Source organism: Glutamicibacter sp. NPDC087583, from assembly GCF_044743685.1.
GTDB lineage: Bacteria > Actinomycetota > Actinomycetes > Actinomycetales > Micrococcaceae > Glutamicibacter.
Genome location: NZ_JBIUWY010000002.1, coordinates 1 through 56,260 on the forward strand (window position 1 = coordinate 1; position 56,260 = coordinate 56,260).

Annotated in this window: 52 protein-coding genes (1 of these 52 cut by a window edge); 12 read left to right on the forward strand and 40 right to left on the reverse strand. The window is 63.5% G+C overall.

What is annotated here, in order from left to right; all coding sequences use genetic code 11:
* Nucleotides 1-428: 428 nt before the first annotated feature.
* From tyrS to argH, 5 genes are all read right to left on the reverse strand, one after another.
* Entirely contained in the window at nt 429-1,748 is a 1,320-nt protein-coding gene (gene tyrS, locus ACIOU9_RS06170) for a tyrosine--tRNA ligase (protein ID WP_105658122.1), read from the reverse strand.
* A gap of 190 nt (nt 1,749-1,938) precedes the next feature.
* The gene (locus tag ACIOU9_RS06175) at nt 1,939-4,221 is read right to left on the reverse strand and encodes a HelD family protein (protein ID WP_402696333.1); all 2,283 of its coding nucleotides are present in this window, start codon (nt 4,219-4,221) and stop codon (nt 1,939-1,941) included.
* A 248-nt stretch (nt 4,222-4,469) separates the two neighbouring features.
* Nucleotides 4,470-5,009 carry an adenine phosphoribosyltransferase gene (locus tag ACIOU9_RS06180; RefSeq protein WP_105658124.1) on the reverse strand — a complete coding sequence of 180 codons (540 nt, stop codon included), beginning with the start codon at nt 5,007-5,009 and terminating at the stop codon, nt 4,470-4,472.
* A gap of 105 nt (nt 5,010-5,114) precedes the next feature.
* Nucleotides 5,115-5,855, reverse strand: a complete 741-nt coding sequence (locus tag ACIOU9_RS06185) for a maleylpyruvate isomerase family mycothiol-dependent enzyme (RefSeq protein ID WP_105658125.1) — start codon at nt 5,853-5,855, stop codon at nt 5,115-5,117.
* A gap of 119 nt (nt 5,856-5,974) precedes the next feature.
* A complete protein-coding gene (argH, locus tag ACIOU9_RS06190; RefSeq protein WP_105658126.1) occupies nt 5,975-7,390 on the reverse strand; it encodes an argininosuccinate lyase in 1,416 nt (471 codons plus the stop codon).
* 251 nt (nt 7,391-7,641) lie between these two features.
* Between argH and ACIOU9_RS06195 the strand changes: the two genes are divergently transcribed.
* Complete coding sequence (locus ACIOU9_RS06195) at nt 7,642-8,193, forward strand: macro domain-containing protein (RefSeq protein ID WP_105661899.1); 552 nt, start codon at nt 7,642-7,644, stop codon at nt 8,191-8,193.
* An 80-nt stretch (nt 8,194-8,273) separates the two neighbouring features.
* On the opposite strand, the gene ACIOU9_RS06200 is transcribed toward ACIOU9_RS06195, so the two are convergent.
* The 7 genes from ACIOU9_RS06200 to argC form a co-directional block, all read right to left on the reverse strand.
* The gene (locus tag ACIOU9_RS06200; RefSeq protein ID WP_402696335.1) at nt 8,274-10,139 is read right to left on the reverse strand and encodes an HNH endonuclease signature motif containing protein; all 1,866 of its coding nucleotides are present in this window, start codon (nt 10,137-10,139) and stop codon (nt 8,274-8,276) included.
* Nucleotides 10,140-10,238: 99 nt separating this feature from the next.
* Nucleotides 10,239-10,742: an arginine repressor gene (locus ACIOU9_RS06205; protein ID WP_332487954.1), complete on the reverse strand. Its 504-nt coding sequence runs from the start codon at nt 10,740-10,742 to the stop codon at nt 10,239-10,241.
* Between the two features lies 1 nt (nt 10,743).
* Nucleotides 10,744-11,703: an ornithine carbamoyltransferase gene (gene argF, locus ACIOU9_RS06210; protein ID WP_105658130.1), complete on the reverse strand. Its 960-nt coding sequence runs from the start codon at nt 11,701-11,703 to the stop codon at nt 10,744-10,746.
* Nucleotides 11,704-11,755: 52 nt separating this feature from the next.
* Nucleotides 11,756-13,015 carry an acetylornithine transaminase gene (locus tag ACIOU9_RS06215; RefSeq protein WP_402696337.1) on the reverse strand — a complete coding sequence of 420 codons (1,260 nt, stop codon included), beginning with the start codon at nt 13,013-13,015 and terminating at the stop codon, nt 11,756-11,758.
* Entirely contained in the window at nt 13,012-13,947 is a 936-nt protein-coding gene (gene argB / locus ACIOU9_RS06220) for an acetylglutamate kinase (RefSeq protein WP_332487952.1), read from the reverse strand. The genes ACIOU9_RS06215 and argB overlap by 4 nt, the downstream gene beginning before the upstream one ends.
* Nucleotides 13,948-13,968: 21 nt before the next feature.
* A complete protein-coding gene (gene argJ / locus ACIOU9_RS06225) occupies nt 13,969-15,183 on the reverse strand; it encodes a bifunctional glutamate N-acetyltransferase/amino-acid acetyltransferase ArgJ (protein ID WP_105658133.1) in 1,215 nt (404 codons plus the stop codon).
* Entirely contained in the window at nt 15,180-16,211 is a 1,032-nt protein-coding gene (gene argC, locus ACIOU9_RS06230; protein ID WP_332487948.1) for an N-acetyl-gamma-glutamyl-phosphate reductase, read from the reverse strand. The genes argJ and argC overlap by 4 nt, the downstream gene beginning before the upstream one ends.
* 181 nt (nt 16,212-16,392) lie before the next feature.
* Between argC and ACIOU9_RS06235 the strand changes: the two genes are divergently transcribed.
* From ACIOU9_RS06235 to ppk2, 4 genes are all read left to right on the forward strand, one after another.
* Nucleotides 16,393-17,361 carry a quinone oxidoreductase family protein gene (locus ACIOU9_RS06235; RefSeq protein WP_402696339.1) on the forward strand — a complete coding sequence of 323 codons (969 nt, stop codon included), beginning with the start codon at nt 16,393-16,395 and terminating at the stop codon, nt 17,359-17,361.
* A gap of 276 nt (nt 17,362-17,637) precedes the next feature.
* Nucleotides 17,638-21,573: a Pls/PosA family non-ribosomal peptide synthetase gene (locus ACIOU9_RS06240; protein ID WP_105658135.1), complete on the forward strand. Its 3,936-nt coding sequence runs from the start codon at nt 17,638-17,640 to the stop codon at nt 21,571-21,573.
* 13 nt (nt 21,574-21,586) lie between these two features.
* Nucleotides 21,587-22,888: a M1 family metallopeptidase gene (locus tag ACIOU9_RS06245; protein ID WP_105658136.1), complete on the forward strand. Its 1,302-nt coding sequence runs from the start codon at nt 21,587-21,589 to the stop codon at nt 22,886-22,888.
* Between the two features lie 131 nt (nt 22,889-23,019).
* Nucleotides 23,020-23,916, forward strand: coding sequence for a polyphosphate kinase 2 (ppk2, locus tag ACIOU9_RS06250; RefSeq protein ID WP_105658137.1), 897 nt, complete (start codon nt 23,020-23,022; stop codon nt 23,914-23,916).
* 22 nt (nt 23,917-23,938) lie between these two features.
* Here ppk2 and ACIOU9_RS06255 read toward each other — a convergent pair whose 3' ends face one another.
* On the reverse strand, nt 23,939-24,619 hold the full coding sequence (locus tag ACIOU9_RS06255) for a 4'-phosphopantetheinyl transferase (RefSeq protein WP_105658138.1): 681 nt from the start codon (nt 24,617-24,619) through the stop codon (nt 23,939-23,941).
* Entirely contained in the window at nt 24,619-26,133 is a 1,515-nt protein-coding gene (locus ACIOU9_RS06260) for a DUF5129 domain-containing protein (RefSeq protein ID WP_181148894.1), read from the reverse strand. The genes ACIOU9_RS06255 and ACIOU9_RS06260 overlap by 1 nt, the downstream gene beginning before the upstream one ends.
* Nucleotides 26,134-26,427: 294 nt before the next feature.
* On the opposite strand from ACIOU9_RS06260, the gene ACIOU9_RS06265 reads away from it, so the two are divergent.
* Both ACIOU9_RS06265 and ACIOU9_RS06270 read left to right on the forward strand, forming a co-directional pair.
* Complete coding sequence (locus ACIOU9_RS06265; RefSeq protein ID WP_105658140.1) at nt 26,428-26,949, forward strand: phosphoribosyltransferase; 522 nt, start codon at nt 26,428-26,430, stop codon at nt 26,947-26,949.
* 207 nt (nt 26,950-27,156) lie between these two features.
* Nucleotides 27,157-27,639 carry a GNAT family N-acetyltransferase gene (locus ACIOU9_RS06270; RefSeq protein ID WP_105658141.1) on the forward strand — a complete coding sequence of 161 codons (483 nt, stop codon included), beginning with the start codon at nt 27,157-27,159 and terminating at the stop codon, nt 27,637-27,639.
* Here ACIOU9_RS06270 and ACIOU9_RS06275 read toward each other — a convergent pair.
* From ACIOU9_RS06275 to infC, 9 genes are all read right to left on the reverse strand, one after another.
* A complete protein-coding gene (locus ACIOU9_RS06275) occupies nt 27,636-27,845 on the reverse strand; it encodes a hypothetical protein (protein ID WP_105658142.1) in 210 nt (69 codons plus the stop codon). The two genes, ACIOU9_RS06270 and ACIOU9_RS06275, sit on opposite strands and share 4 nt — an antisense overlap.
* A gap of 153 nt (nt 27,846-27,998) precedes the next feature.
* On the reverse strand, nt 27,999-30,542 hold the full coding sequence (gene pheT, locus ACIOU9_RS06280) for a phenylalanine--tRNA ligase subunit beta (RefSeq protein ID WP_105658143.1): 2,544 nt from the start codon (nt 30,540-30,542) through the stop codon (nt 27,999-28,001).
* A 3-nt stretch (nt 30,543-30,545) separates the two neighbouring features.
* Nucleotides 30,546-31,625, reverse strand: a complete 1,080-nt coding sequence (locus ACIOU9_RS06285; RefSeq protein ID WP_105658144.1) for a phenylalanine--tRNA ligase subunit alpha — start codon at nt 31,623-31,625, stop codon at nt 30,546-30,548.
* Nucleotides 31,626-31,767: 142 nt separating this feature from the next.
* The gene (locus ACIOU9_RS06290) at nt 31,768-32,409 is read right to left on the reverse strand and encodes an LppM family (lipo)protein (RefSeq protein ID WP_146112307.1); all 642 of its coding nucleotides are present in this window, start codon (nt 32,407-32,409) and stop codon (nt 31,768-31,770) included.
* A gap of 72 nt (nt 32,410-32,481) precedes the next feature.
* On the reverse strand, nt 32,482-32,922 hold the full coding sequence (locus tag ACIOU9_RS06295) for a (deoxy)nucleoside triphosphate pyrophosphohydrolase (RefSeq protein ID WP_105658146.1): 441 nt from the start codon (nt 32,920-32,922) through the stop codon (nt 32,482-32,484).
* Nucleotides 32,912-33,826: an RNA methyltransferase gene (locus tag ACIOU9_RS06300; protein ID WP_105658147.1), complete on the reverse strand. Its 915-nt coding sequence runs from the start codon at nt 33,824-33,826 to the stop codon at nt 32,912-32,914. Before ACIOU9_RS06300 ends, ACIOU9_RS06295 begins: the two co-directional genes overlap by 11 nt.
* A gap of 111 nt (nt 33,827-33,937) precedes the next feature.
* Complete coding sequence (rplT, locus tag ACIOU9_RS06305; protein ID WP_105658148.1) at nt 33,938-34,588, reverse strand: 50S ribosomal protein L20; 651 nt, start codon at nt 34,586-34,588, stop codon at nt 33,938-33,940.
* A gap of 104 nt (nt 34,589-34,692) precedes the next feature.
* Nucleotides 34,693-34,887, reverse strand: coding sequence for a 50S ribosomal protein L35 (gene rpmI, locus ACIOU9_RS06310; RefSeq protein ID WP_013348480.1), 195 nt, complete (start codon nt 34,885-34,887; stop codon nt 34,693-34,695).
* A 165-nt stretch (nt 34,888-35,052) separates the two neighbouring features.
* Nucleotides 35,053-35,703, reverse strand: a complete 651-nt coding sequence (infC, locus tag ACIOU9_RS06315; protein ID WP_388023856.1) for a translation initiation factor IF-3 — start codon at nt 35,701-35,703, stop codon at nt 35,053-35,055.
* Between the two features lie 330 nt (nt 35,704-36,033).
* Here infC and ACIOU9_RS06320 point away from each other — a divergent pair, with 330 nt between their 5' ends.
* A complete protein-coding gene (locus ACIOU9_RS06320; RefSeq protein WP_013348478.1) occupies nt 36,034-36,399 on the forward strand; it encodes a DUF1844 domain-containing protein in 366 nt (121 codons plus the stop codon).
* Nucleotides 36,400-36,497: 98 nt separating this feature from the next.
* Nucleotides 36,498-37,049: a GNAT family N-acetyltransferase gene (locus ACIOU9_RS06325; protein ID WP_105658150.1), complete on the forward strand. Its 552-nt coding sequence runs from the start codon at nt 36,498-36,500 to the stop codon at nt 37,047-37,049.
* Here ACIOU9_RS06325 and ACIOU9_RS06330 read toward each other — a convergent pair.
* The 8 genes from ACIOU9_RS06330 to ACIOU9_RS06365 form a co-directional block, all read right to left on the reverse strand.
* On the reverse strand, nt 37,046-38,383 hold the full coding sequence (locus tag ACIOU9_RS06330; protein WP_105658151.1) for an MFS transporter: 1,338 nt from the start codon (nt 38,381-38,383) through the stop codon (nt 37,046-37,048). The two genes, ACIOU9_RS06325 and ACIOU9_RS06330, sit on opposite strands and share 4 nt — an antisense overlap.
* A gap of 41 nt (nt 38,384-38,424) precedes the next feature.
* Nucleotides 38,425-39,306 (reverse strand): SseB family protein, encoded by an 882-nt coding sequence (locus ACIOU9_RS06335; protein WP_105658152.1) that lies wholly within the window; start codon nt 39,304-39,306, stop codon nt 38,425-38,427.
* 221 nt (nt 39,307-39,527) lie between these two features.
* Nucleotides 39,528-40,265 (reverse strand): bifunctional 1-(5-phosphoribosyl)-5-((5-phosphoribosylamino)methylideneamino)imidazole-4-carboxamide isomerase/phosphoribosylanthranilate isomerase PriA, encoded by a 738-nt coding sequence (priA, locus tag ACIOU9_RS06340; RefSeq protein WP_105658153.1) that lies wholly within the window; start codon nt 40,263-40,265, stop codon nt 39,528-39,530.
* 27 nt (nt 40,266-40,292) lie between these two features.
* On the reverse strand, nt 40,293-40,442 hold the full coding sequence (locus ACIOU9_RS06345; RefSeq protein ID WP_166650645.1) for a hypothetical protein: 150 nt from the start codon (nt 40,440-40,442) through the stop codon (nt 40,293-40,295).
* Nucleotides 40,443-40,444: 2 nt separating this feature from the next.
* Complete coding sequence (gene hisH / locus ACIOU9_RS06350) at nt 40,445-41,080, reverse strand: imidazole glycerol phosphate synthase subunit HisH (protein ID WP_105658154.1); 636 nt, start codon at nt 41,078-41,080, stop codon at nt 40,445-40,447.
* Nucleotides 41,081-41,701: an imidazoleglycerol-phosphate dehydratase HisB gene (gene hisB / locus ACIOU9_RS06355; protein WP_013348471.1), complete on the reverse strand. Its 621-nt coding sequence runs from the start codon at nt 41,699-41,701 to the stop codon at nt 41,081-41,083.
* A 22-nt stretch (nt 41,702-41,723) separates the two neighbouring features.
* Complete coding sequence (locus tag ACIOU9_RS06360; RefSeq protein WP_105658155.1) at nt 41,724-42,830, reverse strand: histidinol-phosphate transaminase; 1,107 nt, start codon at nt 42,828-42,830, stop codon at nt 41,724-41,726.
* 81 nt (nt 42,831-42,911) lie between these two features.
* A complete protein-coding gene (locus ACIOU9_RS06365; protein ID WP_105658156.1) occupies nt 42,912-43,265 on the reverse strand; it encodes a LysM peptidoglycan-binding domain-containing protein in 354 nt (117 codons plus the stop codon).
* Between the two features lie 258 nt (nt 43,266-43,523).
* On the opposite strand from ACIOU9_RS06365, the gene lexA reads away from it, so the two are divergent.
* Nucleotides 43,524-44,243, forward strand: a complete 720-nt coding sequence (lexA, locus tag ACIOU9_RS06370; protein WP_105658157.1) for a transcriptional repressor LexA — start codon at nt 43,524-43,526, stop codon at nt 44,241-44,243.
* A gap of 56 nt (nt 44,244-44,299) precedes the next feature.
* Here lexA and ACIOU9_RS06375 read toward each other — a convergent pair whose 3' ends face one another.
* From ACIOU9_RS06375 to hflX, 3 genes are all read right to left on the reverse strand, one after another.
* The gene (locus tag ACIOU9_RS06375; protein ID WP_105658158.1) at nt 44,300-45,379 is read right to left on the reverse strand and encodes a glycoside hydrolase family 76 protein; all 1,080 of its coding nucleotides are present in this window, start codon (nt 45,377-45,379) and stop codon (nt 44,300-44,302) included.
* A 105-nt stretch (nt 45,380-45,484) separates the two neighbouring features.
* Nucleotides 45,485-47,482 (reverse strand): ATP-dependent DNA helicase, encoded by a 1,998-nt coding sequence (locus ACIOU9_RS06380; RefSeq protein ID WP_105658159.1) that lies wholly within the window; start codon nt 47,480-47,482, stop codon nt 45,485-45,487.
* Nucleotides 47,475-49,136, reverse strand: coding sequence for a GTPase HflX (gene hflX, locus ACIOU9_RS06385; RefSeq protein ID WP_402696344.1), 1,662 nt, complete (start codon nt 49,134-49,136; stop codon nt 47,475-47,477). Before hflX ends, ACIOU9_RS06380 begins: the two co-directional genes overlap by 8 nt.
* A 326-nt stretch (nt 49,137-49,462) precedes the next feature.
* Between hflX and ACIOU9_RS06390 the strand changes: the two genes are divergently transcribed.
* Nucleotides 49,463-50,068: a class I SAM-dependent methyltransferase gene (locus ACIOU9_RS06390; protein WP_105658161.1), complete on the forward strand. Its 606-nt coding sequence runs from the start codon at nt 49,463-49,465 to the stop codon at nt 50,066-50,068.
* Between the two features lie 68 nt (nt 50,069-50,136).
* Here ACIOU9_RS06390 and dapF read toward each other — a convergent pair whose 3' ends face one another.
* From dapF to miaB, 3 genes are read right to left on the reverse strand one after another with little or no spacing between them, the layout of a single operon-like run.
* Nucleotides 50,137-51,072: a diaminopimelate epimerase gene (dapF, locus tag ACIOU9_RS06395; RefSeq protein WP_105658162.1), complete on the reverse strand. Its 936-nt coding sequence runs from the start codon at nt 51,070-51,072 to the stop codon at nt 50,137-50,139.
* Between the two features lie 32 nt (nt 51,073-51,104).
* Nucleotides 51,105-52,007 (reverse strand): tRNA (adenosine(37)-N6)-dimethylallyltransferase MiaA, encoded by a 903-nt coding sequence (gene miaA / locus ACIOU9_RS06400; RefSeq protein ID WP_105658163.1) that lies wholly within the window; start codon nt 52,005-52,007, stop codon nt 51,105-51,107.
* Between the two features lie 4 nt (nt 52,008-52,011).
* On the reverse strand, nt 52,012-53,541 hold the full coding sequence (miaB, locus tag ACIOU9_RS06405) for a tRNA (N6-isopentenyl adenosine(37)-C2)-methylthiotransferase MiaB (protein WP_105658164.1): 1,530 nt from the start codon (nt 53,539-53,541) through the stop codon (nt 52,012-52,014).
* Between the two features lie 174 nt (nt 53,542-53,715).
* On the opposite strand from miaB, the gene ACIOU9_RS06410 reads away from it, so the two are divergent.
* On the forward strand, nt 53,716-54,024 hold the full coding sequence (locus ACIOU9_RS06410; RefSeq protein ID WP_133832956.1) for a hypothetical protein: 309 nt from the start codon (nt 53,716-53,718) through the stop codon (nt 54,022-54,024).
* Here the strand turns inward: ACIOU9_RS06410 and ACIOU9_RS06415 are convergent.
* From ACIOU9_RS06415 to ACIOU9_RS06425, 3 genes are all read right to left on the reverse strand, one after another.
* Entirely contained in the window at nt 54,018-54,806 is a 789-nt protein-coding gene (locus tag ACIOU9_RS06415) for a regulatory protein RecX (RefSeq protein WP_105658166.1), read from the reverse strand. The genes ACIOU9_RS06410 and ACIOU9_RS06415 overlap by 7 nt on opposite strands.
* Before the next feature lie 98 nt (nt 54,807-54,904).
* Complete coding sequence (gene recA / locus ACIOU9_RS06420) at nt 54,905-55,957, reverse strand: recombinase RecA (RefSeq protein ID WP_105658167.1); 1,053 nt, start codon at nt 55,955-55,957, stop codon at nt 54,905-54,907.
* Nucleotides 55,958-56,198: 241 nt separating this feature from the next.
* Nucleotides 56,199-56,260: the 3' portion of a DUF3046 domain-containing protein gene (locus tag ACIOU9_RS06425; protein WP_105658168.1), read on the reverse strand. The gene runs 163 nt beyond the window's last position; only the last 62 of its 225 coding nucleotides appear in the window; the start codon falls outside the window, past its right edge; the stop codon is at nt 56,199-56,201.

Here is a 56,260-nt window from a genome sequence, read left to right on the forward strand (position 1 = left end):
TGCAATGCCTCAAGCAAATGTTATGTATTCACCAAATAAAAATATTCGGTATCAACAAACTTGGCACACTATTGAGTTCTCAAACAACAAACACTCTCGACACCACAACCACCAATCCTTCGATGACTGCTTCGCTCCGGAGCAACTTTACAAGCCTACCACCAAGTTGACCGTTGTCAACTCGACGTTTCAGTCTTGTTCACCCCGCCGTTTCCGTTTCGCCCTTTCAGGCTGTCCGGATCAGCGGCGCGAGATAAAACTCTACACGGGTTCAGCCACGACGCAAAATCGGCCTACGGGTCGAATTTCAGCCACTAATCCGACCTTGACTAGGGATTATCATAATTAGGTACAACAAAACCGCCGGAAAAGTGTCTTGGTTCACAAGCTTTTCCGGCGGTTTCGTGTAGTGCGGTAGTTACTGGGCGCTACTTGGCCAGTTCAGCCACTGCCATGTTCTTCTTGCCGCGGCGCACGATCGCGTAGCGGCCATGCAGGAAGTCCGCCTCGGCCAGTTCAGTTTCGATGCCGCCAACCTTGCCGTTATTGACGTAGGCGCCACCTTCAGTGACCGTACGGCGTGCTTCGGACAATGACTTGCTCAGGCCAGAGGCAACCAGGACATTCAAAATGCCCAGATCGTCCGCAGCAACCTTCGCCGAAGGCAGCTCCGCGATAACCGATTCCAAGGTAGGAAGATCAATCGCGCCCAGATCGCCATTGCCGAAGACCGCAGCCGAAGCGGCGATCACCTGCTCGGTAGCCTGCACACCGTGAACCAGGGAAGTGACTTCCCAGGCCAAGGTGCGCTGGGCGACGCGCTTGAACGGGCGCTCTGCAACTTCGGTTGCCAGTTCCGCGATCTGCTCGCGGGTCAGGAAGGTGAATACCTTCAAGCGGTCGATCACATCCGCGTCGGAGGTGTTCAGCCAGAACTGGTAGAAGGTGTACGGGCTGCACATTTCGGCATCCAGCCAGATGGCGTTGCCCTCGGACTTGCCGAACTTGGTGCCGTCGGAGTTGGTGATCAGCGGGGTGCCGTAGGCGTGCACCGAGTTGCCCTGGACCTTGCGGATCAGGTCGGTGCCGCTGGTCAGGTTGCCCCACTGGTCCGAGCCGCCGGTCTGCAGGGTGCAGCCGTACTGGCGGTTCAGCTCCAGGAAGTCGTAGCCCTGCAGCACCTGGTAGGAGAACTCGGTGTAGCTGATGCCCTCGTCGGAGTTCAGTCGCGCGGCGACGATCTCCTTCTTGATCATCGTGCCCACACGGAAGTACTTGCCCACATCGCGCAAGAAGTCCAAGGCCGACAGCTGCTGCGTCCAGTCCAGGTTGTTGACCAGCTGCACCGCGTTCTCGCCCTCATCGGAGAGGAAGCGGGAAACCTGCGCCTGGAGCTTGGCGACCCACTCGGTCACCGTCTCCCTGGTGTTCAAGGTGCGCTCCGCAGTTTGGCGCGGGTCGCCGATCAGGCCGGTGGAACCGCCAACCAGGGCCAGCGGCTTGTGGCCGGCCAGCTGCAGGCGGCGCATATTCAGCAACTGCACCAGGTTGCCCAGATGCAGGGACGGCGCAGTGGGATCGAACCCGCAATAGTAGGTCACAGACTCTTCGGACAGGGCTCGTTCCAGCTCGGTTTCGTCGGTGGACACGTGCACCAGGCCGCGCCACTTGAGTTCCTGCCAGACGTTCTCGAAAGATGCGTCGTTGCTCTGTCCCGCAATCACGGGATTCTGCTTCGTATCAGACATGCTCACTGTGACCATTTTCTGTCTTCGTTCTGCCCCGAGTGCCCGCGTTGCTGCTTGCGTGCACCTGTGATCGCACCGGGAGTTGGGGTTGCCTTCCCGGCGCATGGGTTTAAGGTTATCGCTTGGTGGCAGGCTCGTGCCACTTCCCCGGCCCGCCCCTTGGTCACATAGCCGACCCCGCGGTGCGCTGCTAGCCTTCCAGGCCTTCAGGCAGTTCGCGGGTGTGGACCACGCGCAGGCGCTGGGTGGTACGGGTCATCGCCACATACAAATCGCCCACGCCGCCGTCCACCTCGTCGACCAGCTCGGCCGGTTCCAGGATCAGCACGCCGTCGAATTCCAGGCCCTTGGACTCGCGCGCGGTGATCACCACGATGTCCTGGCTCAATCCGCCCGAACCGGCGCCAACGCGGTCGCCATGCACGTCCTGGACCGCCGCGCGGATGCGGGCCAGATCCTGCTGAGGCACGATGATCGCCTGCAGTCCCCCGGCCGAGTACTCCAGCTCCTCGCCCAGCGCGGCCAGGACCGCATCCTGGACTTCGGCCTCGGTGGTTTTGGTCAGCACCGGTGGCCAGTCGCCTTCGCGGACCGCCTGCGGGGTGGTGATCCGCAGGCCGGCGGCCTGGGCCACGCGCACCGCCGCGTCGGCGATCTGCGCCGGGGTGCGGTAGTTGACGGTCAGCTCTTCGAGCTCGAAGCGCTCACCGAAGAACGGCTCCAGGGCCTGGGACCAGCTGCTGGCGCCCGAGGCGGCCGAGGTCTGGGCGATGTCGCCCACGATGGTGAAGGACTTCATCGGGCAGCGGCGAACCAGCAGGCGCCACTGCATCGGCGAAAGCTCCTGCGCCTCGTCGACCACGATGTGCCCGTAGGCCCAGGTGCGATCGGCGACGGCGCGTTCAGCGGCCGTGAGCCGGGCCGCAGTTTCCTGGTTCACTCCGGCCACCTGCTCAGCGGTGACCACTCCGTCGATGCCGGCGTTTTCCAGCATGGTGTGCATATTGCGCAGCGCGGCCTTGGCATTTTCCACGTCGGCCTCGTACTGGGCGGTGTGCGTGCCGGCCAGCGGGTCGGCGAACTCGCCGAGCAGCCCGGACGCCTCATCGAGCAGCGGCACATCGGCCTCGGTGAACGGCGAGCCGGCCCGGCGATACAGGGCGTCGCGGTCCGTTTCCTTCAGGTGCGGGGCCGCGGCGGCCAAAAGGTGCGGGGTGGCGAACAACTCGGCCACCAGCTGCTGCGGGGTCATCGGCATCCAGCACAGGTTCAGCGCCACGCGCACATCGTGCGATTCGCGCACTTCCTGGGGCAGGTAGGAACGGTCGGTGGTCGAGGACTGCCCGGCCGATTCCTCCAGCTTGCGGCGCAACTGCTCGGCCAGGTCCCCCACCAGCACCTTGACGAAGGTTTCGCGGGCCTCGTTGTAGGGCTTGTGGGTGTGGCGGGCTCGTTCGCGCGCGTTCTTGACCATCTTCGGGGTCAGGGTCAGGCGGGTTCCCTCCACCACCAGGGTGCGGGTTTCCGGAATCAGCCGCTGGCGGTTGCGCACCGCAGTGGCGATCACCCTGGCCATGGACAGCTGGCCCTTGAGCCGGGCGACGGTGCGGTTGGTTTCCGGCACGGCGTGGATGCCGTGGTAGAGCTCGCCCACCGAGGACATGACCACGCCGGTCTCGCCCAGCGAGGGCAGTACGCGCTCGATGTAGCGCATGAAGGAAGTGGACGGGCCGACGATCAGCACCCCGGCGTTCTTCAGCCGTTCGCGGTACTCGTAGAGCAGGAACGCCGCGCGGTGCAGGGCGACGGCGGTCTTGCCGGTGCCCGGACCGCCCTGGACCACGACGGCGCCGGGCAGCTGCGCGCGGATGATCGCATCCTGCTCGGCCTGGATGGTGCCGACGATATCGCCCATGCGGCCGGTGCGCTTCTCGCGCAAAGCGGCCATCAGCGCGCCCTCGCCGTGGTGGGTGTGCCCCTCATCCAGCCAGGTCTCGTCGAGCACGTCGTCCTCGATGCCGGCCACGGTCCGGCCCTTGAGCATCAGGTGGCGGCGGCGGCGCACCCCGCGCGGATTCAGCGCGGTCGCCTGGTAGAAGGGGGCCGCTTCGCTGGCGCGCCAGTCGATCATCAGCCGGTTCAGGTCCTCGTCGGACAGGCCGATGCGGCCGATGTAGCGGGGAGTGCCGGAGGATGAGCCGTTGCCGGCTTCCGGCCCCTGGCCGTTGGCTGCCATATCCAGGCGGCCGAAGACCAGGCGGTCCTCGACGGCGTCGAGCTGGGCAATCCGGTCCTCGTAGAGGGTGGCGAAAGAGTCGCGTTCGGACATGTTCTGGAAGGTGCCCACCGCCCCCTGGGCCCGGGTGCGCTCAAGCTGCTCCACCTTTTCGGCGCGCAACTCGTCCAGCCGCGCGTACAGGCGGCCCACATAGTCGGATTCAGCTAACAGATCGGCCTCGATCGTATCGGTCAACCCAGTTTCCCCTCGCGCTCAAAATGTGCCCCTGCGCAAAGCACAGGGCCCTACGTAAAACGGTTCCCACGTAAAAACACAGGACAGATAATGATACGCGCCTTTGGCCCGGCGCAGGTAATCGCGCGCACCGGTGCCAAGCGCTGGCCGGGCCCGCTGCCGGGCTGTTCGCCAGCGGCGTGGAAGCGTGGCGGTTTGTTACCTGCGCGCCGCTTCCCGGCTGCCGCTTCGGCACCGCGCTGCCCGGCTCAGGAGTGGACGACCTGCAAGGAGAGCACCTTGTGCCCCGGCAGCTTGGCCCGTCCTTCGAGGCCATCGAGTTCCAGCACGACGCCGACGCCGGCGATCCTGGCACCGGTCTGCTCCAGCAGGCGGACCGCTGAACCCACGGTGCCGCCGGTGGCCAGCACGTCGTCGAGAATCAGCACGCGGGTGCCCGGGGCGATCTCGTCCTTGTGCACCTCCAGGCAACTGGTGCCGTATTCCAAGGTGTACTCGTCGCGGTAGACCTCGCGCGGCAGCTTGCCGGCCTTGCGGATGGTCAGCATGCCCTTCCCCGAGGCGTAGGCGGCGGCCGCCGCCAGCACGAAACCGCGGGCTTCGAGGCCCGCGACGATGTCGAACTGCCCCTCGAAGGGGGCGATCAGCTCGTCGACCATGCGGCGCAGGCCGGTCGGGTCGGCGAAGACCGGGGTGAGGTCCTTGAAGGAGATCCCTGGCTGCGGGTAGTCGGGCACGATCTCGCACAGTCGATCCAGCAGGTCGCTAATGCTCTCAGAAGTAGTCACGCCTAGTAATTTTAGTCCCTCCGCGCGCCGCACGCCGCACGATCGTGCATAATCATGAGCACATTTTGGGCGGTGTCCATGCGGTACGGCGGTTAACCATCCAGGCTAGCGGTTCATCAAGCGATCGCTGGGCCAGGGCAGCAGCTGCGGGTCCGCGGCCCCGTCGGCGGCCGCGGTAACCTGCACCGGCCCGGCCGCAGGGCGTCCGGCCATCCATGCGGCCAAGTCGAAATCGGCACCCGAGAGCACCCACGATTTCGCCCCGTCCCCGAGCACCATCCGGGGTTTGCCATGCGGCTGCAGCACCAGACGGGTTCCTTCCGGAACGCGGGCTTCGAGCGCCCGGAACAGATGCGCGCTGAATGCCGGCGGCCAGCTGGCGGCCGGGCGCAGGAATTCGTCCAGGTCGGTGGCGTGGATCAGCATCTCTCGCCAGGTCGCGTACATCAGGTCCGCGGCCTTGGCCCCCGGGCGGTACCCCACCGGCTGCTCCCACGTGGCTTCGGCACCAGGCAGGGTGGCGCGCAACTGGGCCAACGCGTCGGCGGCCAAGGCGCGCAGGGACTCCGGGCGCATCAGCGCGGTCATGTTGATCGCCTCGATCCGGCCCTCGGCGCCCCCGTCGTACATCAGCGGCGGCCGCTGGGCTCCGGCGTTCTCGAACTGGCGCACGGCGGCCTTCGCGAAGGAGGCCAGATGCGCGATCAGCTGGGCGGTGCTCCAGCCCGGCAGCGAACTGGGCTTGCTGTACTGGGTGTCGGGAACCTCCCGCACCTGTACGGAAAGTTCATCCAATGCGGTGGTGACCTGCGCGATGAGTTCGGCAGGGGCCAGGAGTCGAGTCATGAATCACACTTTAGCGCGAACCGGGCGCAAATGCGCAAGGGCTCGAAGCCGTGGTTAACGCGCAAGCGGCCGCCGGGCAGGATTCTTCCCGCGCGGCGGCCGCTTGGCCCTGCCCGGTGCTACTTGGCCCAGGCCTTGATCTGGTCGAGCTGTCGCTCGAACTCGGCGAGCTGCGCTGCTACCGCGCTCGGGGCGGTGCCGCCCTGGCCGTTGCGGGCGTTCAGCGAACCCTCGGTGGAGAGCACCTCGCGCACCGCCGGGGTCAGGTGCTCGGAGATGCCGGCGTATTCCTCGTCGGTCAGGTCCCACAGTTCCACGCCGCGCGATTCGGCCAGCTGCACCGCAGCGCCGGAGAGCTCGTGGGCATCGCGGAACGGCACGCCCTGGCGGACCAGCCATTCGGCGATGTCGGTCGCCAAGGCGAAGCCCTGCGGGGCCAGATCCGCCATGCGCTCGGTATTGAAGGTCAAGGTGCCCATCATTCCGGCGACCGCCGGCAGCAGGATTTCCAGGGTGTCCGCGGCGTCGAATACCGGTTCCTTGTCTTCCTGCAGGTCGCGGTTGTAGGCCAGGGGCAGGGCCTTGAGGGTAGCCAGCAGGCCGGTCAGGTCGCCGATCAGGCGCCCTGCCTTGCCGCGGGCCAGCTCGGCGATATCGGGGTTCTTCTTCTGCGGCATGATCGAGGAGCCGGTGGAGAAGGAGTCGTGCAGCTTCACGAAGCTGAATTCCTTGGTGGCCCAGAGGATGACCTCCTCCGAGACGCGCGAGAGGTCCACGCCGATCATGGCCGCGATCCAGGAGAATTCGGCGAACACGTCGCGGGCGGCGGTGCCGTCGATCGAGTTGTGCACGGCCGAGTCGAAGCCCAGCTCGGCGGCGACGAAGTTCGGATCCAGGCCCAGGGTCTGGCCGGCCAGCGCACCGGAACCATAGGGCGACACGGCGGCACGCTTGTCCCAGTCGACCAGGCGCTGCACATCGCGCAGCAGCGGCCAGGAGTAGGCCAGCAGCAGGTGCGAGAGCAGGATCGGCTGGGCATGCTGCAGGTGGGTGCGCCCGGGCATCGGCGCATAGGGGTGCGCCTTGGCCTGCTCGACCATGGCGTCAAGGGTGTCGATCACGCCGCGGGCGATGATCCGCGCGTGGTCGCGCAGGAACATCCGGCCCAGGGTGGCGATCTGGTCATTGCGCGACCGGCCGGCGCGCAGCTTGCCGCCCAGGGCGGTGCCGGCGCGCTCCAGCAGGCCGCGTTCCAGCGAGCCGTGAACGTCTTCGTCGGTTGGCGCTGCGACATAGGCCTCGGAGATGACATCGGCTTCGAGCTGGTCCAGGGCGGCGATCATGTCTGCCAGCTCGGCATCGGTGAGCAGGCCCGCGCGGTTCAGCACCTTGGCATGGGCACGGGATCCGGCAATATCGTAGCTGGCCAGGCGCCAGTCGAAGTGGGTGGACTTGCTCAGCGCAGCCATTGCATCCGCTGGGCCGCCGGAGAAGCGACCGCCCCAGAGCGATCCTTCATTTGTTGACGAGGCCATGGCCCGTTCCTTTCTGCCGGAGAAAATTGACGTTGCACCCTACTCTAGCAAAGCTTTATGCAATGCAACTCATATTTATGCAACGGTGTGCCGATTCATGCATCACATGCTTATCACTGCGGCCTGCTCTGCGGGCCTGGCCAGGCTCCGGAACACGCAGGAAACCTTAAGTTTTGCCTCTTCCAGTACTCAGCGCCCGGGCGTATGGTGTGATCATAGAGCCGATACGGAACGTTCTTCGGAGGTACCCAATGGAAATCCAGCTGTACCGGGGTGATATCACCACCCTTCATGTTGATGCCATCGTCAATGCGGCCAATCCTTCGCTGCTCGGTGGAGGCGGCGTCGACGGCGCGATCCATGCAGCTGCTGGTCCCAGCCTGCTGGCCGCCTGCCGGGAAATTCGGGCCAACCGCTACCCCGACGGGATTCCTTCGGGCATTGCCGTCGTCACCAAGGCCGGCAACCTGCATGCCAAGTGGGTCGTCCACACCGCGGCCCCCAACTTGGCGCTGATCAAGCCGAACCCCAAGATCCTCGACGACTGCTTCGTGAACTCCCTGTATGTCGCGGCCCGCCACGAGGCCCACTCGGTCGCGTTCCCGGCGATTGGCGCAGGGGCGTTCGGGTGGGATCCTGAGCAGGTTGCCAGCATCGCCCATGCAGCGATCAGCCGGTGGATCGAGACCAATAAGCATATTTCGCCGATCCACAAGATCATCCTGGTCGCGCATACCGATGAGGTCCAGGCCGCCTTCGAGCGGGCGTTCTCGCTGGATGCCGTGGAGGATATTGCCGCCTGATCGGATCCGAATGGCATTAACGCACGAACTCTGCCGCGCACTCCCAGTCGAGGGCGCGGCAGTTTTGCGAGGTCGGGCAGCTAGGTGCGGGCGAAATAGGTGTTGCGCCGCGGCAGCTGCTGCGGATCCAGATGCTTGGGCAGGATGACATGGGGCAGGCCCTTGATCTTGACCAGTTTCAGGTAGCCGCTGTGGACCATGGTGTGGTGCAGTGCGCAGAGCGGGCAGCAGTCCTGGAGTCGGGTATGGCCGCCCTTGGCCCACGGTTTGAAGTGGTGGAATTCGATCAGTGCCGGGTCTGCCGTGCAGCCTGGGACCAGGCAGCCGCCGTCCCGGTCGCGGGCCGCAAGTTTCATCCAGCGCGGGAAGAGCCGGGCATCGCGGCCGATATCCATGACCACCCCGTCGGCGTTGTAGATCGGGCTGATCACCTTGGCTTCGCACAGCATGGTGCGCAACTGGGGCGCGGAAATTTGCACGCCGTGCGCGCTGATGCCGGTGAGCGATGCGAGATCCTGGAGATCCTCGAAGCGCGCGTGCACCACGATTTCGGGGGTGATGCGCTTGCCCTGGCTGTCGGGGCCGATATTGCGCAGGATTGCGTTCAGCGCATTGAGCCGGCGTTCGGGCACCGAACAAGTTGCCGGCAAGCCCGACAGTGGTGTGCCCGGCGGGTTCGGCGGGTCGGGATCTGGCGCGGTATCATCCGCAGGAGCTGGCAGGCCAACGCCCGCCCAGTCCGGAGCAGGTTGGTCGCTGTTCCAGAGGTGCTCCCCGGGTTCTTCCCACTCGGCCTTGCCACCAGGCGCTTGCTGGCCGCCGTCGGATTCCGGGTCGGGGTCGGGCTCCGGGCCGGGGTGTCCGCTGGAAGACGGCTCTGCGGTATCGCAGTGCTCATCGCCGGAAGGGCTGTCGCTGGCGGCGCCTGCGGCCTTGCGGGCGGCGGCGCCGGCCTTGGTGCGCTTGTTGTCGGCCTGCGTGATCAGCGATTCCCAGAGTTCCGCGTCGATCTCCCGGACACGGACGATGAATTCATGGACCCCGTTGACCACCTTGCCGCGGAAGAGGCCCAGCTTCGGGGTCGGAGCCTGGTCGTGCGCGTCCTTGTACTCCTTGATCAAGCCATTGATGCGCTTCTGCCGGATGCGGATCTGGTCTTCCCTCAGATGCGCGGCGGCATGCTCCTCCAGCAAGGTGCCGTCGGCGGCCTTGGCAGTGGCCGTGGTGGGCAGGCCGTCGAAGGTGGTGTCTTCGGGTTCGAACTTGTCCAGCGCGCGGGCGGTTTTCAGCACCTCGCGGGGATCCGGCGTGCTGTGCAGGCCAGGCAAAGCCCAGCCGGCCGGCGACAGCAAGGCCTCCGTGGACGGATCTGCGACTGGCGTGCCTGGCGCGGGGGTGCCGGCGAAGTGTTCTGCGAGCAGGGTGAAACGCGGGGCGCAGGCAGAGCCGGCGATATCCTTGCGGGCGTGGACCAGATGGGCGTCCTTGACGCGGCGGTCGGCCTCGAAATAATTCACATCCAGCATCTGGGACAGGACGGCGGCCGCATCGAGGTAGAGGGTGCGGCCGGGCGCGAATTGCGCAGGGGCGCTGAAATCGGTGGTGCCCGCGCGCAGGTGGTCGAATTCGGCGAGGTCCAGGGCGTGGGCGGCGCTGGTCTCCACCTGGCTAGCCGCCATGACGACGGTGCGGGCGGCTTGCCGGCTGAAGGCTTCGGCGAAGTGGGCGTGGGCCAGCGCGAGGCGCGGATCGGCGCAGCCCGAGGCCTGGGCGCAGAGGTTCTGGAACAGGAACAGGCACGCTGCTTCGGCGCGCAGCAAGCTGGCGGCGTCCAGCGGGGTGCCGCTGGCCAGCTGCTGCGCCACGGTCCCCAGGCTGGCGGCCAGCGCGGGTCCCGCGGTGCTCGTGGCGCTGGCGCTGGCGCTGGCGCTCTGAAGTGGTTCCATGCCCCGATCATCGGGCGCCATCTCGACCGGCATGGCAAAGCCGCCGCGGACTGTGGAGAAGTTCGCGGCGGCAAGCGCCCGATGGACTGGCGGCGCCGGTCAGCGCGGTTCGGCCAGCTGCAGGAAGCGGGCGGCCACTTCGGCACCGCCGTCGGCCACGCGGGTGGTGACCATGATGGTGTCATCCCCCGCGATGCAGCCCAGGATCGAGGGCATCTGCGAGTGGTCGATGGCCAGGGCCAGCAGGTTCGCCGCGCCCGGCGGGGTGCGCAGCACCACGATATTCCCGGAGGCCTCGGCGGTGACCAGCTGCTCGGCGCAGATCTTGGCCAGGCGCGCGTCGAGCACTTCCTGGGTGATCGCGGTCTTCGGGGAACGGTCCCCGCCTTCCTGGCGCACCGCGTAGATCAGCTGCCCGGAGTTGTCGCGGATGCGCACCGCTCCGATTTCCACCAGGTCGCGCGAGAGCGTGGCCTGGGTGACTTCCAGCCCGTCGTCCTTGAGCAGGCCGAGCAGCTCGGCCTGGGACTTGACCGAGTTGTTGCCCAGGAACGCGCGGATGCGGGCCTGGCGGGCGGTTTTGGTGCTTGGCTGGGCGGACATCCTAGAGCTCCACTCGTGGATCTTCGGCCAGGCCGGAGGCGACCATCAGCCAGGCCATCACGGCCTTCTGCGCGTGCACGCGGTTCTCGGCCTCGTCGAACACGACCGACTGCGGGCCGTCGATGACCTCGGCGTCGATCTCGTAGCCGCGGTAGGCCGGCAGGCAATGCAGCACGATCGCGTCGTCCTTGGCCAGCTTCATGGCTTCGGCGGTCACCGAGTAGCCGGTGAACAGCTGCTGGCGTTCGGCCTTCTCGGCTTCCTGGCCCATGGACACCCAGGTGTCGGTGACGACCACGTCGGCGTCTTGCAGCGCGGCGGCGGCATCGGTGGTGATCGTGGCCGATCCCCCGGTCAGCGCGGCACGCTGCTGCGCGGCCTCGATGATGCGGGCTTCGGGCAGGTAGCCCTCGGGGCCGGCGATGCGCACGTGCATGCCGGCGGTGACCCCGGCCAGCAGGTAGGAGTTGGCCATGTTGTTGGCCGCGTCGCCCAGGTAGGCCATGGTCAGCCCGGCGGTCTTGCCCTTGTGCTCGCGCACGGTGAGCAGGTCGGCGATCAGCTGGCAGGGGTGGTAGTCGTCCGACAGCGCGTTGATCACCGGAACCGAAGAGTTCGCGGCCATTTCCTCCAGGCCGGACTGGGCGAAGGTGCGCCACACGATGGTGGAGACCATGCGCTCGAGCACCTTGGCGGAATCGGCGATGGACTCCTTGTGGCCCAGCTGCGAATCGGCGGAGTTGATGATCAGCGGCGAGCCGCCGAGTTCGGCGATGCCGGCGTGGAAGGACACGCGGGTGCGGGTGGAGGTCTTGTCGAAGAAGACCGCGACGCTCTGCGGGCCGGCGAACGGCTGGTAGCCGTACTTGTCGGCCTTCATCGCCGCGGCCAGGTCCAGCACCTTGGACTGCTCGTCGGGGGTGAAATCCAGGTCGGTCAGGAAGTGGCGGGTTGCGCTCATGGTGTTAGTCCTTTGCTGTCGCAGGGGGTGGTCGCGAAGTTGCTGCCGGCCGCTAGCTGGCGGCCCTGATCAGCTGCGGCAGGGCCGCGATCAGGGTGCCCAGCTGCTCGGTGGTGATCACCAGCGGCGGGGCCAGGCGGATGGTCTTCTCGTCGGTGGCGTTCACGATGAATCCGGCATCCAGCGCCGCGGCGACCAGCTTCGGCGCGTTGGCGGCGGCCAGTTCGAAGGCGGTGAGCAGCCCGGCGCCGCGCACGGCGGCAATGCCCTCGACGCCTGCCAGTTGCTCGCGCAGCCAATCGCCGGTGGCGCGCACATGGGCCAGCAGGTTCTGGGATTCGATGGTGTGGATGACGGCCAGGCCGGCGGCGCAGGCCACCGGGTTGCCGCCGAAGGTGGTGCCGTGGTCGCCCGGGGCCAGCCAGGCGGTGTTCTGCTCGCCGAACACGATCATCGCGCCGATCGGGAAGCCTCCGCCCAGGCCCTTGGCCAGGGTCATCACATCCGGGATCACCGGGGCCGAGGCGAAGAACGCCCCGGTGCGGCCCATGCCGGTCTGCACCTCGTCGAAGACCAGCAGGGCGCCGGCTTCGCGGGTGATGTCGCGGGCGGCCTGCAGGTACTGCGCGGAGAGCATCTTCACGCCGGCTTCGCCCTGGATCGGCTCGATGAAGACCGCCGCGACGGTTTCGTCCACCGCGGCACGCAGCGCGTCGATGTCCCCGGCCGGGATCCAGCTGACGTTTTCGGGCAGCGGGGCGAAGGGCGCGCGGTACTTTTCCTTGTAGGTCAGCGACAGCGCGCCCAGGGTGCGGCCGTGGAAGGAATGCTCCAGGGCGATCACCTTGGTGCGCGGGGCCTGCGGCGTGCCGGCGTTGCGCCGGGTCAGCTTCAGCGCGGCCTCATTGGCTTCGGTGCCGGAGTTGGCGAAGAAGACCTTGGAGCCGGCCGGGGCGGCGGAGATGTCCAGCAGCTTCTCGGCCAGCGCGATCTGGCTGGGGGAAGTGAAGAAGTTCGAGACATGGCCCAGGGTGGACAGCTGGCTGCTGATCACGGAAGCCAGCAGCGGGTGCCCGTGGCCCAGGGTGTTGACCGCGATGCCGCCGAGCAGATCCAGGTACTGGTGGCCATCGGCGTCCCAGACATGGCAGCCGGCCCCGCGCACCAGCACGCGCTGCGGGGTGCCGAAGACGCCGAGCAGGGAGCTGGAGTAGCGTTCGGCCAGGGCGGCCGAGGACAGCTGCGCCAGCCCGGCAGCTTCAGCGGTTCCAGCCAGGGCGGAGGAGGTGGTTTCAGCGGCGTGCTCGCTCACTTGGCGTCCTTCTTTTGTGCGGTGGCCGGGAGCACCTGGGTGCCCACGCCGGCGGTGGTGAAGATTTCCAGCAGCATCGAGTGCGGGGCGCGGCCATCGACGATGTGGGCCTGGCCCACGCCCCCGTCGACGGCTTTGAGGCAGGCGCCCATTTTCGGGATCATCCCCGATTCCAGCGACGGCAGCATGGTGCGCAGCTCGTCGTTGGTGATCGAGCTGATCAGCGAGGACTTGTCCGGCCAGGCGGCGTACAGGCCCTCCACGTCGGTGAGGATCACCAGCTTGGCGGCACCCAGCGCGGTGGCCAGCGCGGCCGCCGCGGTATCCGCGTTGACGTTCAGCACCGCTCCGGTGGGCTCGCCGGATTCGTCGAATTCCGGGGCGACGGTGGAGATGACCGGGATCATCCCGGCATCCACCAGCGAGTCCACCTGGTCGGTGCGCACGGTGGTGACCTCGCCGACCAGCCCCAGGTCCACGGGCAGGCCGTCCACGACCGTGCCGGTGCGCACTGCCTGCAAGGTGGCGCCGTCCTCGCCGGACATGCCCACCGAGTAGGGTCCGTGCGAGTTGATCAGGCCGACCAGGTCGCGCTGCACCTGGCCGGTGAGCACCATCCGCACCACGTCCATGGCTTCGGGGGTGGTCACCCGCAGCCCGCCGCGGAACTCGGAGTCGATCCCGAGGGTGTCGAGCATCCTGTTGATCTGCGGTCCCCCGCCGTGCACCACCACCGGGTTGATCCCGGCGTGGCGCAGGAACACGATGTCCTCGGCGAAGGCGCGGCGCAGATCGTCGTTGACCATCGCGTTGCCACCGTATTTGATGACCATCGTGGTCCCGGCGAAGCGCTGGATCCAGGGCAGCGCCTCGATGAGCGCTTCGGCCTTGGACTGGGCGATGCCCAGGTTGGTGCGGGCGGTGTGGGCCATGGGAGTGTTCCTAGTTTCTGCCTAGCTGGAGTAGGCGGAGTTCTCGTGGACGTAGTCGTGGGTCAGGTCGTTGGTCAGCACGGTGGCTTCCTCGGTGCCCGCGTTCAGGTCGATCTCGATCAACACGTTGCGTTCTTCGAGCGAAACCAGGCTGCGGTCCTCGCCCACCCCGCCGTTCTTGCAGACCATCACGGAGTTGATCGACACGTTCAGCTCATCGGGTTCGAACGCGGCCTTGGTGGTGCCGACCTCGGAGAGCACCCGGCCCCAGTTCGGATCCTTGCCGAAGACCGCGGTCTTGACCAGATTGGAGCGCGAGACGGCCTTGGATACTTCCAGGGCGTCGGCCTCGGTAGCGGCATTGAAGGTGCGGATCGCGATGGTGTGCTGCGCGCCCTCGGCGTCCTCGATCAGCTTCGCGGCCAGCTCGCAGCAGGCGTCGGTCAGCGCCGCGGTGAACTCGGCCAGGTCCGGGGCGGCGCCCGAGGCGCCGGAGGCCAGCAGCAGCACGGTGTCGTTGGTGGACATGCAGCCATCGGAGTCCGCGCGGTCGAAGCTCATCGCGGTGGCGGCGCGCAACGCGGCATCGGCCTGTGCGGAGGTCAGCACCGCATCGGTGGTGAGCACCACCAGCATGGTGGCCAGCGCCGGGGCGAGCATGCCCGCGCCCTTGGCCATGCCGCCGATGATGACCTGGCCGGAGCCCGGTGCCCCGACGATACGGGAGACCAGCTTCGGCACGGTGTCGGTGGTCATGATGCCCGCGGCGGCCGCATCGGCCGCGTTCTGGTCGTCGGCCAGCGCCCCGGCGGCAGCCTGGACCCCGGGCAGCAGCTTGTCCATGGGCAGCTGCATCCCGATCAGCCCGGTGGACGCCACGGCCACGTCGCCGGCGGAAACCGAGAGCAGCTGCGCGGCGTATTCGGCGGTCTTGTGGGTGTTCGCGAAGCCTTCGGCGCCGGTGCAGGCGTTGGCCCCGCCGGAGTTGAGCACCACGGCGTCGATGCGGCCGTCGGCCAGCACCTGCTTGGACCAGTGCACCGGGGCGGCGGCCACGCGGTTGGAGGTGAACACGCCGGCGGCGGTGAACTGCGGGCCGAGGTTCTTGACCACGACCACGTCGTTCTTGCCGGTGGACTTCAGGCCTGCCGGGACGCCGGCGGCGGCGAAGCCTGCCGGTGCGGTGACCCCGGTGGCGGCAGCGGATGGGTGGGTGTTGGTGTGCGCGAGGCTCACGGTGCAACTCCTTGCATGAGCAATCCGGTGTTTTCTTCCAGTCCCAGTGCGATGTTCATCGACTGGACCGCGGCACCTGCGGTGCCCTTGGTGAGATTATCCAGTGCGGCGGTGACGATCACGCGGTTGGCGTGGGTGTCGAAGGCCAGCTGCAGCTGGACGTGGTTCGATCCCTGCACCGCCCCGGTGGTCGGCCATTGGCCCTCGGGCAGCAGGTGCACGAAGAGCTCGTCGGCATAGGCCGCGGACCAGGCTTCGCGCAGCTGCGCTTCGCTCACCTCGGGCTTGGCCTTGGCGGTGGCGGTGGTCAGGATGCCGCGCGGCATCGGGGCCAGGGTGGGGGTGAAGGAGACGGTGACCGGTTCGCCGGCGAGCTGGGAGAAGCCCTGCTCCATTTCCGGGATGTGGCGGTGGGACCCGCCCACCCCGTAGGTGCTCATCGAGCCCATGGTTTCGCTGCCCAGCAGGTTGGGCTTCAGCGACTTGCCGGCGCCCGAGGTGCCCGAGGCGGAGACGATGACCACGTCGTCGGCTTCCAGCAGGCCAGCGGCGAAGCCCGGAGCCAGGGCCAGCTGCGCGCCGGTCGGGTAGCAGCCCGGGACGGCCACGCGCTTGGTGCCCACCAGCTTTTCGCGCGCACCGGGAAGTTCGGGCAGGCCATAGGGCCAGAAGCCGGCATGCGCCGAGCCGTAGAATTTCTCCCAGGCTTCGGCGGATTCCAGCCGGTGGTCCGCGCCGGCGTCGATGACCAGGGTGGATTCGGGCAGCGCCGCGGCCACGGCGGCCGATGCGCCGTGCGGCAGGGCCAGGAACACGACGTCATGCCCGGCGAGGTTTTCCACGGTGGTGTCCAGCAGGACGCGATCGGCGAGCGCATGCAGGTGCGGGGCGATCGAGCCGAGCCGCTGCCCGGCCTGCGAATGCGCGGTGATCGCGCCAATCTCTACTTCTGGGTGGGCCGCGAGGATGCGCAGGACCTCGCCACCGGCGTATCCACTGGCGCCGGAAACAGCTACTGAAATCGTCATGACCTGATTCTACCGCGAAATATTCATGCAGGCTAATAAATATTCATAAAATTCTTCGTCACGTAACCCGACATCCGCCCCACGGTGCCCGCGCAGCGCTCCGAAGTCCTAAACTGGCCCTAGAGACCGTCCCGGCATCGCGTGCCGGGATCGAAACACGCAGCTTAAGGAGCGCGGCACTATGCAGCAGCAAGCCATTGTGGTTCACGAACCGACCGATGCCAGCGGGCTGGTCCCGGATCAGATCCCGGTCCCTGCCCCGGGCCCGGGCCAGCTGCTGGTGAAGGTCGCGGCCACCGGCGTGAACTTCATCGAAACCTACCAGCGCAGCGGCGTGTACACGGTGGACTACCCCTTCACCCCGGGCAGCGAATTCTCCGGCGTGGTGGAGCAGATCGGCGAGGGCGTGCAGAATTACCAGGTGGGCGACCGGGTGGCCACCGCCTCCGGCTCCCGGGGCTACGCCCAGTACGCGCTGGTGGAAGCCAAGCGCGCGGGCAAGGTGCCCGATGCGGTGAACCTTAACATCGCCGCCGCGCTGCCGCTGCAGGGCATGACCGCGCACTACCTGGTGCATTCGAGCTACATGGTGCGCTCCGGCGATACCGTCTTGACCTACGCGGGCGCTGGCGGCGTGGGCCTGATCCTCACCCAGCTGCTCAAGCTCAAGGGCGCCACCGTGATCACCACCGCCTCCACGCAGGAAAAGAAGGACCTGGCCAAGGCGGCCGGAGCCGACTACGTGGTGGATTACGACCAGGTGGCGGACACCGTCGCGCAGGTCACCGGCGGCGCGGGCGTGCACGCGGTCTACGACGGCATCGGCAAGGACACCTTCGAGACCTCGCTGGCAGCCCTGCGCCCGCGCGGCACCCTGGTGCTCTTCGGCGGGGCCAGCGGCCAGGTCCCGGACTTCAACCTGCAGCGGCTGAACGCCGGCGGTTCGCTGAGCGTGACCCGGCCGAAGCTCGATGACTTCCTGGCCACCGAGCAGGAGCTGCACTGGCGCTTCGGCGATATCTTCGGCTGGGTAGCCACCGGGGACATCGATGTGCGCATCGGCGCCGAGTTCCCGCTGGCCGAAGCCGCCGCGGCCCATGCCGCGCTGGAATCGCGCGCCACCACCGGCAAGGTCATCCTGGTTCCCTAGCGATGGCCGGGCATCCGCAGGCTGGGCATGCCGGCATCTGCCCCGAGAGCACCGGGGCGATGCCGGCATTCACCGCGCGCTCGTTGCTGCCGCCGGTCCGCAACAGTTGAGAGATGCATGACACTTCAATCAGATTTTTCCGCTCTTAACCCGTAACACGCTTTAATGGTGACTGGAACCCTTGCGTTCCACCCCTCCAGGATCCACTTCACTTCTGGGACGCTCTCCCCCAGCGACCCATCTTGCACTCTTAGTGAAGGGACGGATCCGATCAGCATGGACAACGAACGAACTCCAGCGCCGGATGCACCAATCCATCCACCCCAGTTCCCCTCCGGAACCCTGGCGCCGGCTGCGCGCACCCTTATGGACATCCTGCAGGCCACCGCCCAGGCTCATCCCGATGCGCCGGCCATTGACGACGGCGAACGCGTAGAGAGCTACGCGGAGCTGCTCGAAGAGGTCAAGAACAAGGCCCGGCGGCTGCATGCCCAGGGCCTGGGCGCCGGCGACCGCATCGGCGTGCGCGTTGAATCGGGCACCCGGCACCTGTATGAATGGATCCTCGCGATCATGTGGGTTGGGGCCGCCTATGTCCCGGTCGATGCCGATGACCCCGACGAGCGCGCCAAGACCGTGTTCACCGAGGCCGAAGTCGCGGGCATCATCAAGGGACGCGATACCGTCGTGGCCGATAGCCAGCGCCCCAAGCCCTTTGCGAACCCGCGAATGCCTGGACTGGAAGATGACGCATGGATCATCTTCACTTCCGGTTCCACCGGCAAGCCCAAGGGCGTCGCGGTCACCCACCGTTCGGCAGCGGCCTTCGTGGATGCCGAAGCGAAGATGTTCCTGCCCGGCGATCCGCTGAACACCACCGACCGGGTGCTCGCCGGACTGTCGGTCGCCTTCGATGCCTCCTGCGAGGAAATGTGGATCGCCTGGCGCAACGGCTCCTGTCTGGTCCCGGCCCCGCGCGCCCTGGTGCGCAGCGGCATGGACCTGGGCCCGTGGCTGATTTCCCGTTCCATTACCGCCGTTTCCACCGTGCCCACCCTGGCGGCGCTGTGGCCGGCGCAGGCCCTGGACTCGGTGCGCCTGCTGATTTTCGGCGGCGAGGCCTGCCCGCCGGAACTGGCCGGGCGGCTAGCCACCGAAGGCCGCGAAGTCTGGAACACCTACGGACCGACCGAAGCGACCGTGGTAGCCTGCGGCGCCACCATGGACGGCAGCGTGCCGGTACGCATCGGCCTGCCGCTGGACGGTTGGGATCTGGCGGTGGTTGATACCGAGGGGATCCCGGTCGCCGAAGGGGAATCCGGGGAGCTGATCATCGGCGGCGTGGGACTGGCCCGCTACCTGGATCCGGAAAAGGATGCCGAGAAGTACGCGCCGATGCCCACCTTGGGCTGGGAGCGCGCCTACCGCTCGGGCGATATGGTCATCAATGACCCGCTGGGGCTGATCTTCATCGGCCGCGTGGATGACCAGGTGAAGATCGGCGGTCGGCGTATCGAGCTGGGCGAAATCGACGCCGCGCTCAACTCCCTTCCCGAAGTTTCTTCCGCGGCGGTAGCGGTACGCGAGACCGCCACCGGCAACAAGGTCCTGGTCGGCTACCTGCAGGCAGCGGAAAACTACGATCTGGGGGCAGCGCGCACCCGCTTGCTTGCCGACCTGCCAGCGCCGATGGTGCCGATCCTGGCGGTGATGGGCAGCCTGCCGATGAAGACCAGCGGCAAGGTGGACCGCAATGCGCTGCCGTGGCCGTTGCCGGGCGCCGAACTGGCTGCCGAGGGCTCCGGCCTGCCCGAGCTCGATGAGACCGGGCAGTTCCTTGCCGAAGCTTGGCGCGGCGCGCTGGGCGCTTCGGCCGCCGGCCTGGACGCCGATTTCTTCGCTTCCGGTGGCGGGTCGCTGGCCGCGGCCCAGCTGGTTTCGGCACTGCGTGCCTGCTACCCGGACCTGACCGTCGCGCAGCTCTACGACTACCCGCGTTTTGGCGCACTGCTCGAATACCTCGGCAGCCAGCAGCAATCCGCGACGCCGGCGCAGCCGCGCATGGTCAAGCGCACCCAGCGGGGAACCCAATGGGCGCAGTCCCTGGCCGCCGCGCCGCTGTTCATCCTCTCGGGCCTGCGCTGGTTCACCTACCTCATGCTCGGACACCTGTTGCTGGTGTTCCTCGGTGTTTTCGAGGCGCACCTGCCGACCCCGTGGTACGTGCTTGCCGGCCTCTGGCTGGTCTTCGTGACCCCGGTAGGGCGCATGGGCCTGTCCATCGCGGCCACGAAGCTCTTGCTCCGCGGCTTGAAGCCGGGGACCTACCCCCGCTCGGGTTCGGTGCACCTGCGCCTCTGGGTGGCCCAGCACATCGCCGACGTGGTCGATCCGGTGTCCTTGGCGTCCGCTCCGCTGCTGCCTTGGTATGCGCGGATGCTCGGTGCGCAGATCGACCGCACCGCGACCATGCACACCCTGCCACCGGTCACCGGCATGCTGCGAGTCGGCCCCGGAGCCTCCATCGAGCCCGAGGTGGATATCTCGGGCTACTGGATCGACGGGGACAAGCTGCACGTGGGCACCATTGAGATCGGCGCCCACGCCTCCATCGGCGCCCGCAGCACCTTGGCCCCCGGGGCAGCCATCGGTGCGCACACCATCGTTGAAGCCGGATCCGCGGTCTACGGCCAGGCCCGCAGCCATTCCCGCTATGCCGGTTCGCCGGCGCAGCGCGAAGGCAAGGCCAAGCCGAAGTGGCCAACGCAGGAACCGGAGCACAAGGCGCTGCCCCGTATTCTGGGCGGCATCGGTTCCATGGCGTTGAACCTCGCACAGTGGCTTCCGGTGATTGCCGCGTTGCTGGCCATAGCCCCGGTACTTGGCAGCGCGCAATCGCTGGCCGGGATCGGCTGGCGGTTCATTCCGGCCGTGCTGCTGGGCGCCACCGTGTGGTTCCTGGCCACCATGGTGCTGACCATCGTTATTGTCCGCCTGCTTTCCATCGGCCTGGCAGAGGGGTGGCATCCGGTCACTTCCCGCGTTGGCTGGCAGGCCTGGGCTACCGAACGCGTCTTGGATACCGCCCGCGACCTGCTCTTCCCGCTCTACGCCTCGCTCTTCACCCCGATCTGGCTGCGCCTGCTCGGTGCCAAGGTGGGCCGCGACGTGGAGATCTCCACGGTGCTGCTGATTCCGAAGATGACCACCATTTCCTCGGGTGCGTTCCTGGCCGATGACACCATGGTTGCTTCCTATGAGCTCGGTGGCGGCTGGATGCACATTGCCCCGGTTCGCGTGGGCAAGAAGGCCTTCCTGGGCAACTCCGGCATCCTGCATGCCGGGCGCCGGGTGCCCAAGCGCTCGCTAATCGCGGTGCTGTCGGCCACGCCGAAGAAGATGAAGGCCGGCACCTCGTGGATCGGCTCGCCCCCGCACAAGCTGCGCCGCACCACCGTGGAAGGCGAATCGGATCTGACCTACCGCCCAACCCTGAAGCTCAAGGCGATGCGGGCGGGGTGGGAGCTGACCCGTGGCCTCGCGGTGTTCACCACGGTCGGAATTGCCGGCGGCGTGCTTTGGGCGCTGTCCGCCTTGACCGCCTACTTCAACCCGCTGGTCGCGATCCTGCTTTCCGGCGCGGTGCTGGTCCTGGCCGGAGCAGTCGCCGCCCTGGTGGCGGTCGCCGCCAAGTGGCTGGTGGTTGGCGTGATTCGCCCGGGCGAGCACGCATTGTGGAGTTCCTTCATATGGCGCACCGAAATGGTGGATTCCTTCACCGAGCTGGTCTGCGCCCAATGGTTCGCCCACTTGGCTTCGGGCACCCCGGCCTTGGTCTGGTTCCTGCGCGCGCAGGGGGCAAAGATCGGCCATGGCGTGTGGTGCGAGAGCTACTGGTTCCCGGAAGCGGACCTGGTGACATTGGAAGACCACGCCACGGTGAACCGCGGCAGTGTCCTGCAAACCCACCTGTTCCACGACCGGATCATGTCCATCGACGCGGTGTCCCTGGGCGCCGGGGCAACGCTCGGCCCGCACAGCGTCATCCTGCCCGCCGCGCGGATCTCCGAAGGCACCACCACCGGGCCAGCCAGCCTGGTGCTGCGCGGCGAGGTGCTTCCGGCAAATACCTACTGGCGCGGTAATCCGGCGGTACGCTGGAACATCGAACCCGAGACCAAAGCCGAGCAACCGGCTGACCAACAACCCTGAGGATTCCCCGCCGATGCCCCACCGCATACTCGATGAGTACACCAAGCACCATGGGTCCCCGACGTACACGGTGGAGCACTATGACCTGTCGTTGGTCATCAAGCTCGCCAGCAACCTGCTCGATGGCCGGGCCATGCTGCGCATCCGCGCCGTGGAGGATATCAATGAGGTCGCGTTGAACCTCAGCGGATTGAAGATCATCAAGGCCACCTGCCAGGGGCGCAAGGTGCCGGTGGCAAAGAAGCACCACCGGATGGTCGTTTCCCTGCCAGCAGTGGTGAAAGCCGGCGAGCGCGTGGAGCTGAACCTGCGCTATGCCGGCAGCCCGCAGGCAGAAAACGGGCTGTGGGGCGAGCTTGGCTGGGAAGAGCTCACCGATGGCATCCTGGTCTCCGGCCAGCCAGTAGGCGCCTCGACCTGGTACCCGTGCAACGACCACCCCAGCCACAAGTCCAGCTACCGCTTCGAGATCTCGGCGGATGCCGGCTACCGCGTCGTGGCCAATGGCCAGCTGGTGGACCATCGCCGTTCGGCCAGCCGCGAGACGTGGGTCTACGAGCAGCGTGAGCCGATGGCCAGCTACCTCGCCACCGTGCAGATCGGCCGTTATAGCCAGATTCCTTTCGATGAAGGCGGCCACCTGGTGGCCTACTCGGTTCCGGGAACCGAGGTGCCGGTGCGCGGCGCGTTCGCGAAGCAGACGGCGATGGCCGAGCTGTTCGAGCGGAAATTCGGCCCGTACCCGTTCGAGAGCTACAAGATCGTCGTGGTCGATGACGAACTGGAGATCCCGCTCGAAGCCCAGGGCTTGAGCATCTTCGGCAAGAACCACTTGTCGCTGCAGTGGGAAGCCCAGCGCCTGATCGCCCACGAGTTCGCGCACCAGTGGTTCGGCAACTCCCTGACTCCGGGGCGCTGGAAGGATATCTGGCTCAACGAGGGTTTCGCTTGCTTCAGCGAATGGGTGTACTCCGAAGAAGCCCAGGTGATGGCGTTGGACGAGCGTGCCCGCCACGCGTGGGCCATGCTCGAAGGCTTGCCGCAGGACTTCATGGTCGGGGACCCCGGGCCCCAGGACATGTTCGATGACCGGGTGTACAAGCGCGGAGCGCTGGCCCTGTATGCTCTGATGCGGCGGCTGGGCGAAACGGACTTCTACACGATGCTTCGCCAATGGACCGCCACGCATCAGCATTCGACGGTGAGCACGCAGGAATTCGCTGACCTATTGGGCCACTACGCACCGGCGGAAGAGATCCAGGACATCCTGGACGCATGGCTGTTTTCCGAGGCGCTTCCGCCCTTCCCTGCCTGATCGGCGCACGGTGCCATGATGTTCCGGCCAGGTCCGCAGGGCTGTTGTCCTTCATCACAAACAACCCTCTGGCTTGGTCTTGTTCAGCATTTGTTCACAGGCTGTTCACCGGATGGCTCTACGGTCATTGCATGACTGTAGAGATCCCCCTGCTCGATGAAGCCTTCCAGGGCTATTCCGTCCTCGATAACGACGATGACGATCCGGTGCTCGTCCGCGCCGATGGAAGCATCGTCGATACCTGGCGGGAGAACTACCCGTATTTCCAGAAACTGGATCGCGCCACCTACGAGGCTGAAAAGCGGGCACTGCAGATCGAGCTGCTGAAACTGCAGAAATGGGCGAAAGCCCATGGCCGCCGGATCATGATCGTTTTCGAAGGCCGCGATGCTGCCGGCAAAGGCGGCACGATCAAGCGTTTCACCGAACACCTGAACCCGCGTGGCGCCCGCGTGGTGGCCTTGGAAAAGCCGAGCGAGCGCGAGTCCACCCAGTGGTACTACCAGCGCTATGTGCAGCATTTCCCCTCGGCGGGCGAGATCGTGCTCTTCGACCGCTCCTGGTACAACCGTGCCGGCGTCGAACGCGTGATGGGATTTTGCACCGAAACCCAGGTGGACCACTTCCTGGAGCAGACTCCCGCCTTCGAGAAGATGGTCGTCGACGAGGGCATCGACCTGGTGAAGTTCTGGTTCTCGGTGTCCGCCAGCGAGCAGCTGACCCGATTCACCATCCGCCGCATCGATCCGGTGCGCCAGTGGAAGCTCTCGCCCATGGATCTCGAGTCCCTGGATAAGTGGGAAAAGTACACCCAAGCCAAAAAGGAAATGTTCCTCAAGACCGATACGGAGCATGCACCGTGGACCGTGGTGAAGTCCAACGACAAGAAGCGCGCCCGGTTGCAGGCGATGCGCCACGTGCTGAACCTTTTCGAGTACAAGGGCAAGGACCACCACCTGGTAGGCTCCCCCGATCCGAAAATCGTGGGCCGCGCGGCCAAGGTGATTACCCACGGCGAAGAATTCTAGATCCGTTCCCGGTGCACCGCTGCTAGGGAACGATGACGCAGGTCCCCAGCAGCCCTTGGCCGCGCGGTCCTTCGGCGATCCAGCGACCGCTCATCGATGCGAGAGCATGCTGCGCGGCGACCGGTCCCGTAGCCCGGATTCCGGCGTGGAAACGGTGGGACTGCGCATCGACGCGAATCTCGCATTCCAGGAAATCCAGCCACTGCCTGGTCAGTGGGAACCACGCCTTGAAGATGCTTTCCTTGGCGCTGAAAATCAGCCGGTCCCAGGCGATGCCCGGATGGTGCGCCGATAGCTCGGCGGCCATCACCTGCTCTTCGGGAAGCAAGATGATGTCGAGGATTTCTGCCGGCAGCGGAGCATGCAGTTCGGCGTCGATGCCAAGGCCGCGAATATCGCTGGTGGAGGCTACTGCCGCTGCACGGAAGCCAGCGCAATGGGTCATGCTCCCCACCACGCCAGCTGGCCAGATCGGTGCCCGTTTTTGATCTGGAACCAAGGCAACGCCCGCATAGCCCAGTTGTGCCAGCGCTCGGCGAGCGCAGACACGGACAGTACGGAATTCCTGCTGCCGCTCAGGCACCGCCTCGGCGATGTACCGTTCTTCTTCCCCGTAGGATCGGCCGTCTTCCAGCTCGGTACGCGACTGGACCACATGTACCGAAGACGGCAGCAGTTCTGCGAAGATATCGTTGCCTTCCATCAGAAGCGCGAAGATCCGCCAGCGCCGGAGAAGCTTCCGCCACCAGAGTATCCGCCGGAGACTCCGCCCGACGAGCTCGCTGCTTCACGCGACTCAGCCACTGCGCTGACGCCCGCGGAATATCCGTGGTGGTAGCCACCCACGCGCCAATACATCGATGCGGGATTCAAAACGTCCAGGATGGTGCCGGAACGGCCGTCATATGCCCCGGATTCATAGCGGGATTTCTTCAATGCCGATTGCATGTCGGCCTTCTCTTCGGCACTTTCCGCATACACTTCGATTTGAGCTTGGGCGAAGACATCCAGCTTTTCGGTCAATTCGGCACGCAACTCCGATAATCCATCGAGCGCTTGATCCACCGTGATCGATTCTTCCTTCAGCTGCACTGACAGTTCGCCGAGCTGCGTGGTTGCCATTTCCCGGTAGGAAGCCAAGGCGGCCGCGCTGCCCATCAGTTCCGGCTCTACGTCGTTGAGCAACTCCCTGATCTCGTCGAGGTCCTCTTCTAGCGGCTCGGTCTGTGCATGCCACGCCTCTTCCCAGGATGCTGAACGGGTATAAAGCGCCGCCGCGGCGATGATGGCGTCATCGGTCAGGTCCAGGGACTGCGCTGTTTCGCGGAATTCCTTGGCGAAGCGAACGCCTTCGGAGCCGGACCGCTCCTTCTTGCCCGAGTCTTCCAGTGCCTGCTGCGCTGCAAAACAAGCACGGTATTTGGCCATGAACTTGGTGAAGCGCTGCTCCAGCTCGGCTGCATGCCCTGAAACCGACGGCAGCGTACGAGCCGCCAATTCGGTTTCTTCCAGATCCATCGTGACGTTGGTCAGGTGCAAGGTCCCCTGATGCAGTTCTTCCGCGAAAGTTTTCCGACGCGTTGACCGAGTGTGCAGTGCGACGCCGCCGATAATGGCAGCCACGAGGCCTCCGACGCCCGTGGATATCCACAAGGCCGGGTGCTGGTACCAGGGCCGATTCATGATCACGGCCGCCTGATCGGCTACCGCAATGACGCCGTCGGTCCACCGGGATAGATTGAAGTCGTCGTAGCCGGCTTCGTGGATGCTCTCCATGGAGCTCTCTGAGACCTTGCGGTCTTCGCCGAAGTACGTGCCGATCTGTCCATCTCCTTCTCCTTCGATGGACAAGGTGATGATGAACAGGCCGTCGGCCCAGTAGTCGCCATAGTCTTCGGGCTTCCCTGATATCCATTCCGGATGGGATGACTTGGCGTATTCCAGCGTCTTGGTGTTGATGTCATCGGAGTATTCTCCGTTGCGGGCGTAGATTGCCACGTCCGTGGGCTCGTTGAAATCGAGCTCGTCCAGTGCATCACGCAGCCGCTGCTCATTGAGCTTGCCGGTGGAATCCTCGATGGTGACTGATTCCAGGTTCTGCCCGGCCACGACCTGCACACCGGTGGCAGCTTGCGCGGCAGGCAGGGCGCCAGCCAGCCCCAAGGAAAGTGCCGCTGCGGTACCGGCTAGTCGAATGCTCCGGGTTCGTGGGCCCACGATGCGTCTCCTTCTTTCGAGTTCCGGGTTATCTCCGGCTGATGGCCTTTCTCCTATCCTAGCGAGCCGGGGTGTGGCATCGATCATCCTTAAGACGGCTTTCGGCGCATTGGGGCCGCAACGCGCTTGTTCCAACCGGGATTCGCCGAAAAGTGATGGATTCCTCAAGCAGGTGCATTGCATGCCTATTCATGCCTAATCAACGGATGGGAATCCTCCGGGCATGGGAGGAAAAAATGATCGATTGGTTTGAACTGGACAGCACCGCACCAAATTCGGGGCTAAAATTGCAGAATGACTAGCATTGACGATTCCGGGGCATCCGTCCTTTCAGAACCAGAGCGCGAGATCCTCACTTGGGACACCTTCGGTGAAGCTTCCCGCGAACTGGCACAGACCATTGTCGACGACGGCTTCGAGCCGGACATCGTTCTGGCAGTAGCACGAGGCGGCCTGCTGCTGGCCGGCTCGATTTCCTACGCTCTGGGCGTCAAGGCCTGCGGTGCGCTGAACGTGGAGTTCTACACCGGCATCGGCACCGTCCTGCCGGAGCCAGTGGTTCTTCCTCCAATGCTGGACGATGGCCACCTGCGCGACAAGAAGATCCTGATCGTTGACGATGTCTCCGACTCCGGCCGCACCCTTGAAAAGGTTGTCGATCTGGTGTCCGCCTGGGGCGCCGAGGTCAAGACCGTCTGCCTGTACACCAAGCCGCGCACCATCATGGTCCCGGATTACGAATGGCGCCGCACCGACAAGTGGATTACCTTCCCATGGTCGGATCTGCCACCAGTTACCGCTGGCGCAGCCAAGTAAAGTACTTGAATATCAGCAGGGAACGGCGAGCTTTCGCCGTTCCCTGCTTTTGTTTTGAAGCTACTGCCGCGGGCGCAAGTCGAGGCTGAATCCGGGGCATTGCGGAAAGTCCCCGGTGAAATCGGCTTCCATCCCGAAGGACTCGTAGAAGAACTACGGCCAATGAAACAAGTTTGCGCGCGCTTCGTTCCCGCATAGGCTGAACCCATGGGTCCTTCACTGCTGCTAACGCCAATGACCGAGGCGGATGCAGATTTCGTTGCGCGCCTGGCTGCAGACGAACGCGTCATGGCCCATATCGGCGACGGAAGCACCTGGAGCCCGGAGCACACCGCGCAACGCGTGGAACATGCCCTGAGCAGTCCGGAGATCTCCTGGTTTATCGCGCGCCGCCAGAATTCTCCGGTTGGACTTTTCACCGCTACCGAACGCAGGCATGCCACCGAAATCGGCTATTGGATCGCCCCGGAATGCTGGGGCCAAGGCTTGGCGAAGGCAATAGTCAGCGAGGGGCTCGCGCAATTGCAGGAAACCGGTCGAAGCGCATTTATCGCTCGTGCCGATGCCTCGAATATCGCCTCGCTGAAAGTGCTTGCCCGTTACGGGTTCATCGCGCAGGCGAAGGAAGGCCCTGGGCTCATAACGCTGACACGGGTTATTCCCACTGTACCGGTGCCGCCAGCCAGCTAGGGCGTGTAGGTTTCCGATGGGCGGAGCCTATCGGGTGCTTCTTCCTCTACCGTAGCGCTCGGGGTCGCCGGTTCTTCGAGGTGGGTTCCGGCGCCACGCTGGATAAACAGCACCGCTGCCCAGCCTGCCGCGATGAGGACGGCAACGGCCAGGATCCCGAGGAAGAACACCAGCAGCACAGCACCGCATGAACGCAATCCCTTCACTTCAAGCCTCTTCCCTCATCTAGTCGCATTGTCGGGATATCCCAGATCAAGTGTAGTCCTCAACCTGTCCAACCCGGGCACGGCGACAAAGCAAAATGCCCTGCCGCTTCCCGATCATCAGGAGAGCAGCAGGGCATCTGTCAGGCCAAAAGCCTAGCGCTGGGAAGCGCCGAACTTCTCGGTAGCCGCAGCCACCGCGGCGGCACGAGCCTCGGACGCCTCGTCGGCGGTCAGGGTGCGGTCGGCGGCACGGAACCTCAGGCCGAAGGCCAACGACTTCTTGCCGTCTTCGATGCCCTGGCCCTGGTACACGTCGAACAGCGCGATGTCTTCGAGCAGTTCACCGGCGCCTTCGCGAAGGGCGGCAAGCACATCGCCAGCCACGACGTCCTGGTCGACAACCAAGGCCACGTCCTGGGTAGCCAGCGGCTGGGCGGACAGGTGCTGCTGGGCCACAACCACTGCAGGTGCAGCAGCCATCAGTGCGGCAGCATTCAGTTCCATGGCCACGGTACGTGCTGGCAGGTCCTGGTCCTTGAGCAGCTGCGGGTGCAGTTCACCGGCGTAGCCAACGACCTGCCCGGAAACCTTCAGTACTGCAACACGGCCCGGGTGGAAGGCCTGGTGGCTGCCCTGGGCAACCTCAAGCTCAACGCCGAGGACATCTGCCGCGCAGTGCGCCGCATCCAGCGCGTCAGCCCAGTCCCAGGCACGCGGTGCGAAGCCGGCCGCAGCCGATGCTTCGCGGCCGGTGAGAACCGCGGCCAGGTGCCATGGCTGGTTAGGGACGCCGTTGAGCAGCTCGGCCAGGACCTCATCGCTTGGCTTTTCACCTAGCGGAGGCAGAACCGAGGAGCCCAGCTGCGTACCTGGCAGGAAGACGAGGCCTCCTTCATACAGCGCCAGGTCGCGGAAGCCACGGCCGATGTTGCGGCGAGCGGTTTCCAGCAAGCCCGGCAGCAGCGAGGTGCGCAGGAAGCGGAATTCCTTGGAAATCGGGTTGGCCAGCGAAATGGCCTTGACCTCGGTACCGGCTTGCGCAGCACCAAAGGTGCTGTTCTGCGCTTCGGAAACGAACGGGTAGTTCAAGACCTCGGTCAGCCCTGCATCTGCCAAGCCCTGCAGCAGGCGGCGGCGCTGGGACTGGGCGCGGGTCAGGCCACGGCCCGGAGGGGCCACAGGCAAGGTCGCCGGGATCTTGTCATAGCCGACTACGCGGGCTACTTCCTCGACCAGGTCTTCCTTAATGTCCAAATCCGGGCGCCAGCTTGGTGCGGTGACCAGGAAGCCCTCGGCGTTCTGCTCAACGCTCGCGCCGATGCCTTCCAGCGCGGTGATGGTCTGCTCATCGGTGTAGTCCACGCCGATCAGGGCTCCCGCGAAACCTGCCGGCAGCTGGATCTGGGTGTCGGCAGGAATCTGGCCCGCGTCGGTGGCCTTGGCGGTTTCGGTGCCGCCGGCCAGCTGCACCAGCAGGTCCACGGCACGCTGGGCCGCGATCTGCATGATGCGTGGGTCCACGCCGCGCTCGAAGCGCTTGGAGGCTTCGGAAGGCAGCTTGTGGCGACGGCGCGAACGGCCGATGGACACGGTGTCGAAGTGAGCGGCTTCGATCAGCACGCGGCTGGTCGAATCCGAGACCTCGGTGGCCGCGCCGCCCATGACGCCGGCAATGCCAATGGCGCCGGACTCATCGGTGATCAGCAGGTCCTCGACCGACAGCTCGCGTTCCTTGGCATCCAAGGTCACCAGCTTTTCGCCGGCGTTGGCGCGGCGCACGGTAATCGCACCGGCCAGCTTGTCAGCATCGTAGAAGTGCAGTGGCGCGCCGAGTTCCAGCATGACGTAGTTGGAGATATCGACTACCAGCGAGATCGAGCGCATGCCGGCCAGCTGCAGGCGCGAAGCCATCCAGCGCGGGGTCGGGAGGCTCGGGTTGATGCCGGTGACCTCGCGGGTCACGAAGCGGGTGCAGCCCGGTACGCCGTAGATCGGCGCTTCGTCGCGGAGCACTACCTCATGGCCGGCTTCGGTGGCTTCCGAAACGGTCACGATCGATGCGGGATCGGTGAAGGAGGTGCCGGTGGCCAGCGCGTATTCGCGCGCTACGCCGCGGATCGAGAAGCAGTAGCCGCGGTCCGGGGTCACGTTGATCTCCGCCGCCTGGTCATCCAGGCCGAAGAGCTCGAAGACGTCGGTGCCCAGTTCCGGGTCCAGGCCCAGCTTGGACAGGACCATGATGCCGTCGTGGTCTTCGCCGATGCCCAGCTCGCGGGAGGAAGCGATCATGCCCGCCGAGGTGTGGCCATAGGTCTTGCGCGGCGAGATCTTGAAGTCCCCTGGCAGCACGGCGCCGGGCAGGGTGACAACGACCTTGTCGCCTTCCACGAAGTTGTGCGCACCGCACACGATCCCCTGCACGCCCGAGGGGTCGATGCCCTTGCCGGTCAGGGTCTGCTCGGCGCCTTCTGGAACCACGCGAACCTGGCACCAGTTGATGGTCTTGCCATTGGAGGCAACTTCCTTTTCCAGGGAAATCACCTGGCCGACCACGATGGGGCCCGAGAGCTCATCGCTTGGACGGTGGACATCTTCTTCTTCGAGGCCGACCTTGACCAGGTCTGCCATGACGTCTTCAGCCGATGCATCGACTGGTACCTGCGCGTACTCGCGCAGCCAAGATAGTGGAATACGCATTGCTTAGATCTCCATCCCGAAGTGCTGGCTGAAACGGATGTCGCCCTCGATCATGTCGTGCATGTCTGGGACATCGTTGCGGAACATGAGCGTGCGCTCGATGCCCATGCCGAAGGCGAAGCCGGAGTTCTCTTCGGGATCAATGCCAGCTGCGCGCAGGACGTTCGGGTTGATCATGCCGCAGCCGCCCCACTCGATCCAGCGCGGTCCGCCCTTGGCACCTGGGTGCCAGATGTCCAGCTCTGCCGATGGCTCGGTGAACGGGAAGTAGGCAGGGCGCAGGCGGATCTGCGCTTCGGCGCCGAACATCTGCCGGGCGAAGTGCTCCAGGGTGCCGCGCAGGTCGGCCATGGTCAGGCCCTTGTCCACGGCCAGGCCTTCGAACTGGTGGAAAACCGGGGTGTGGGTGGCATCGAGCTCATCGGTGCGGAAGGTGCGCCCAGGGCACAGCACGTAGACCGGCACATCGCGCTCGAGCATCGAGCGGACCTGCACCGGGGAGGTGTGGGTACGCAGCACCAGGTGCGCGTCGGCAGGCTCCACGAAGAAGGTGTCCTGCATTTCGCGGGCAGGATGGTCCGGCTTGAAGTTCAGCGCGTCGAAGTTGAACCATTCGGATTCGACTTCCGGGCCCTCGGCGATTTCCCAGCCCATGCCGACGAAGATGTCGGATACACGGTCCTGCAGGACCGAGAGCGGGTGGCGGGCGCCAACGCTGCGGCGGCGGGCGGCGGCGGTGACATCCACGGTTTCTTCGACCAGGATGCGGGCGGCTTCGGCTTCTTCGAGCACGGTGGTGCGGGCAGCCAGGGCCTTGTTGACCCGTCCGCGGGCACCGCCGACGAGCTTGCCGGCAACAGCCTTCTGGGTCTTGTCCAGCTTGCCGATCTGGCGGTTGGCCAGGGACAGCGCGGACTTCTCGCCGGTGTGGGCCAGGCGCGCTTCCTTCAGCTCGTTCAGGTCGCCAGCGGCCTGGATGGCTGCCAGGGCGGCGTCGACCGCGCCCTGGATGCCGGCTTCATCGGTTGGGTGCGGAACATTGGACTCCCCGACAGGAGCTTGTTCAGTTGTCTGATCAGACATGGGATCGATCGATCCTTACTCTTATCTTGTACTTACGCGTAGAACACTTTGCTTCCATTCTATGGCTAAGGGCCCGTGATCGTTTCACCGATGACGGGCCCTTGGCGTGAAGCTTCTTACCTTGAAGCAGGATTGCTGCTCATTAATGCGATTCCTTGGCACCCTTTGGCGCGAAAGCGGCAACGAAGACGAAGGTCAAAACCAGCAGCGCCCCGCCGAATACTGCGGAGTAGAACATGGTGTGGTCAACCTTGGCGGTAGCCTGGTAGGTGGCGGCGCCCTTGATCATGTCGAAGGTGACGGTGTGGTGCTCGACGGTACCCGGGGTGTGCGAGGTGACTGCGCCGGGGAAGGTGACGTGCAGGTTCGCTTCGGTGAAGGAAGAATCCACGGTGGCTTTGTCGCCCGGCATCGAGAAGGAGTATTCCTTCCCGTCATCGCCCAGGTTGATTTCGAAGCCGAAGACGCGGAATGCGTCAGCCAGCTGGACGTAGGTCATCGGGCTGGTGGTTTCAAAGCGCAGGCCGACGTTTTCGCCATCATCGATGTTGCTGTAGCTCCACTGGTCCCCCAGCTGCTGTTCCATCATTTCGATGTCGATCTGGCTCTCGAGGACTTCTTCAAAGCTGACGCCATTGAGCGTCGACTTGTGCAGGGTCAACTGCATGGCCCCGGCGACCTTGTCTTTGCCCAAGACGTTGACTTCTGCGTTCATGTTGACGCAACCAGAAAGTGCTAGGACGGCGGCGAAGGCCAGAGCGATAACGCTCATAAATCGCTTCACGAAAAGTGCTCCTCAAAATATCGGCTATAGGCACAGTGCCAGAAGTTGGCGCGGTAACAAGCTTACGGGTGTTTAGTGCTGCGCCCCGGCACGTGCCTGGGCCAGGCATGCCGCCACGATCGGCGCATCGGCCGGAATCCACGGGACGACGGCGGACAGCGAGTCATCGAGTTCCAGCCAGGCCAGCTGGTCATGCCCGTCCAGGGTCGCTGGCTCGCCCTCGGTGATCTGGGCGAACCACATGCGCATGGCAGCCTTCTCGTTCAGCTGCCACCCTTGGGGATGCGGGCCTGGGATGGGCGCGCCAAGACGCATCTGCACCCCGAGTTCCTCGCGCAGCTCGCGGTGCACGGCCTGGACTTCGCTCTCGCCGGGTTCGACTTTTCCACCGGGGAATTCCCAGAGCCCGGCAAGGGCTTGAGGGCGGTTGCGGCGCGCGGCAAGCAGCCTGGTGGGCCGGGCCAGGTCATCGACGATGGCCACGGCAACAATTTGCTTGAGTTCAGCTGCCATGGGAGTCCAGTGCGCTCCGATTCGCTGAGCGCTGGGCGCGGGCCGAAGCGTACAGGCAGACGGTGGATGCGGTACCCACGTTCAGGGATTCGGCAACACCGTAGAGCGGCACGGCCACGCGGTAGTCGGCGGCGTCCTTCTCGTGCTCCTCCAGCCCCTGGCCTTCATTGCCGAACAGCCACAGGGTTGGCGCTTCCAGCACCGGCTGTGCTTCTGGCGCTTCGGTGCCTGGCTGGCTTGCACGCAGCACGGCGGCATCCTGCAGGGTGTCCAGGTTGTGCGCCGCATAGCCGTCGGCGGCCAGGATCTGGCTTCCGGTGGTCTTCGCGGCGGCGACCAGGTGGTCGAATTCGATGTTGTTCAGCACCGGTACGTGGAACAGCGAGCCGGCGGTGGAGCGCACGGCCTTCGGATTGTAGATATCCACGCTGCCCTTGGTCAGGATCACCGCATCGGCTCCGGCGGCATCGGCGGCACGCAGGATGGTGCCGGCATTGCCCGGGTCCTGGATGCGGCAGAGCACGGCGATCAGCTTCGGTTTGGTGTCCAGCACCTCGCTCAGCTGCGGCTGGGACATGGCGACCACGGCAAGAATGCCCTGCGGGGTCTGGGTGTCAGCCATGGCGTGCAGCACTTCGCCGGTGACGATGCGGGTTGGAACCTTGGCGCTATCGAGCAGCTGCACGAATTCTTCGTGGCTCTCCAGAAAGCCGCCGACAACATAGACGCCCTGGACCAGGTTGTCGTCCTCCAGATGGGCCTTGAGTGCTTCGCGTACCGCCTGCGGGCCCTCAACGAGGTATTCGCCGGTGGCTTCGCGCCCCTTGCTCTTGGCCAGACGCGCGATGGCCTTGACTCGTTCGGCGCGTGGATTGGACATCACTTCTGGAGGAAAACTGCTCATGTCTCGAGAATACCGGTAGAAACACGCAAAGGGCGGGTCCGCGCTGTGCGCGGGACCCACCCTTCGGTGTGATCTGTCCTACCTGAGCCTCAGCTCAAAGGGAGAAGAGATTTACTTCATCTGCTGACGGGATTCGCCGCCAGCTGGTTCGAAGCCTGCAGCCTTGGCAGCTTCGATGGAGTTGAACCAGAACTCGGCTTCGGTCTGGTCGTACCAGGTCGAGCCTGGAACGTGGTACTTGTTCGAGCCGGCGTTGCCCTTGATGATGAAGCCCTCAGGTGCGTCTTCGCCTTCAACGGCCTTGACTACGCCTTCGCCCTCGACGGACTTGGCAGCAGCCTTTGGAGCCTTGGCAGCCTTAGGTGCAGCAACCTCAGCAGCGGCAGCCTTTGGGGCGTTGACGTCAGCTGGAAGTGCATCCTTGGCAAGCTTTACCAGGGTAGCGAAAGCGTTCGAGTCCGAAACAGCCAGCTCTGCGAGCATACGACGGTCAACCTCGATCTGAGCAGCCTTCAGGCCCTGGATCAGACGGTTGTAGGTCATGCCGTTGGCGCGGGATGCAGCGTTGATGCGCTGGATCCACAGGCGGCGGAAGTCGCCCTTGCGCTTACGGCGGTCGTTGAAGCTGTAAACGAACGAGTGGAGCAGCTGCTCCTTGGCCTTACGGTACAGGCGCGAACGCTGACCGCGGTAACCCTTTGCGCGTTCCAGAACGACGCGACGCTTCTTGTGGGCGTTTACTGCCCGCTTCACACGTGCCACGTGTGTACTCCTTCAAGTCAGTTCCCCAGTGCCCGCGATTTTGCGGGATGGGTGAAATCTATGGGTGGTGGGGTATTGCTTCCCCGTATTGCGAAAGGGAGAGCTTAGAGGCCCAGCATCCGCTTGATGGTCTTTACATCGGCCTTAGCGACGATCTGGTCAGAAGCCAGGCGACGGGTAACGCGCGAGGACTTGTGCTCCAGGTAGTGGCGACGGTTGGCCTGCTGGCGAGCGAGCTTACCGCTACCGGTGAGCTTGAAGCGCTTCTTGGCGCCACTGTGAGTCTTGAACTTCGGCATAGCTGCCGTTCTCCTTACGTGCTCCACCCGGTAAAGCACCGGGTGGGGATCATCCGAAGCGGGCCCCGATAAAGGTGACCGCTGTTGTTCTCTTGTAGTTGGACCTTCCCGGAAGAAGATCCTTCACCGTGAACGGTGACGGGCTCGAAAGCCCAACAGGCTTGGCTAGGCGTCGCCTTCAGCTGCCTGACGTGCCTGCTCCAACTTGGCGCGGGCTTCATCATCCATGGAAGCTGCGACATTCTGGCCCTCGGTCTCAGCCGGCGCGTCGGTGCGGATCTTGCGCTTGGCCGCGCTGCGGCCACCCGACTTCTGCTGCTGTTCGCGGCGAGCCTCTGCCTTGTTCTTCAGCGGACCAACAACCATGACCATGTTTCGGCCATCGATGCGCGGGCTGGATTCAATGATTCCAACTTCGGCGACGTCTGCTGCAAACTTTTCAAGCAAGCGAATGCCCATCTCTGGACGCTGCTGCTCACGACCACGGAACTGGATCATGGCCTTGACCTTGTCGCCGGCGCCCAGGAAGCGCAGTGCGTGGCCGACCTTGGTCTCGTAGTCGTGGGTGTCGATCTTCAGGCGGAAGCGGACTTCCTTCAAGACCGTGTTGGTCTGGTTCTTACGAGCTTCGCGAGCCTTGACAGCGGCTTCGTACTTGTACTTGCCGAAATCCATCAATTTGCACACTGGAGGCTTGGCGCTGGGTGCCACCTCGACCAAGTCCAGATCGGACTCGAGAGCAAGACGAAGCGCGTCCTCGATACGGACGATGCCTACCTGCTCGCCATTAGGGCCGACGAGACGTACCTCTGGCACGCGAATGCGCTCATTAATGCGTGGATCGCTGATGTGTCACTCCTGAAATTCGTAATCCATGACCGCAAACAAAGAAGGCCCCCGTCTGCGATTGCAGGCGAAGGCCAAAAAGAACGACAAAGCCGAACACGGGATTGCTCCTGCGTAAGCGCTTGGGGAATGCATTGCTGCAATCCTGCCGAAATACCCGGAAGCCTGGAAACGGCGACAGCGGGTGGGAGTTGGCCTCCACTTGCATGGCTCAATACTAGTACGAATCCCCCATCCAGTGCTAGCTGGAGAACTGCGAGAAGTACCGGCATCGAGTCGGTCTGTGACAAGCTTAGCAGTATGACTAACGAAGACACCAACTCGCACCAGCACGCTGTCGACCAGCAGGTGCGCGATATCGCAGAAGTTGCAGCCGTTGAAATCATCACCACGGCCGCCGTCCACCTGATGAGTGCAGCAGCAGTCAAGTGCGGACTTGCAGAGGGCGAAGATGCCAATGAGCTGAAGGATCTCGATGAGGCCCGCAAGCTGATCACCGCACTGGCAGGCCTAGTCACCGCCGGTGCGCCCGAGATCGGCTCGCAGCACGCAGCGCCTTTGCGTGACGGCCTGCGCAGCCTGCAGCTGGCCTTCCGCGAAGCTTCAATCATCCCGGATGCACCAGGCAAGGGCCCGGGCGAGAAGTTCACCGGACCGGTCAACTAGGTAATATTGGCTGAATTTTAAGAGATTAACATCATGGACTCGTTTCCCCAGGGAAACGGGTCCATTTGTTGTTTGGATCACCAAGCTAGGTTGGAATCATGCAGATGCTCGAACAACCAGTGATCGACGCCGGCGCTTTCCGGCTCCGCCCCTTCCAGCCCAGCGACATTCCTGCCGTGAGGCAGGCCTCCACGGACCCCTACATTACGCAAATCACCACGGTCCCGGCGCAAGGAACTGAAGCCGGCTATGCGGCATTCATCGAGCGCCAGCACCGCCGGGTGGCCGAGGGCAGCGGGTATTCATTTGCCATAGCCGAAACGGCCACGGATCGTGCCGTTGGGCAAATCGGCTTGTGGCTGCGCAATGCCGACCACGGCAGGGCCAGCATCGGATACTGGATCGCACCGGAGCACCGCAGGCGCGGCATTGCCAAGCACGCGTTGGCTGCGCTCGGCGCCTGGGCATTGGAGCATCCGGGAATCGACCGGATCGAGCTCTACGTGGAGCCGTGGAACGAGGGGTCGTGGCGGGCCGCTGAAGCGTGCGGCTTCCAGCGTGAAGGCTTGCTGCGCAGCTGGGAACAGGTGGGCACCGCACGCAGGGACATGTACATGTACTCGCGGCTCAGGGCAGCTCCACCAGCCTAGGCGATCGTTTCCAGGCGACGGCGGCGGGCGCGGCGAACGCGGCGGCGGATCTGCTGCGCAATCAAGGCAATCACCACGACCACTGCAGCCATGGCGCCGATGCCAAGGAAGGCCGGGGCGGGTCCGAGGTTGTCGACGAATATGCCGGTGATCGGCGATCCCAACGCGGTGCCAGCGGTCATCGCAGAGCCATACCAGCCCATGGCTTCGCCGCGACGCTTTTCGGCCACCAAGTCGGTGAGCCACTCAGAGGCCGCCGACAGCGTCGGCGCGCACAGGAAGCCGGGGAGTGCGGAGAACAGCGCCAATGACCAGGTATCCCACGCGAAGTACATGGGGATCGTCAGCACGGCCATGCTCAGCAGCAGCACCAGTGGAGAAATAACCCGCTTCATCGACCCGTAGATCAGGCCGCCGACCAGCGAAGCTCCGCACCAGAAGAAGAACACCAGACCCAGCTGGTGGCTCTGCGCCGACGCGTCCAATTCGGCCACGATGGCCACTTCTGTGCCGGTGAGCAGCATGCCTGCTCCGGCCGCGGCAATGAATACTGCCAGGACCGAAGCGCTGACCCAGTTGAAACGGTTCTTGAAGTTGCGGCCACGCTGCTTGATGCGGGCGCGGGCAGACTTCATGCCGGCTGCGATCAGCTCGCCCTCGACTTCGGGTACACCCATCGGCGCCGCCGCAATGAAGCTGGCCTCCGCCCCCAAGCGTTCCTCGTGCACGTTGGCCCGCGAGGCGATCGCCTTGGGATCATCGCTGCGCGTTGGCGGATTCAGGATCATCAGCGCCAACCCGGCAACCGTCGAGGTCACGCCGATGACGCTCAATCCAATGACGCTGCTGATCTGGGTGGCGACAATGCCGGCGCTTGCAGGTCCGACGATGAACACCAGTTCGGTGGCGGTGGCATCCAAGGCGAAGGCGGTACGGCGTTGTTCGCCGGTGGTCATGATGCCCAGCGCGGTACGCACCACTGAGAAGACCGGTAGCGCGAAGAGTCCGCCGATGAAGGCCAGCGGGTACACCCAGACCAGTGGAACATGCGGCACCGTGCACCAGACGAGTGTTTCGACGATCACCGATGGGATCATCGCGCGGCGCAATCCCCAGACATCTACGCGGGCACCGCGCCACGGGGCGCCAATGGCGATGCCCAAGGTCATGACGGCCGTGACCAGACCGGCCGAAACCCAGGATTGGCCGAGGTTGTTCACCAGATGCAGGAGCAGCAGCATGCTCAATGCGGAGTGCGGAAGTCGGGCAATCATGCCAATCAGCAACAAAAGTGAGATCTGCGGTTGACGCAAAATCTGCCAATAGCTTTTCATGCCCGGAAAGTTCCTTGTCTGGTCGAAAGGAGCCCGCCGGTTTAGTTCGGCGCGCTGTGCAAACTGAGTTCGAGGGAATCCACTGCTTCAGCGAATTCGGTGTTTTGGGACAAACGTCCGTGGATTGCGCGAGTCGTCTCGCGAGCGTCGTTCTCGCTCGTTCCGGGAGCAAAAACAAACTGCAAGTTCAGTTCCGGTCCGGGACCTCCGCCAAGGACCACTTGCCCGTCCTTGCTGCGTGAGCCGACTCCCCTGCCCGGGGCAACCTTGACGGTCTGCAACTGGCCAAAGCCTTCGGTTGCATCCTGCACCAGGTTGGCGATCTGCTGGTTCTGATAACTCGGAATCCAGTCGATCTGCTTGGCCAGGTTCCAGACCCCCGGTCGTCGAAGCACGAAGGTGAATTCGCTTCCGGGATCGAGTACCAGCAGCTGGCATTCCTCGCTGACTGCCGAGAGGGCCGCCCGCGGGGCGTAAACCGCCACTGGTCGAGCTTCCTTGTGCCAAGCCTGCAATCGTTCGACGGTCGTGAAGATCGGCAGGGCCATGCGGCCATCTGGAGCCTTGATTTTCACCAGCGCCATATCGGCTTCCTTGTCAGATGCGAAGCCGTGTTCCGTCATGGCTTCTTCGCCGAGCTGGGCTACCACCGCAACGAAAACGCGTGCCTCGGACAAGGATTTATGCACCTCGCCCTCCCCTGCGCTGCCATCGCGCAAGGCCGCCAGTGCGGCAACGACGTTGGCGTCGGCCTTGCCGTCGTCCTTGTCGAAATTATGCAGGGGGTTGCCTTCACCGCTCAGGTCCCGGCCTTCCCAGTCCTGACCGGCAGAGTCGGTGCTAGAGCCTGCCTGCGCCAGTGCAGCGACAATATGTCCCGGCAGGTGGCGTTTGGGTGCAGATTCAGGTTGCTCGGTACTCATAGCTCCATGCTATCGGTGGTTTCGGGGTTGTTGGAGGGAAGTTTCAAAACTGCAGTCATGAGCTTGGACACCCCTATCCGATGATTTCAGATTTCTTTCCCAGCACCTGCGCGCAGTCGCGGGCCCGAGGAGGGAAAGACCGGGATCCGCTTTCACGAATAAAAAAAGACGATTCAAAAGCGCGAGCTCCTGAATCGTCTTTCCCTGCTGCAGCATGGGGCCTAGCGGCGACCTGCTACATCGAGCGCTTCTTGCAAGGTGAATTGGCCCGAGTACAGCGCCTTGCCCATGATGGCTCCTTCGATGCCTTCTGGAACCAGCTCGCGCAAGACCCGGAGGTCTTCGAGCGAGGAGATGCCGCCCGAGGCGACAATCGGCTTGCTGGTCTTGGCAGCGATTTCGCGCAATAGTTCAACGTTCGGTCCGCGCAGGGTGCCGTCCTTAGTCACGTCGGTGACGACGTAACGGGCGCATCCGGCATCTTCGAGGCGGGCCAGAACATCCCACAGGTCGCCTCCGTCCTTGGTCCAGCCGTGGCCGGACAAGGTGGTTCCGCGCACGTCCATGCCCACGGCGATCTTGTCGCCGTGGCGGGCAATGGCCTGCTTGGTCCATTCCGGGTTCTCCAGCGCGGCGGTTCCGAGGTTGACGCGGGTAGCACCGAATTCCAGGGCCCGGTCAAGTGAAGCGTCATCGCGGATACCGCCGGAGAGCTCGACCTTGATATCCAGTTCCTTGGCAATGCGCTGGACAATCTCAACATTGCTGCCACGGTCAAAGGCTGCGTCCAGGTCGACCAGGTGCAGCCATTCAGCGCCGGCATTCTGCCAGGAGAGCGCAGCTTCCAGCGGGTCGCCGTATCCGGTCTCGGAACCGGCTTCGCCCTGGACCAGGCGCACTGCCTGTCCGCCAGCGATATCTACTGCAGGCAAAAGTTCGAGGATTGGTTGCTCGCTCATGATGTCCTTAGTGAAGAAGTAATGTGATTAGTAGGTCAAGGACCAGGCTGCGATCAGGCTCAGGCCTGCAAGTACCCACAGCGCGATGATCCATGAGATATGGGCCTTCTGGCTCTTCAGCGAAATGGCTCCGCCAATCAGGAAGGCCCCGACAACGCCCAGAATAAGGGTCCACATGCCTAGAGCGTCCCCAACCAATTGCGAAGCAGCTGCGCGCCAGCGTCCCCGGACTTCTCCGGGTGGAACTGCACTGCCGATAGCGGGCCGTTCTCGACGGCGGCCACGAAGGGCGTTCCGTGCGTCGACCAGGTCACCTGTGGCGGGGTCATCGCTGGCTGCGTTACGTCGAATTCCCACTTCTGAACAGCGTAGGAGTGCACGAAGTAGAATCGTTCACCCTCGATGCCGGCGAACAGCTTGGATCCCTCCGGCGGGCGTACCGTGTTCCAGCCCATGTGCGGGATGACATCTGACTGCAGGCGTTCAACCTTGCCCGGCCATTCGCCAATGCCTTCGGTTTTCACACCGTGTTCCACGCCTTCTTCAAAGAAGACCTGGTGTCCCACGCAGATACCCAAAACCGGCAGGCCCCCGGCAATGCGGCGACCGATCCAACGCAGGGAACCGGTTTTGGCCAGCTGCTCCATGACCGAGGCGTAGGCGCCAACACCGGGGACTACCAGGCCGTCGGCGGCCACGATCTTCTTCGGATCTGCGGTCAGTTCCACTTCGGCGCCGGCGGCTTCCAAAGCGCGCACAGCGGAGCGGACGTTGCCGGACCCATAATCCAGGACAACTACTGTTTTCTTTTCCACTTACAGTGCACCCTTCGTGGATGGGATCTTGTCGCCCATGCGCTCATCGCGCTCTACCGCTTCGCGCAATGCGCGCGCGAAGGACTTGAACTGCGCTTCAACGATGTGGTGCGGGTCGCGACCCGAGAGCACCTCGATGTGAGCACAGATCTGTGCGTGGAAAGTGATGGCTTCGAAGACGTGACGGGTCATCGAACCGGTGAAGTGACCACCGATCAGGTGGTATTCCTGGCCCGCAGGCTCGCCGGAGTGCACGAGGTATGGCCGGCCCGACACATCGACTACCGAACGGGACAGGGCTTCGTCCAGTGGAGCGTAGGAGGTGCCGAAGCGGCGGATGCCGGCCTTGTTGCCCAGTGCCACGCGCAGTACTTCGCCAATGGTGATCGCGGTGTCCTCGACGGTGTGGTGAACGTCGATGTGGGTATCGCCGGTTGCACGCACGGTGAGATCGATGAGCGAATGCTTGGATAGCGCAGTCAGCATGTGGTCGTAGAACGGCACCGAGGTGCTGATCTCAGAGACACCGGTGCCATCGAGGTCCAGTTCAACGAATACGGACGATTCGCTGGTCACGCGTTCCATGCGGGCGCGACGTGCGCCAATCAATTCGGCAGACATGTCTTCCTTCGCTTGTCTTTGATTACTTCTGCGAGCCGAGCAGTTCGGCAAGTCGTTCCAAGAAGGCTGTGGTTTCCGATTCGGTTCCTGCCGTAACACGCAAGGTTCCCGGGATTCCATTGTCGCGGATGATGATGCCGGCTTCCAACAGGCCTTCCCAAATCTTGTGGGGGTCTTCGACGCCACCGAAGAAGACGAAGTTGGAGTCGGAGACCGATGGCTTGAGGCCAAGTTCCTTCAGGCGCGCGACGATGCGGTCCCGCTGGGACTTGATGTCCTCGACCTGGGCCAACAGCAACTCGATGTTCTTCAAGGCCGCGATGGCGGTTGCCTGGGTCACTGCCGACAGGTGGTACGGCAGTCGCACCAAGCGGATGGCATCGGTGACTTCTGGCGCAGCGGCCAGGTAGCCTACGCGCGCACCGGCCAGGCCGAAAGCCTTGGACATGGTGCGCGAGACAATCAGCCGCTGGCGGCCTTCGAGCAGGCTCAGCGCCGAGGTGGTGCTGGCCAAGGAGAACTCGGCGTACGCCTCATCCACGATCACCATGCCGTTATGCTCGCTCATGGCTTCATATACCGCGGTGATGACGTCCAGGCCAAGGGCCGTGCCGGTGGGGTTATTCGGAGAGCAGAGGAAAACGATGTTCGGCTTGTGCTCGCGAACCTGTGCGGCTGCGGAATCGGCGGACAACGTGAAATCTGCGGCGCGTTCACCGGCGATATATTTCGTGTCAGTACCACTGGCAAGCAGCGGGTACATGGAGTAGGTTGGGCCGAAGCTCATCACGGCACGGCCGGGGCCGCCAAAGGCTTGCAGGATTTGCTGCAGGATTTCATTGGAACCGTTAGCGGCCCAGATATTGTCCTTGGTGAGCGAGTGGCCGAGGTAATCGGCTAGGAGTTCGCGAAGCTCGGTGAACTCGCGGTCCGGATACCGGTTCAACATTGCCGCCGCCTTGGCCACCTCTTGTGCAATGGCATCGACGACTGTCGGTGGCAACGGATGGGTGTTCTCGTTGACGTTCAGCTGGATGGGCACGTCAATTTGTGGTGCGCCATAAGGGGATAGCCCGCGGAGATTCTCACGCAAGGGCAGCTGACTCAAAAGTTCACTGCGGTCATTCACGCATCAAGTCTACGTGCGCAGCGCGCCTGCCGGTGAATCCGCTACAGCCACAGGTAACAAACTCGAAGCAGGCTGGGGAAGCTAGCCGGCAAGGACCGGAATCGACAAGGTTTCGCCAACCTGGATTTCGCTGCCGGTCAGGGCATTGAGTTCGGCGATGTGGCCCACTGCCGAGGTCACGTCGTAACCGGTGGCGTAATCCCGGGCCAGGCTCCACAGCGTATCCCCTGGAATAACGGTGACATCAACGGTTCCGACTCCAACAGGAGTATCGGCTGCGGCATGCGCGTCAGAGGCAAACATGGAGATGAAGAAAGCTGCGGCGATGGTGAGTGCGAAAATGGGCATACCCACAAGCACGGCCCATCCGCGACGGTTGATGCGGATCTTCAGTGGTGCCTGGGTCTGATTTGAGTCAAGTGCGACGGTTGCCATGACTTTGTCTCCTCAAGAAATTCAAGTGATGCGAATTTGTATTCGAAAGCGTAGATTCGAAAACTTGTTCGAACCTCGTATATCTGTTCTAACAGAGGTTTGCGGAACTTGTCCAGAAGTTTTCGAACAAATCTTTGAAAGAAGCTCGCTTATCTACTAAGATTTCGAAGTAGACGAGCAATGAAAACATCTCACCATCTAGCGCCGACAGTTTGGACTTACGAACTTTCGAATGATTGCTAGGGAAGGCAAAATCTCATGTCAGCTTCACAACGCACTCCCCGATCGAATGCACGTTCGCTGACGATTCGCCAAAAGAAGATCCTGGAGACGATCCAGCGGTCAATCGGCAAGAACGGTTATCCACCATCGATGCGTGAGATTGGTGACGCAGTAGGGCTCAAGAGCCTTTCGAGCGTCACCCACCAGCTGAGCCAGCTGGAAAAGCTCGGCTATATCCGTCGAGATCCACGCCGTCCGCGCGCAATGGAAATCCTGCTGCCTCTGCAGCTGGCCGAAGACGCCGAGAAGGCCGAAGTTTCGAAGCCGGTCGAGCCAGATGCCAGCGAAGACGCCAAGATCATTGAATTGAGCACTTCCGCTGACACCACCATGGTTCCCCTGGTTGGCCGTATCGCTGCCGGCGGTCCGATCCTTGCCGAACAGTCCGTCGAAGATGTTTTCTCGTTGCCTCGTCAGCTCGTAGGCCACGGCGAACTGTTCATGCTCAAGGTTTCCGGCGATTCAATGGTTGACGCTGCGATTTGCGATGGCGACTGGGTAGTTGTCCGCCGCCAGCAGACGGCGGACAACGGCGACATCGTAGCTGCCCTGCTCGATGAAGAAGCCACGGTAAAGACTTTCCGGCAGCGTGACGGGCATACCTGGCTGCTTCCGCAGAACTCGCGCTACGAACCAATTTTGGGTGATGCCGCAACGATCATGGGACGCGTCGTCTCGGTGATGCGCTCGCTCTAGAATACGTACGGTCATTGCGCTGGTGCTTGGCACCAGCGCAATTCTCGTTTAACCCGCTATTGGCCGGCGTTCAACTCGAATTGAGCGGCCGCCGAGAAGATCATCCAGCGTTGGATTGCCGCCGAAAGCCGGCGTGGTTCCTGGTCAGCCAGATGGCGCGCCGTTGCCATGACCAGCCTCCTGGCCTGCTCCCGGCTCCGGGCTTCCAAGCGGCCATCATTACCGGCGAGGGCCAGATATCGGCAGAGTATCCCCGCGAACAGGTTGCCGTCTCCCCCGCTGTTGAACGAGAGGACCCCGGCAGCAGTTGACAGCGATTTCGTGGTGGCATCGATCAGTACTTTAGCGTGAGCCAGATCAGCAGGCTCGCCAAGCTCAAGCAATGCCCCGAGCACCAGGCCCTGGTTATAGGTGTAGACCGCTGGTTCCACGGCGTGTCCCTGCGTGGTCAACCGAAGTCCGTCCAGATACAGTCCTCGCTCCACGCTGAACAGATTCTTTTCCAGCCACTGGAGAAGCTCTCGCGCGGTCTCTTTCTCCCCGGTACGGGCAAAGAACAGTGCCGCCGGCGCGTTGGCTGGCGTGTTCTTGAAATCCCGCTTTCTGGACCAGTACAGGCCGCCGTCCAGCACCCCATCCATGCCGGCATGGAGCTGCCGTCCCAGCGTCCGAACTGCCGCCTCGGCAGGACGGCTCCTGTGTCCCGTCACCAGCTGCGTGAACTCTGACAGGCGGCCGCTGGCCAGGGCAAGCCAAGCCATGTCGTCGAAGAAGTAGTTGGGCAAGATCCCGAAGTTTCGAATTCGAATGCCGCGCAATAGGCCGTTGGCCCGGGCAAGCGCTTCGCGCGCCCGGTGTTCGTTGCCTTCGTCCCAGTACGATCGGCCCTCATCGATGATGGCATCCAGATAGTGCGCCTGCCACCAATAGTTCCACTCCGCAAGCGGGTGCGCGAAACCATTGAGATTGCTGAGCATGCTTCCGTCGCGCAACCGATGCGCTTTGCTGTAGCTCTGTCCAATCCACGTTCCGGGCAACCCCATGAGGCGATGCCCGAACCGCTGGTGGGTGTCGATCGCGGCTTGGTGCGCCAATTCCTGCATGGACTCCATGGTGCCTTCCGATTCGAGCTTCATCAGTTCTTGTCACAGACCTTAGTGCATCTGGAAGCATCATGCTGGTACCGGTTAAAGAACTTGAGCTGTCCCGAAGGACAGCTCAAGTTCATATTCTGGCCGCGGCTATTTCCCGCCCGGGTTCAATCGCTTGAGAACACCAGTGATGACCTTCTTATCGACAGTCGGCCACATCGGCGGCAGGGTAGCTTTCAAGAAGCTGCCGTACCGCGCCGTGGCCATGCGCGAATCAAGGATCGCCACAACGCCCTTATCCCCGACCGAACGAATCAAGCGCCCAGCACCCTGGGCCAGGCGAATCGCCGCATGGGTGGCGGCAACCTGCATGAAGCCATTTCCGCCATGCTTGGCCACGTCCTCGGAACGGGCCTTGGAGATAGGATCATCCGGGCGCGGGAAAGGAATCTTGTCGATGATGACCAGCCGGCAAGAATCGCCTGGCACGTCCACGCCCTGCCACAAGGTCATGGTTCCAAACAGGCAGGTGTCGCGTTCGCTGCTGAACTGTTCGACCAGCGACTTCATGCTGGCTTCACCCTGGCACAAGATTTCCACGTCCAGGCGCTCGCGCAAGATGCTTGCCGCTTCCTCGGCGGAACGCTTGGAAGTGAACAGCGCCAAGGCGCCGCCACCGGAGGCCTTGATGAGATCTTCGATCTCATCCAGCGTCTCCGCCGCCAGTTGGCGTCCTGGCTTGGGCAGGTGCTTGGCCACGTAGAGGATGCCCTGCTTGGGGTAATCGAAAGGGCTGCCAACATCTACGCCGGTCCATGATGGAGCGCCGGCGCCCATCAGGCCCAAGGAGCCTGCTACCGAGTCGAACTGCGAGCCAATGGCCAAGGTGGCGCTGGTCAATACGACCGTGCGCCCGTCGAAGAGGCCCTCGCGCAACTTGCCGGCCACCGACAACGGTGCCACGTTCAAGGTTGCAGGCTGGCTCTCATCGGCCTCGACGTAGCCCCGGCCTTCGACAAACTCCCGCGGACGGGTGGTGTACAGGACCTCGCGGCGTTCTTCGGATTCGAGCATGCGAATCGCATCATCCATCACTGCCTGCAGCTGGGAGCGGGCAGTCTGGCGGCCGCCATCGGCCGGTGCATTGGCTTCGGGCTTGGACAGCGCCAGAGCCAGCCGGGCCTGCTCCACGATGTCGTTCAGGGCAATGCCCATGTCTTCGCGCAGACCATGTTCCAGCAAGCCTGTCGGCAACCCGGTCAACGACTTTTCCAGGCGGTTTGCGGCCTTGACCATCTCATCCGCATTGATACCGCAATGGCGCTTGGCACCGCCAGCGGCGGTAAGAACCATGCGCGAGGAGAGCGCGCCCGAAACCGAGCTGGTCACGCGATCTTGCAGTTCGTGGGCCTCATCGATGATCGCGACTTCGAAGTCCGGGAGAACCGAAAGCCCCTCGAAGGCCGAAACCGCCAGCAACGCATGGTTCGTAATGACCACGTCGGACTCGGCGGCACGGGCACGCGCCATTTCCGAGAAGCATTCGTCCGCCATCGGGCACTTCTGCGAGCCGAGGCACTCCATGGCCGAAACCGAGACCTGCTTCCAAGCCTTGTCACTAACCCCGGGCACCAGTTCATCGCGGTCACCCGTGTCGGTCTCTTCGGCCCATTCACGCAGTTTCATTACTTCGCTAGCCAGCGGCGAGTAAGTGGTGCCGGCAGGTATTGCCGGCTCGTCCATGGAAAAAAGAGTGCCTTCGTCATCCGGGTATCCGCCGCCGAGCTTGTACTGGCACAGGTAGTTCGAGCGCCCCTTGAGCAGCGCGACATCCATCGGGCGCGAGAGCTTGCCCTTGAGCGAGTCGAGTAATCGCGGTACGTCACGGCCGACAATCTGCGATTGCAGCGCCAATGTCGCGGTGGAGACGATCACTGGCTTGGCGCTGGTTTGCGCGTGGGCCAGTGCCGGAATCAGGTAGCCCATGGACTTGCCCGTTCCGGTACCGGCCTGCACCAGCAAATGCTTTTCGTCTTCCAACGCGCTGACCACGTGCTTGACCATTTCCTGCTGGCCGGTGCGCATGGCGCCGCCCATGGAAGTGACCGCGGCCTCCAGGAGCCCCAGGGCCTGCTCTTGCTTATCCATGAAGGTTGAAGGTCTCCAACTCTGCAGCAAAGGAATCGCGCACCTTGACGATCAGCCGGGTGCCCTCCTCCAGGTGTTCGCTTTCCAGGATCTCGGATTCGCTCTGGTGCAGCTTGGCGATCAAATCCCCCCGGTTGTAGGGAATGAGTACCTCAAGCTGAACTCCGGGGCGTGGAATCGAGGAACTGATCTTTTCCAGCAGCTCCTGGATGCCTTCACCAGTATGCGCAGAGACAACCACAGTGTTGGATTCCTTGTTGCGGATGCGTTCGATAACGAACGGATCAGCCACATCAGCCTTATTCACCACGATGATCTCTGGGATGTTCAACGCGTCGACTTCGCCGAGCACGGTGCGCACGGCCTGGATCTGCCCTTCGGGATCCGGATGGGACCCGTCAACGACGTGCAGGATGAGATCCGAATCGGCGATTTCCTCCAAAGTGGAACGGAAGGCTTCCACCAGCTGGGTCGGAAGGTTGGAAACGAATCCCACGGTATCGGCCAGGGTGTAGGTCAGCCCGTCTTCGGTCGCCGACTGGCGAACGGTCGGGTCCAGGGTAGCGAACAGCGCGTTCTCCACCAGCACACCGGCGTTGGTCAGTCGGTTAAGCAGCGATGACTTGCCAGCGTTGGTGTAGCCGGCAATGGCTACGGCCGGAACCTCATTGCGCTTGCGGTTGGCACGCTTGGCTTCGCGCGCAGGCTTCATGGCCTTGATCTCGCGGCGCAGCTTCGCCATGCGGTCGCGAATGCGGCGGCGGTCCATTTCAATCTTGGTTTCACCCGGTCCACGCGAACCGATACCGCCACCGGCGGCACCCACGCGGCCACCGGCCTGGCGGGACATCGATTCTCCCCAACCGCGAAGGCGCGGCAGCAGGTATTCGAGCTGGGCCAGTTCAACCTGCGCCTTGCCCTCTCGCGACTGGGCATGCTGCGCAAAGATATCCAGGATCAGGCTGGTGCGGTCGATCACCTTGACCTTGACGATATCCTCCAAGGCGCGACGCTGCGAAGGAGCCAGCTCTGCATCGACAACCACGGTATCGGCGCCAGTGGAAGCAACAATTCCGCGCAGCTCTTCAGCCTTGCCCGAGCCGAGGAAAGTCGATGGGTCCGGCTTGCTGCGGCGCTGCACCAGCCCGTCCAGGACCTCCGAGCCGGCGGTCTCTGCCAAAGCGGCGAGCTCACGCAGGGAATTCTCGGCGTCGGTGACGGTGCCGTCGCTCCAGATGCCAGCCAGCACGACGCGTTCCAGGCGCAGCTGGCGGTACTCGACTTCGGTGACGTCTTCCAGTTCCGTGGACAGGCCTGCGACGCGGCGCAGCGCACGGCGGTCGTCCAAATCTTCCTGGTCCCCGTCGAAATGGGAGAGGCCGGAGGAAAAACGGTTCAGTGCAGAGGCTTGCCCGGCGAAGATGGAACTCTCTTCTTCGCCGAAGTGCTGGACCTGCGGGCTCTGCGCATCGTCGGCTGCGAGGATTCGATCGATGGCGGCCTGGATCTGGGCATCATCCATAGATGCCGAATCGTGCTCGTGTGACTCGGAGTTAGTCATGGTCTCCTTAGAAGTACTTCGCTTTCCAGAATAGTGCGGGTGGGCCCCACTTTGCGACGTGGCGCGTTCAGTTTCGGTTGGTTCATCAAACATTCGTGGTCCTTTGCAAGGAGTAAAGGTCTATGAGCAGACAGGTGAATGCATGGTTACCGGTGAGCAAAGGCGAATGCGGGGTTCCAAAAAGAAGAACTGCCAAGAAGGGGAAATGACTTTGCTGTCTGCTGATTCATGCAGGTGGGCGCGCAAGAAGTGCACGGCCAGCTCGTGGAATCGCGGGTAACCAAGAGGATTACGTATTAGACGAAAATGAAAGTCATAGGGAAAACTCTATCAGTGATATCGTGTCGTGCCTATATCGCTTTGCTCACGTTGGCGACCCTGTTCTTTGGGGTAACCGTACTGGGCGATAAACTTTGCCTATGACCTCGGATCACTACTTCACCGCCAGCCCGGCCTCGGCAGACGAACGTCGCACCATCGAAGTCGAGCTCAATGGCTCGCTGCGCAAAGTGCAGACGGCCTCCGGCATTTTCTCCCCTGCCGGGCTGGATAAGGGCACAGCGGTATTGCTGCAGTACGTGCCGGCCCCTCGCGGACGCATCCTGGATATCGGGTGCGGCTGGGGGCCCATCACCTTGGCCGCTGCCGAGCAGTCCCCGCAGTCCGAGGTCTACGGCGTCGACGTCAATGAGCGTTCCATCGATCTGGCCCGCTTGAACGCCACGGCGTTGGGCTTGTCCAACGTTGTTGTCGGCACTCCTGAATCCGTGGATCCGAACCTGGAATTCGACACCATCTGGTCCAACCCGCCCATTCGCATCGGCAAGGATGCCCTGCATGAGCTGCTGATGCTGTGGTTGCCGCGTTTGGCCCCGGGCGGCGAGGCCTGGATGGTGGTGCAGAAGAACCTTGGCAGTGACTCCTTGCAGAAGTGGCTGGTTGAGCAGCTTCCCTCGGAGTGGAAGATCACCCGCGAAGCGACCGCCAAGGCCTTCCGCGTGCTGAAGGTAGCGCGCCCGGCCTAGAGGACCGAAGGCAAACCGCAGATCGGCTGCCGAGCCAATCTGCGGTTCTGCGAAGAACCGGATCAGTTCTACTGCGCACCGAGGATCCCGCGCGCCACCAGATCCGCTGGGCCGCTGAGGATCGTATCTTCTCCGCCGCTTGCATTGCCGCGGAATTCAACGCCGACCACGCCGCCTGGCACCGCAACAGCCCACTGGTTGATCAGCGCGGTGCTGCGCGCCCAGTAGCGTACGGCAGCTGCAGCCGCGCAGGCACCGGTACCGCAAGAGAGGGTCTCGCCTACCCCGCGTTCATGGACGCGCATCTGGACCTGGGCAACTCCGTCTTCTTCAATCAGCGGTTCGGATGGAACCACGAATTCCACGTTGGTGCCGTGGGCAGGAACGGGAGATACCTCTGGTGCCTGGAACAGGTCCAATTCTTCGAGCATTCGGGCATCGGGCAACGCCACAACGGTGTGCGGATTGCCCATGGTGATGCTCAAGGCCGGCAGGGCCTGTTCCCAGCCACGCGGCTTGACCATGGAGTCCACGGATTTTTCGGCCGCGTCCTGCTCGAAGATCAGGCCCCAAGGACCCAGGTTCACTGCGTAGCCATCGACCAGGCGGGTAATTTCCTTGACCCCTGCACGGCTGCCGATCTGGAAGCTTTGCCCCACCTGGAGGCTCACCAGCCCCTCGGCAATCAGGTAGTGCGCGAAGGCACGCACGCCATTGCCGCACATTTCGGCGATGGAACCGTCGTTGTTCCGGTAATCCATGAACCAGTAGGCCTTGGGGTTCTCCAGGAACTGCTCTTCGTATCCCGGAACCTTGGAGGTTGGCACGGCACGGATGAGCCCGTCGCCGCCAATGCCGAATCGGCGATGGCACAGGGCCGCTACCTGTTCGGGGGTGATTTCGAGCTTTGCTTCAGGGTCTGCAACCAGTACGAAGTCGTTGCCGGTAGCGTGGCCCTTGGCAAAATGTTGTCCAGCCAGCTGTCCTAGTTCGGTGCGGTACATCAATGCTCCTAGAGTTTTCCTGCGTATGTTGGCTAGCCAATGATCTTCAGCGTTTTTTCCAGCAGTCCCGGTTCGATCGGGTTCAGCCAGTTGACCCGCTGGTCTGCATTGAACCAGGTGATCTGCCGTCGCGCGAACTTGCGCGTGGCGATGATCGTCTGGTCGATGGCTTCGGCTCGGGTGATCAGCCCATCCAAGTAGTCAATGTACTGCTGGTACCCGATGGCACGCGAAGCGGTCTTGCCTTCGCGTAATCCTTGTTCAAGAAGTCCTGCGACTTCTTCGGCTAATCCCATGGCATCCATCTTGTGCACGCGGGCCTCCAGGGCTTCGTGCAATGCATGCCGGTCATAGTTCAAACCGATCTGGATTGCCGGTGCGGCATACTCGCGTTGCGGCATGAAGGAGCTGAAGGCCCGCCCGGAAATCTCGTAGACTTCAAAGGCCCGGATCGCGCGGCGCAAATCCAGGTTGCGCCCAGCTGACACCGGGTCCACCTCGGCCAAACGGCGGCGCAGGGGTCCGTCGCCTTCGGCCTCGACCTCAGCCTCCAGCCGTTTCCTGACCCCGGGATCCGTCGGCGGGAAATCGATGACGTCAAGTGCTGCGCGTACATACAGTCCAGAGCCGCCGACCATCACCGGAATCTTGCCGCGGGCCTGGATTCGGGCGAAGTGGTCGCGGGCTTGGGCTTGGAAGGCCGCGACGGACGCTTCCTCGGTGATGGCCATGGTGTCGAGCAAATGATGCTCGATGCCGCCACGTTCATCCACCGGCAGCTTCGCGGTGCCGATATCCATGCCGCGGTAGAACTGCAGGGCATCTGAATTGACGATTTCCCCGCCCAGTTCCCGGGCCAGGGCAATAGCCAAATCTGACTTGCCGGTGCCGGTGGGGCCGACGATGGCGATGACCGGCAGGTTCGAATTGGTCATGTACTTAGCTACGCACTTTCAAGGTTGGCATGCCCAAGCTCGTGCGGCCGATGGAACCGTTCGCAGCTGGGGAAGGTACCCCGCAGCTTTCGGCTTGGGCACGGTCCCAGGCATCCCCGGCACGCGAACGGCGCAGGGAGTACTGGTCAGCGGTGGGATCGGAAATCAGGTGGAATGATGCCACTTCGGTAATAGGCAGGGTGACCAGATCGCCTGGGCGCGGGGCTTGGGCTCCGTCAGGCACAGAGAAGTGCACCAGGCGCTGGTCCTGCGAGCGTCCGGACAGGCGCCGGGTTTCCCCGGACTTGCGTCCGGACTGCTCGGTGGCCATCACTTCTACGGTACGGCCCAGCTGCTTCGCATTCTCTTCCTTGGCAATGCGGTCCTGGAGCGCGGTCAGTCGCTCGTAGCGTTCCTGGACCACGGCCTTGGGCAGCTGGTCTTCAAGTTCGGCTGCCGGTGTTCCCGGCCGCTTGGAATACTGGAAGGTGAATGCCGAGGAGAATCGCGACGCTTCAACCACGTCGAGGGTGGCTTGGAAGTCCTCTTCGGTTTCGCCCGGGAAGCCAACGATGATGTCGGTGGTGATTGCCGCATGCGGGATGCGTTCGCGAACCTTTTCCAGGATGCCCAGGAATTTCTTGGACCGGTAGGAGCGGCGCATTTCCTTGAGCACCCTGTCCGAGCCGGACTGCAGCGGCATATGCAGCTGCGGCATCACGTTCGGGGTCTCGGCCATGGCATCGATGACGTCATCGGTGAAGGCCGCTGGGTGCGGGCTGGTGAAGCGCACGCGTTCGAGTCCTTCTATTTCGCCGCAAGCGCGCAGCAACTTGCCGAAGGCCAAGCGGTCTCCGAATTCCACGCCGTAGGAATTCACGTTCTGGCCCAGCAGGGTCACTTCGATGGCCCCATCATCGACCAGGGCCTGGATTTCGGCGAGGATCTCGCCCGGGCGGCGATCGCGCTCCTTGCCGCGCAAGGATGGGACGATGCAGAAGGTGCAGGTATTGTTGCAACCCACGGAAATGGAGACCCAGCCTGCGTACACGGATTCGCGTCGAGTCGGCAAGGTGGATGGGAAGACATCCAGTGATTCCAGGATCTCCAGTTGCGCCTCCTGGTTGTGGCGCGAGCGGGCCAGCAGCGTAGGCAACGAACCGATATTGTGCGTGCCGAACACCACGTCTACCCATGGGGCTTTCTTGACGATGGTGTCCCGGTCCTTCTGGGCAAGGCACCCGCCGACGGCAATTTGCATATTGGGGCGTTCGGCCTTCAGGTTCTTCAGCAGGCCCAGATGCCCGTAGAGCTTGTTGTCTGCGTTTTCACGCACTGCGCAGGTATTGAAGACGACGACGTCGGCTGCTTCTTCGGCCAGCTCTTCGGATTTGCGGCTTAGGCCCGCATCTTCCAGGAGACCGGAGAGCCGCTCGGAATCGTGCACGTTCATTTGGCAGCCGAAGGTACGTACTTCATAGGTACGGGGTAGTTCTCCACTGCCGATGTTGCTCAAGGTATGTTGCTCAGTCACTCTTCAAGATTACCGAAGATTGGGTACTGCTGAAATACAGGTGACCTTGGGACGCGCTCCGGCGTGCTGTTCGCAGCGCGTGCCCGCTAATCGCCGGATTCACCGCTTCCCTCGGAAGGGTTAGGATTGAATTAGACTATCAACTAGCCAATTCGGCCTATGAGAGAGATTTCCGTGGAAAACCATTCACCCCGCCCACAACCGGAACCCGAGAAATCCCGCCCATTGCGCTTGTCACGCGGCATGAAGGTCTTCCATATCTGGATGGCCGGAATATCCGCACTTTTCCTTTTCGCCATCCCGATCGCCATCGGCCTCCTCCCGCCGATGGACCACGAGACCGATGACCTGCTGTTCAATATCGGTGTTGGCTCGGTGCTTGCCGGGATCGCCGCCTTGATCCTGTGGGCATACCAGGGCATTGACGATTGGCTTGGACGCCGCAGCAAAGCACCTGCCCAGGATCCGAAGCGCAATCAGTAGCGGCTACCGAAGCGCTCTTCCCATTCTTCGCGCGCGACCTTGAAGGCCAAGCCGCCGTTGTAGCCTTTACGCCCCAGCATCCCTACTAGTCGGCGTAATGCCCTATCCCGATCTGCGCCCATGGATTCCGGGCGCAGTTTCGCGCGAACCAGTTCACGGGCCCGCTGCTCCTCGGCCTCATCATCAATCTGCTCAAGCGCTTCAGCGGCCAGTTCATCGTCTACGCCCTTGGTGCGCAGCTCGCGCTTGATCGCCCCACGGGCCAAACCGCGCGAGCGCGCGCGGGCAACTACCCACGACTTCGCAAAGCGTTCATCATCAACGAGATTGATCTCGGCATACCGGTCGATGACTTCATCAGCGATATCCTCAGGGCATTGGTTGTCAAGAAGCTTGTCCTTGAGCTGTTTCGCGGTCTTGTCGCTGGCTGTGAGCTGGCGCAGCAAAATGCCACGCGCCTTTTCCCGCCACTGGTCATCGCTGAGCTCTTCGGGCTCCCCGGCTTCGCGCGCCGCTTTTCTCGCTTCGCGTGCTTCGCGGCGTTCCTGCTTCGAGGGTTTGGCCGGTGCGGGCGCGGCAACAATCTGTTCCATCGCCGCACGCAGCTCTTCAACACTGCCCGGTTTCCTGGATTCCTCCGGGAAGCTGGCAATGGTGCGGGAGGTGCTGCCCGCTGGCATGGCTGGGGTTGCGGCGCGCCGGGCGGCGCGTTCCCGCCTAGCTGATTCCTCAGCCGCTTGTGCTTCCACTTCTTCCGGGCTGGGTTTTGCCCAGTCCGGCATGTCCTCGGGATCCCCCTGGAACTCTTTGGAAACGGACGTAGCGTCCGACCCGGAATTCTTTCCGGGTCGGACGCTACGTCGCTGGAAGCCTGGGGCCACTACTTATCGCCCTCGACGACTCGCAGTTCGGTCTCGTCTTCTTCAACTTCTTCCTGTGGCAGAACGCCGAGCTTCTGCAAGATCTGGCGCTCGAGTTCGTCGGCCAGATCCGGGTTGTCGCGCAGGAAGCGGCGGGCGTTTTCCTTGCCCTGGCCCAGCTGGTCCCCGTCGTAGGTGAACCAGGCACCGGACTTCTTGACCAGGTTATGCTCGACACCCATATCGATGAGCGAACCTTCGCGGGAGATGCCGTGGCCGTACAGGATGTCGAATTCAGCCTGCTTGAAAGGAGGAGCCATCTTGTTCTTGACGACCTTGCAGCGGGTGCGGTTGCCGACCGCATTGGTGCCCTCTTTCAGGGTCTCAATGCGGCGGATGTCGATGCGGACCGAAGCGTAGAACTTCAGCGCCTTGCCGCCAGTGGTGGTTTCCGGGCTGCCGAAGAAGACGCCAATCTTTTCACGCAGCTGGTTGATGAAGATTGCGGTAGTCTTCGAGGCCGAGAGGCGGCCGGTGATCTTGCGCAGAGCCTGGGACATCAAGCGGGCCTGCAGGCCGACATGGCTGTCACCCATTTCGCCTTCGATTTCGGCACGTGGAACCAGCGCTGCCACGGAGTCGATGACGATGATATCCAGCGCGCCGGAGCCCACGAGCATATCCATGATTTCCAGAGCCTGCTCGCCGGTATCCGGCTGGGAGACCAGCAGTGCGTCGGTGTCGACGCCCAGCTTCTTGGCGTATTCCGGATCAAGCGCGTGCTCAGCATCGATGAAAGCCGCAACGCCGCCGGCCTTCTGCGCGCTGGCGACTGCATGCAGGGCAACCGTGGTTTTACCCGAGGACTCAGGGCCGTAGATTTCAACCACGCGGCCTCGTGGCAGGCCGCCAATGCCAAGGGCGACATCCAAGGCAACCGAACCGGTAGGAATTACTTCAATGGGTGCACGGGTTTCATCGCCCAGGCGCATGACCGAGCCCTTGCCGTAGGCCTTGTCGATTTGGCCCAGGACAGCCTCTAGCGCCTTTTCCCGATCATTTTTTGCTGCCATGGTTCACCTTTGCTCTTGCAAGCCTGCTACGTACTTGCTCATGAATTTTGTCCTGCAATAGACAGTATGCTTGCCCACCGACACTTTGGACTCCGATAGCCCTCAAGTGTGGACAGTCTCAGTGCTTAAGTTCTTGGTGCAGTTTCCTGCGTTGCTTCTAGGATAACCCTATCCGAACAGGTGTTCGAAATTCAACACGGCATGTTCGAAGATCCAGTGCCGGGACTTTCGAACGGAGTCGCTACGATTCCTTCGGCTCGATATCCACGCCAAGCCAGCGTTCGGCCGGAATGTCTTGCGCCT

What these genes read in the sequence shown, in the direction of transcription:
- tyrS (WP_105658122.1), bottom strand. Translation starts at nt 1,748, where the DNA reads ATGTCTGATACGAAGCAGAATCCCGTGATTGCGGGACAGAGCAACGAC.
- ACIOU9_RS06185 (WP_105658125.1), bottom strand. Translation starts at nt 5,855, where the DNA reads ATGACTCGACTCCTGGCCCCTGCCGAACTCATCGCGCAGGTCACCACC.
- argH (WP_105658126.1), bottom strand. Translation starts at nt 7,390, where the DNA reads ATGGCCTCGTCAACAAATGAAGGATCGCTCTGGGGCGGTCGCTTCTCC.
- ACIOU9_RS06195 (WP_105661899.1), top strand. Translation starts at nt 7,642, where the DNA reads ATGGAAATCCAGCTGTACCGGGGTGATATCACCACCCTTCATGTTGAT.
- ACIOU9_RS06200 (WP_402696335.1), bottom strand. Translation starts at nt 10,139, where the DNA reads ATGGAACCACTTCAGAGCGCCAGCGCCAGCGCCAGCGCCACGAGCACC.
- ACIOU9_RS06205 (WP_332487954.1), bottom strand. Translation starts at nt 10,742, where the DNA reads ATGTCCGCCCAGCCAAGCACCAAAACCGCCCGCCAGGCCCGCATCCGC.
- argF (WP_105658130.1), bottom strand. Translation starts at nt 11,703, where the DNA reads ATGAGCGCAACCCGCCACTTCCTGACCGACCTGGATTTCACCCCCGAC.
- argB (WP_332487952.1), bottom strand. Translation starts at nt 13,947, where the DNA reads ATGGCCCACACCGCCCGCACCAACCTGGGCATCGCCCAGTCCAAGGCC.
- argC (WP_332487948.1), bottom strand. Translation starts at nt 16,211, where the DNA reads ATGACGATTTCAGTAGCTGTTTCCGGCGCCAGTGGATACGCCGGTGGC.
- ACIOU9_RS06235 (WP_402696339.1), top strand. Translation starts at nt 16,393, where the DNA reads ATGCAGCAGCAAGCCATTGTGGTTCACGAACCGACCGATGCCAGCGGG.
- ACIOU9_RS06240 (WP_105658135.1), top strand. Translation starts at nt 17,638, where the DNA reads ATGGACAACGAACGAACTCCAGCGCCGGATGCACCAATCCATCCACCC.
- ACIOU9_RS06245 (WP_105658136.1), top strand. Translation starts at nt 21,587, where the DNA reads ATGCCCCACCGCATACTCGATGAGTACACCAAGCACCATGGGTCCCCG.
- ppk2 (WP_105658137.1), top strand. Translation starts at nt 23,020, where the DNA reads ATGACTGTAGAGATCCCCCTGCTCGATGAAGCCTTCCAGGGCTATTCC.
- ACIOU9_RS06255 (WP_105658138.1), bottom strand. Translation starts at nt 24,619, where the DNA reads ATGGAAGGCAACGATATCTTCGCAGAACTGCTGCCGTCTTCGGTACAT.
- ACIOU9_RS06265 (WP_105658140.1), top strand. Translation starts at nt 26,428, where the DNA reads ATGACTAGCATTGACGATTCCGGGGCATCCGTCCTTTCAGAACCAGAG.
- ACIOU9_RS06270 (WP_105658141.1), top strand. Translation starts at nt 27,157, where the DNA reads ATGGGTCCTTCACTGCTGCTAACGCCAATGACCGAGGCGGATGCAGAT.
- pheT (WP_105658143.1), bottom strand. Translation starts at nt 30,542, where the DNA reads ATGCGTATTCCACTATCTTGGCTGCGCGAGTACGCGCAGGTACCAGTC.
- ACIOU9_RS06285 (WP_105658144.1), bottom strand. Translation starts at nt 31,625, where the DNA reads ATGTCTGATCAGACAACTGAACAAGCTCCTGTCGGGGAGTCCAATGTT.
- ACIOU9_RS06295 (WP_105658146.1), bottom strand. Translation starts at nt 32,922, where the DNA reads ATGGCAGCTGAACTCAAGCAAATTGTTGCCGTGGCCATCGTCGATGAC.
- ACIOU9_RS06300 (WP_105658147.1), bottom strand. Translation starts at nt 33,826, where the DNA reads ATGAGCAGTTTTCCTCCAGAAGTGATGTCCAATCCACGCGCCGAACGA.
- rpmI (WP_013348480.1), bottom strand. Translation starts at nt 34,887, where the DNA reads ATGCCGAAGTTCAAGACTCACAGTGGCGCCAAGAAGCGCTTCAAGCTC.
- ACIOU9_RS06320 (WP_013348478.1), top strand. Translation starts at nt 36,034, where the DNA reads ATGACTAACGAAGACACCAACTCGCACCAGCACGCTGTCGACCAGCAG.
- ACIOU9_RS06325 (WP_105658150.1), top strand. Translation starts at nt 36,498, where the DNA reads ATGCAGATGCTCGAACAACCAGTGATCGACGCCGGCGCTTTCCGGCTC.
- ACIOU9_RS06330 (WP_105658151.1), bottom strand. Translation starts at nt 38,383, where the DNA reads ATGAAAAGCTATTGGCAGATTTTGCGTCAACCGCAGATCTCACTTTTG.
- ACIOU9_RS06335 (WP_105658152.1), bottom strand. Translation starts at nt 39,306, where the DNA reads ATGAGTACCGAGCAACCTGAATCTGCACCCAAACGCCACCTGCCGGGA.
- priA (WP_105658153.1), bottom strand. Translation starts at nt 40,265, where the DNA reads ATGAGCGAGCAACCAATCCTCGAACTTTTGCCTGCAGTAGATATCGCT.
- ACIOU9_RS06345 (WP_166650645.1), bottom strand. Translation starts at nt 40,442, where the DNA reads ATGTGGACCCTTATTCTGGGCGTTGTCGGGGCCTTCCTGATTGGCGGA.
- hisB (WP_013348471.1), bottom strand. Translation starts at nt 41,701, where the DNA reads ATGTCTGCCGAATTGATTGGCGCACGTCGCGCCCGCATGGAACGCGTG.
- ACIOU9_RS06365 (WP_105658156.1), bottom strand. Translation starts at nt 43,265, where the DNA reads ATGGCAACCGTCGCACTTGACTCAAATCAGACCCAGGCACCACTGAAG.
- lexA (WP_105658157.1), top strand. Translation starts at nt 43,524, where the DNA reads ATGTCAGCTTCACAACGCACTCCCCGATCGAATGCACGTTCGCTGACG.
- ACIOU9_RS06375 (WP_105658158.1), bottom strand. Translation starts at nt 45,379, where the DNA reads ATGAAGCTCGAATCGGAAGGCACCATGGAGTCCATGCAGGAATTGGCG.
- ACIOU9_RS06380 (WP_105658159.1), bottom strand. Translation starts at nt 47,482, where the DNA reads ATGGATAAGCAAGAGCAGGCCCTGGGGCTCCTGGAGGCCGCGGTCACT.
- hflX (WP_402696344.1), bottom strand. Translation starts at nt 49,136, where the DNA reads ATGTTTGATGAACCAACCGAAACTGAACGCGCCACGTCGCAAAGTGGG.
- ACIOU9_RS06390 (WP_105658161.1), top strand. Translation starts at nt 49,463, where the DNA reads ATGACCTCGGATCACTACTTCACCGCCAGCCCGGCCTCGGCAGACGAA.
- dapF (WP_105658162.1), bottom strand. Translation starts at nt 51,072, where the DNA reads ATGTACCGCACCGAACTAGGACAGCTGGCTGGACAACATTTTGCCAAG.
- miaA (WP_105658163.1), bottom strand. Translation starts at nt 52,007, where the DNA reads ATGACCAATTCGAACCTGCCGGTCATCGCCATCGTCGGCCCCACCGGC.
- ACIOU9_RS06415 (WP_105658166.1), bottom strand. Translation starts at nt 54,806, where the DNA reads ATGCCGGACTGGGCAAAACCCAGCCCGGAAGAAGTGGAAGCACAAGCG.
- recA (WP_105658167.1), bottom strand. Translation starts at nt 55,957, where the DNA reads ATGGCAGCAAAAAATGATCGGGAAAAGGCGCTAGAGGCTGTCCTGGGC.